At 54.6% G+C, this 57,671-nt stretch carries 43 protein-coding genes and 1 other annotated feature (2 of these 44 running past the window's edge); of the genes, 34 read left to right on the plus strand and 9 right to left on the minus strand.

Translation table 11 applies throughout. The features are described from left to right. Positions 1 to 883, plus strand: partial view of a metal-dependent hydrolase gene (locus tag MKY64_RS32000; protein ID WP_339257632.1) — the 3' portion only. 53 nt of this gene lie to the left of the window's left edge; the window shows 883 of its 936 coding nt (coding positions 54-936); the start codon falls outside the window, past its left edge; the stop codon is at positions 881 to 883. A 289-nt stretch (positions 884 to 1,172) separates the two neighbouring features. Further along, positions 1,173 to 2,999 carry an APC family permease gene (locus tag MKY64_RS32005; RefSeq protein WP_339251484.1) on the plus strand — a complete coding sequence of 609 codons (1,827 nt, stop codon included), beginning with the start codon at positions 1,173 to 1,175 and terminating at the stop codon, positions 2,997 to 2,999. 78 nt (positions 3,000 to 3,077) lie between these two features. Here MKY64_RS32005 and MKY64_RS32010 read toward each other — a convergent pair whose 3' ends face one another. Next, on the minus strand, positions 3,078 to 5,732 hold the full coding sequence (locus tag MKY64_RS32010) for a cation-translocating P-type ATPase (protein WP_340957877.1): 2,655 nt from the start codon (positions 5,730 to 5,732) through the stop codon (positions 3,078 to 3,080). A gap of 264 nt (positions 5,733 to 5,996) precedes the next feature. Here MKY64_RS32010 and MKY64_RS32015 point away from each other — a divergent pair, with 264 nt between their 5' ends. From MKY64_RS32015 to MKY64_RS32035, 5 genes are all read left to right on the plus strand, one after another. Then, positions 5,997 to 6,476 carry a site-2 protease family protein gene (locus MKY64_RS32015; protein ID WP_340957878.1) on the plus strand — a complete coding sequence of 160 codons (480 nt, stop codon included), beginning with the start codon at positions 5,997 to 5,999 and terminating at the stop codon, positions 6,474 to 6,476. Between the two features lie 187 nt (positions 6,477 to 6,663). Beyond that, positions 6,664 to 8,085, plus strand: coding sequence for an ABC transporter substrate-binding protein (locus MKY64_RS32020; RefSeq protein ID WP_340957879.1), 1,422 nt, complete (start codon positions 6,664 to 6,666; stop codon positions 8,083 to 8,085). Positions 8,086 to 8,147: 62 nt separating this feature from the next. Then, positions 8,148 to 9,119, plus strand: a complete 972-nt coding sequence (locus tag MKY64_RS32025; protein WP_036730473.1) for a carbohydrate ABC transporter permease — start codon at positions 8,148 to 8,150, stop codon at positions 9,117 to 9,119. Positions 9,120 to 9,122: 3 nt separating this feature from the next. Next, entirely contained in the window at positions 9,123 to 9,977 is an 855-nt protein-coding gene (locus MKY64_RS32030) for a carbohydrate ABC transporter permease (protein ID WP_036730471.1), read from the plus strand. Between the two features lie 149 nt (positions 9,978 to 10,126). Beyond that, positions 10,127 to 10,615, plus strand: coding sequence for a cysteine hydrolase family protein (locus MKY64_RS32035; RefSeq protein WP_340957881.1), 489 nt, complete (start codon positions 10,127 to 10,129; stop codon positions 10,613 to 10,615). Positions 10,616 to 10,734: 119 nt separating this feature from the next. On the opposite strand, the gene MKY64_RS32040 is transcribed toward MKY64_RS32035, so the two are convergent. Further along, complete coding sequence (locus MKY64_RS32040) at positions 10,735 to 11,805, minus strand: LLM class flavin-dependent oxidoreductase (protein WP_340957883.1); 1,071 nt, start codon at positions 11,803 to 11,805, stop codon at positions 10,735 to 10,737. A 170-nt stretch (positions 11,806 to 11,975) separates the two neighbouring features. Between MKY64_RS32040 and MKY64_RS32045 the strand changes: the two genes are divergently transcribed. Together MKY64_RS32045 and MKY64_RS32050 are read left to right on the plus strand one after the other, a co-directional pair. Further along, positions 11,976 to 13,679 carry a peptidase G2 autoproteolytic cleavage domain-containing protein gene (locus MKY64_RS32045; protein ID WP_340957884.1) on the plus strand — a complete coding sequence of 568 codons (1,704 nt, stop codon included), beginning with the start codon at positions 11,976 to 11,978 and terminating at the stop codon, positions 13,677 to 13,679. A 486-nt stretch (positions 13,680 to 14,165) separates the two neighbouring features. Next, the gene (locus MKY64_RS32050) at positions 14,166 to 15,455 is read left to right on the plus strand and encodes an arsenic transporter (protein ID WP_340957885.1); all 1,290 of its coding nucleotides are present in this window, start codon (positions 14,166 to 14,168) and stop codon (positions 15,453 to 15,455) included. Positions 15,456 to 15,625: 170 nt separating this feature from the next. Here MKY64_RS32050 and MKY64_RS32055 read toward each other — a convergent pair whose 3' ends face one another. Next, on the minus strand, positions 15,626 to 16,846 hold the full coding sequence (locus MKY64_RS32055; RefSeq protein ID WP_340957886.1) for an oxalate decarboxylase family bicupin: 1,221 nt from the start codon (positions 16,844 to 16,846) through the stop codon (positions 15,626 to 15,628). Between the two features lie 116 nt (positions 16,847 to 16,962). On the opposite strand from MKY64_RS32055, the gene MKY64_RS32060 reads away from it, so the two are divergent. The 9 genes from MKY64_RS32060 to MKY64_RS32100 all read left to right on the plus strand — a co-directional run bounded on the left by MKY64_RS32060 (position 16,963) and on the right by MKY64_RS32100 (position 32,029). Then, positions 16,963 to 18,531, plus strand: coding sequence for a tetratricopeptide repeat protein (locus tag MKY64_RS32060; protein ID WP_340957887.1), 1,569 nt, complete (start codon positions 16,963 to 16,965; stop codon positions 18,529 to 18,531). A 71-nt stretch (positions 18,532 to 18,602) separates the two neighbouring features. Further along, positions 18,603 to 18,865: a binding site (T-box leader), on the plus strand. Positions 18,866 to 18,946: 81 nt separating this feature from the next. Next, a complete protein-coding gene (locus MKY64_RS32065) occupies positions 18,947 to 20,653 on the plus strand; it encodes a glutamine--tRNA ligase/YqeY domain fusion protein (protein ID WP_340957889.1) in 1,707 nt (568 codons plus the stop codon). A gap of 598 nt (positions 20,654 to 21,251) precedes the next feature. Further along, positions 21,252 to 22,547: an Nramp family divalent metal transporter gene (locus MKY64_RS32070; protein WP_339257628.1), complete on the plus strand. Its 1,296-nt coding sequence runs from the start codon at positions 21,252 to 21,254 to the stop codon at positions 22,545 to 22,547. Between the two features lie 177 nt (positions 22,548 to 22,724). Next, positions 22,725 to 24,566, plus strand: coding sequence for a sensor histidine kinase (locus tag MKY64_RS32075; RefSeq protein ID WP_340957890.1), 1,842 nt, complete (start codon positions 22,725 to 22,727; stop codon positions 24,564 to 24,566). Continuing rightward, complete coding sequence (locus tag MKY64_RS32080) at positions 24,563 to 26,200, plus strand: response regulator (protein ID WP_340957892.1); 1,638 nt, start codon at positions 24,563 to 24,565, stop codon at positions 26,198 to 26,200. Before MKY64_RS32075 ends, MKY64_RS32080 begins: the two co-directional genes overlap by 4 nt. A 75-nt stretch (positions 26,201 to 26,275) precedes the next feature. Continuing rightward, positions 26,276 to 27,631 carry an ABC transporter substrate-binding protein gene (locus MKY64_RS32085; RefSeq protein ID WP_340957894.1) on the plus strand — a complete coding sequence of 452 codons (1,356 nt, stop codon included), beginning with the start codon at positions 26,276 to 26,278 and terminating at the stop codon, positions 27,629 to 27,631. A 188-nt stretch (positions 27,632 to 27,819) separates the two neighbouring features. Then, complete coding sequence (locus MKY64_RS32090; protein ID WP_339251462.1) at positions 27,820 to 28,707, plus strand: carbohydrate ABC transporter permease; 888 nt, start codon at positions 27,820 to 27,822, stop codon at positions 28,705 to 28,707. Positions 28,708 to 28,725: 18 nt separating this feature from the next. Continuing rightward, positions 28,726 to 29,565 (plus strand): carbohydrate ABC transporter permease, encoded by an 840-nt coding sequence (locus MKY64_RS32095; protein WP_339251460.1) that lies wholly within the window; start codon positions 28,726 to 28,728, stop codon positions 29,563 to 29,565. Positions 29,566 to 29,713: 148 nt separating this feature from the next. Continuing rightward, the gene (locus MKY64_RS32100) at positions 29,714 to 32,029 is read left to right on the plus strand and encodes an FAD-dependent oxidoreductase (protein WP_340957895.1); all 2,316 of its coding nucleotides are present in this window, start codon (positions 29,714 to 29,716) and stop codon (positions 32,027 to 32,029) included. A 351-nt stretch (positions 32,030 to 32,380) separates the two neighbouring features. Here the strand turns inward: MKY64_RS32100 and MKY64_RS32105 are convergent, their stop codons facing one another. From MKY64_RS32105 to MKY64_RS32115, 3 genes are all read right to left on the minus strand, one after another. Continuing rightward, complete coding sequence (locus MKY64_RS32105; protein WP_209876700.1) at positions 32,381 to 33,697, minus strand: ABC transporter substrate-binding protein; 1,317 nt, start codon at positions 33,695 to 33,697, stop codon at positions 32,381 to 32,383. Between the two features lie 124 nt (positions 33,698 to 33,821). Further along, positions 33,822 to 34,658 carry a carbohydrate ABC transporter permease gene (locus MKY64_RS32110; RefSeq protein WP_340957897.1) on the minus strand — a complete coding sequence of 279 codons (837 nt, stop codon included), beginning with the start codon at positions 34,656 to 34,658 and terminating at the stop codon, positions 33,822 to 33,824. Next, positions 34,658 to 35,548, minus strand: a complete 891-nt coding sequence (locus tag MKY64_RS32115) for a carbohydrate ABC transporter permease (RefSeq protein ID WP_209876702.1) — start codon at positions 35,546 to 35,548, stop codon at positions 34,658 to 34,660. The genes MKY64_RS32110 and MKY64_RS32115 overlap by 1 nt, the downstream gene beginning before the upstream one ends. Positions 35,549 to 35,693: 145 nt before the next feature. On the opposite strand from MKY64_RS32115, the gene MKY64_RS32120 reads away from it, so the two are divergent. The 3 genes from MKY64_RS32120 (at position 35,694) to MKY64_RS32130 (ending at position 40,262) form a co-directional block, all read left to right on the plus strand. After that, entirely contained in the window at positions 35,694 to 37,520 is a 1,827-nt protein-coding gene (locus MKY64_RS32120; RefSeq protein WP_339251451.1) for a sensor histidine kinase, read from the plus strand. Between the two features lie 49 nt (positions 37,521 to 37,569). Further along, positions 37,570 to 39,150, plus strand: coding sequence for a response regulator (locus MKY64_RS32125; protein ID WP_340957898.1), 1,581 nt, complete (start codon positions 37,570 to 37,572; stop codon positions 39,148 to 39,150). A 107-nt stretch (positions 39,151 to 39,257) separates the two neighbouring features. Beyond that, positions 39,258 to 40,262, plus strand: coding sequence for an HD-GYP domain-containing protein (locus MKY64_RS32130; RefSeq protein ID WP_036730433.1), 1,005 nt, complete (start codon positions 39,258 to 39,260; stop codon positions 40,260 to 40,262). A 7-nt stretch (positions 40,263 to 40,269) separates the two neighbouring features. Here the strand turns inward: MKY64_RS32130 and MKY64_RS32135 are convergent, their stop codons facing one another. Beyond that, positions 40,270 to 41,457: an N-acetylmuramoyl-L-alanine amidase gene (locus tag MKY64_RS32135; RefSeq protein ID WP_340957899.1), complete on the minus strand. Its 1,188-nt coding sequence runs from the start codon at positions 41,455 to 41,457 to the stop codon at positions 40,270 to 40,272. Between the two features lie 239 nt (positions 41,458 to 41,696). On the opposite strand from MKY64_RS32135, the gene MKY64_RS32140 reads away from it, so the two are divergent. Together MKY64_RS32140 and MKY64_RS32145 are read left to right on the plus strand one after the other, a co-directional pair. Further along, complete coding sequence (locus MKY64_RS32140; RefSeq protein ID WP_339251444.1) at positions 41,697 to 42,698, plus strand: TIR domain-containing protein; 1,002 nt, start codon at positions 41,697 to 41,699, stop codon at positions 42,696 to 42,698. Between the two features lie 4 nt (positions 42,699 to 42,702). Beyond that, on the plus strand, positions 42,703 to 42,930 hold the full coding sequence (locus MKY64_RS32145; RefSeq protein WP_036730425.1) for a hypothetical protein: 228 nt from the start codon (positions 42,703 to 42,705) through the stop codon (positions 42,928 to 42,930). Between the two features lie 326 nt (positions 42,931 to 43,256). Here MKY64_RS32145 and MKY64_RS32150 read toward each other — a convergent pair whose 3' ends face one another. Together MKY64_RS32150 and MKY64_RS32155 are read right to left on the minus strand one after the other, a co-directional pair. Continuing rightward, positions 43,257 to 44,816 (minus strand): IS1182 family transposase, encoded by a 1,560-nt coding sequence (locus tag MKY64_RS32150; RefSeq protein ID WP_339257603.1) that lies wholly within the window; start codon positions 44,814 to 44,816, stop codon positions 43,257 to 43,259. Positions 44,817 to 45,734: 918 nt separating this feature from the next. After that, complete coding sequence (locus tag MKY64_RS32155) at positions 45,735 to 46,883, minus strand: LLM class flavin-dependent oxidoreductase (protein WP_209876710.1); 1,149 nt, start codon at positions 46,881 to 46,883, stop codon at positions 45,735 to 45,737. Between the two features lie 393 nt (positions 46,884 to 47,276). Here MKY64_RS32155 and MKY64_RS32160 point away from each other — a divergent pair, with 393 nt between their 5' ends. The 11 genes from MKY64_RS32160 to MKY64_RS32210 form a co-directional block, all read left to right on the plus strand. Next, positions 47,277 to 48,053, plus strand: coding sequence for an ABC transporter ATP-binding protein (locus MKY64_RS32160; protein ID WP_076084669.1), 777 nt, complete (start codon positions 47,277 to 47,279; stop codon positions 48,051 to 48,053). Between the two features lie 102 nt (positions 48,054 to 48,155). After that, positions 48,156 to 48,977: an ABC transporter permease gene (locus tag MKY64_RS32165; protein WP_339251441.1), complete on the plus strand. Its 822-nt coding sequence runs from the start codon at positions 48,156 to 48,158 to the stop codon at positions 48,975 to 48,977. A 15-nt stretch (positions 48,978 to 48,992) separates the two neighbouring features. Beyond that, positions 48,993 to 49,880 (plus strand): ABC transporter permease, encoded by an 888-nt coding sequence (locus tag MKY64_RS32170; protein WP_339251439.1) that lies wholly within the window; start codon positions 48,993 to 48,995, stop codon positions 49,878 to 49,880. A gap of 49 nt (positions 49,881 to 49,929) precedes the next feature. After that, positions 49,930 to 51,537, plus strand: a complete 1,608-nt coding sequence (locus MKY64_RS32175; RefSeq protein ID WP_339251437.1) for an FAD-binding protein — start codon at positions 49,930 to 49,932, stop codon at positions 51,535 to 51,537. Then, positions 51,534 to 51,866: a ferredoxin family protein gene (locus MKY64_RS32180; protein ID WP_339251435.1), complete on the plus strand. Its 333-nt coding sequence runs from the start codon at positions 51,534 to 51,536 to the stop codon at positions 51,864 to 51,866. Before MKY64_RS32175 ends, MKY64_RS32180 begins: the two co-directional genes overlap by 4 nt. A 53-nt stretch (positions 51,867 to 51,919) precedes the next feature. Next, entirely contained in the window at positions 51,920 to 52,987 is a 1,068-nt protein-coding gene (locus MKY64_RS32185) for an ABC transporter substrate-binding protein (RefSeq protein WP_339251433.1), read from the plus strand. Positions 52,988 to 53,018: 31 nt separating this feature from the next. Continuing rightward, the gene (locus MKY64_RS32190) at positions 53,019 to 54,626 is read left to right on the plus strand and encodes an FAD-binding protein (protein ID WP_340957900.1); all 1,608 of its coding nucleotides are present in this window, start codon (positions 53,019 to 53,021) and stop codon (positions 54,624 to 54,626) included. Continuing rightward, complete coding sequence (locus MKY64_RS32195) at positions 54,623 to 54,985, plus strand: 4Fe-4S dicluster domain-containing protein (protein ID WP_209876726.1); 363 nt, start codon at positions 54,623 to 54,625, stop codon at positions 54,983 to 54,985. Before MKY64_RS32190 ends, MKY64_RS32195 begins: the two co-directional genes overlap by 4 nt. A 310-nt stretch (positions 54,986 to 55,295) precedes the next feature. Continuing rightward, positions 55,296 to 55,970: a Na-translocating system protein MpsC family protein gene (locus tag MKY64_RS32200; protein WP_340957901.1), complete on the plus strand. Its 675-nt coding sequence runs from the start codon at positions 55,296 to 55,298 to the stop codon at positions 55,968 to 55,970. 150 nt (positions 55,971 to 56,120) lie between these two features. Beyond that, on the plus strand, positions 56,121 to 56,522 hold the full coding sequence (locus MKY64_RS32205) for a response regulator (RefSeq protein WP_076084640.1): 402 nt from the start codon (positions 56,121 to 56,123) through the stop codon (positions 56,520 to 56,522). A 211-nt stretch (positions 56,523 to 56,733) separates the two neighbouring features. Then, positions 56,734 to 57,671, plus strand: partial view of a PAS domain S-box protein gene (locus MKY64_RS32210; RefSeq protein WP_340957902.1) — the beginning only. The gene runs 1,339 nt beyond the window's last position; only the first 938 of its 2,277 coding nucleotides appear in the window; its start codon is at positions 56,734 to 56,736; its stop codon lies off the right edge, out of view.

Raw genomic sequence — 57,671 nt, forward strand, 5'->3', positions numbered from 1 at the left:
ATCGATTGTGCTTATGCGCAAGGCGATTTCTTTTAAGGAAAAAGTGGTTTTGCTCGGACTGAGCTCGTTCCTGGGCATTGTGCCAGATCTGTTGGGGAACAGGTATGTATCTCCTTGGTCGCACTCCATTATAGTCATGGGGCTGGTTATGGTTCCGATTGTGTTCCTGTTCAGGCTGCTGCTGAAAAAATATTCGTATACCCAGTTATATCTGTGTCTAGCGGGGAGTGTGCTGGGGCATATTCTTGTGGATTATTTGGGACATGGGGTCCATTTGGTCTATCCGCTGTCCAGCGAAGCTTATAGGCTGCCCTTGATCTATCTCGGTGATCCTACGGTTTGGATGCCTATGTTAGTGGGGGTTATGAGTTTTGTGCTTCCGGTGTCGTTGGGCAGAAGACGGGTGCTTAGTTCGGGTTGTGCTGTGTTTCTTGTCCTGTATCTCAGTCTTAAGCTTGCCATGCTAATGCAACTGGAACAAGGGCTTCCGCGTAAATTCACACTCACTCCACAGGCAGCCGTTCAGGTGTATCCGCTCGGGGATTATCAGGTTCACAAGCTGAGTGATTTTTGGAAAATGGGGTTTGACGTCATCGACTCCCAGCGAAGGGTGCTTGGGGTGTTGCCTGTCTTGGGCGGAGAGGTCCGTTTAGACTTGAATATGATCTTTGCCGTTAAGAGTGACGTTGTCCGCAGCAAGACGGGAAAAGACGGGCTGGAGCAAGTATACCGGAAGCTCCCTGCCGGGGATGAGGCTTCATTTGAAGTGATGGAGGAGAGCGGGGAAGGGCCTGCCGGAGAGATTGTTGCACGCGACCGGGAGGGGAATCCCCGTTATTTCATCTATAAGGATGGAACTTGGGTGGAAGAACAGAGGGAATAGACTATTGCAAAGTAGGGGGAGCGCGTGGAGGACATTCAAGCACTTATTCAAAAGCTAGACTGGGACACACCTGAAGCTGAACAAGCGGAGGCTATGGGTCCATCAGCCAGCCTCAATATCTTAATGCAATCTTAATGTCTTTGCGTAATCCTTAACGCTATATTAATGCCGGACATGATATGTTGAAGGTCACAGAACATTCTTCTGTGGTCTTTTTGTTGTGTCCGAGAATGGGAGCAGATGGGGTACAACCAAGATCCTACAAATAATAAGCGAGTGGTGAAACCGAGTGATTTCATTTTTAAAACGATTTTTAATTGGCAGGCCCTTAAAGTCCAGTGAATTGGGAGAGCAAAAGTTAAATAAAAAGAAAGCGCTGGCTATACTGTCTTCAGATGCGCTGTCATCCGTTGCCTATGGGCCGGAGCAGATTCTGATTGTTCTGGTTACGATTGGGGCAGCCGCCTTCTGGTATTCGATCCCGATTGCGCTGGGTGTGTTGATCCTGCTGACCGCGCTCATTCTGTCCTACCGGCAGATTATTTTTGCTTATTCCCACGGCGGGGGCGCCTATGTGGTGTCCAAGGAGAACCTGGGCAAGTATCCGGGGTTAATAGCCGGCGGTTCGCTGCTGGTTGACTATATTTTAACGGTGGCTGTAAGTATTTCGGCGGGTACGGATGCCATCACCTCAGCGTTTCCAAGCCTGCATGAGCATAAAGTGGTGATTGCCATTGCTTTTGTGCTTCTGATCACGATTTTGAACTTAAGAGGGGTCACGGAATCTGCCTCCGTCCTCGCTTATCCGGTCTATTTATTCGTCCTGGCCTTATTCATCCTGATTGGTACAGGTCTGTACAACATCTTGTCAGGTAACGTTCCGGCAGAACTGCATACCTCACTGGGTACTCCGGTAGCGGGGATCAGCCTATTTCTATTATTGCGCGCATTTTCTTCCGGGAGCTCTGCGTTAACGGGGGTCGAAGCGATCTCCAATGCCATACCGAATTTCAAAAGCCCGGAAGCGTCCAACGCCTCCAAAACCTTAATCGCCATGGGAGTTTTACTGGCCGTAATGTTCTCAGGCATTGTGGTGTTAGCCTATTATTACGGGATTGCTCCCCGTGCTGACGTCACTGTGGTATCGCAAATTGCCGAGCAAACCTTTGGCCGGAATGCGATGTACTATTTTATCCAGGGAACGACTGCATTAATCCTGATCCTGGCTGCCAATACCGGCTATTCCGCCTTCCCATTGCTGGCTGTGAACCTTGCCAAGGATAAATTCATTCCGCGAATGTTCACCATGCGGGGGGACCGGCTGGGTTACTCCAACGGTATTATCATATTGGGTGTTCTGTCCATGGTTCTGATTTATGTCTTTGAGGGGAAAACGGAGCAGCTGATTCCTTTATATGCTGTAGGTGTGTTCATTCCCTTTACGTTGTCGCAGAGCGGGATGATGGTGAAATGGCTACGTGAAAAGCCTGCGGGCTGGGTGCAAAAGTTCATCATCAACACCGTTGGCGCTCTAATCAGCTTCGTTGTGACGATGATGTTCTTCATGACCAAGTTTACTCAGGTATGGCCGGTATTTGTCTTTCTGCCGATTCTGCTCCTGGTGTTCCACCGGATTCATAAGCATTATGAGGCCATTGCGGACCAGCTTAGAATTTCGACCTGTGAGGAAACGATCAAGATTGAAGGCAATGTGATTATCGTGCCGGTCGCCGGAATCACTCATGTCGTGATGAACTCCCTGGAATATGCCAAGTCGCTGTCTCCGCAGCAGATTATAGCCGTCTACGTGCCCTTCGAGCGGGAAGATGAAGCGGTGTTCGAGGAGAAGTGGAGAAAGTGGCAGCCGGACGTAAGGTTAGTAACCCTATATACTCCTTATAGAAGCATTGTACAGCCGTTGACCAAGTTTATTGATAAAGTGAATTGGAAGGCCGCAGAGTTGAACCATAGGGTAACGGTAATTATTCCACAGTTCATTCCGAAGAAAGGCTGGCATAATATCCTTCATAATCAATCGAGTCTGCTGATACGCGCCCGTCTGCTGTTCCGCAGCGATGTGATTGTCACTACAGTGCCTTATCATTTGAAGAAGTGATGGATTATAAAAAGCCTGCACCCCATGCCGGGAATGCAGGCTTCTTGCTGTTATTAAGGTTCGTTAACTTAGCCTAGCTTAAGCAGCCTGCTTCGCAGGCAGCAGACGGCGGATCAGCTTCGCCAGCTCCATCACAATGACTGCGCCTAGGGCGAGTCCGGTGGCGGTCAGCCAGTGGTTCATCCCGAAGGTGGCAGGGATCGAGAAGATCTCTCTGACACCTGGCAGGACCGCAATGCCGTAGAAGGCAAAGCAGATCAAGACCGCGCCGATTACATATTTGTTGCTGAAGAAGCCGGCCTCCACAGAGGTCTGGCTGTTGGAGCGGGCAGCGAAGGTCTGCAGGGTGCGCGCCAGAATCAGCGTGGTGAAGGCCATCGCAATCCCCATTTCATCCGAATGCTGCAGCCCTATATACTGGGAGATAATCACGGCAATCCCGATCAGCAGACCGCGGGTGATCACTGCCTGCATCATCCCGCCTGCAAAAATGCCCTCGCTGATGTCCCGCGGCTTGCGGCTCATTACATCCGGCTCGGCCTTTTCCATGCCCAGCGCAATCGCCGGGAGGGAGTCGTTCGCCAGGTTAATGAATAACAGCTGAATGGCCGTGAACGGATTGATCCAGTCGAAGATCAGAGCGAACAGGATGGCGATAATCGCACCCAGATTGCCCGCGAACAGATAGGCGATCGCCTTCTTGATGTTATCGAACACCGTCCGGCCCACGGCCACCGCATTGACGATGGATACGAAGTTATCATCCGTTAGGATCATAGCTGCCGAATCCTTGGCGACATCGGTTCCGCTGCCCATCGCAACCCCAATATCGGCCTGCTTCAGTGCCGGGGCATCATTGACGCCGTCCCCGGTCATGGCGGTGATTTTGCCCTTACGCTGCCACGCCCTGACGATCCGGATCTTGTTCTCCGGAGAGACCCGGGCATACACGCCGATCTGTTCCAGCCTGTTGTCCAGCTCCTCATCGGACATGGCATCCAGCTCCTGGCCGGTGACGGCGATCTCATCCTCTGCCATCAGCCCAATGTCGCGGCCGATCGCTTGGGCGGTAGTCTTATGGTCCCCGGTAATCATAATTGTGCGGATACCGGCTTTGTTGGACTCGGCAATGGAGCCATATACAGCCTCGCGCGGCGGGTCAATCATCGCCGACAGGCCGACCAGCACCAGATCCTGCTCATCGTCAAGGCCCACCTCAGTCACTGTGTCCGGCACGTTCTTATAGGCATAAGCAAGCACGCGCAGCGCTCTGCCGGAGAACTGTTCGTTCGCTTCATTGAAGTTTTCCAGGACCTCCGCTGTCAGCGGAACCTCCTGGCCCTCCAGCAGGACATGGGAGCATCTGCTGAACAGGACATCCGGGCCGCCTTTGGTCAGCAGGGCCTTCTGCCCCTCGAACGTATGCAGTGTAGTCATCAGCTTACGTTCAGAGTCGAACGGCAGCTCGGCCTCGCGCGGGAAGTTATCGCGGATCTCGCGGTAATCCTTGTCCTTGCTGTTGCTGAAGGCAATCAGCGCTACCTCGGTCGGGTCGCCCAGCTCTTTGCCTTCCTCATTAATATTGGAATCGTTACAGAGCACGGCAATATGCAGCAGCTTGCGGGCTTCCTCCGACCAGTCATCGGCCTTCAGCTTGAACTGCTCTTCTGGCCCTCCGGGGAGAAAATAATCGACAACCGTCATTTTATTCTGGGTCAGCGTCCCGGTCTTGTCCGTACAGATGACGCTCGTTGATCCGAGTGCCTCTACAGCAGGCAGCTTACGGATAATGGCATGCTGCCGGGCCATCTTGTTCGTGCCCACGGAGAGTACAATGGTTACGATAGAAGACAATGCCTCGGGAATAGCGGCAACGGCTACTGCTACAGCGAACATCAGGGCATTCAGGATGGCTTCGGTGGTGTCCACCGTGTCATTCGAGAGCCAGACGCGTGCGGCCTGAATGCCGAAGATCAGCACCGACAGCAACAGGACGGCGATCCCCAGTTTTTTGCCGAAGCTCTCCAGCTTGCGCTGCAAGGGCGTCTGCTTGGCTTCGGCACTCTCGATCAGCCCGGCAATCTTCCCTAGCTCGGTGCCGAGTGCCGTTCCTGTAATGACCAGCGTTCCCCGGCCATAGACGACCAGCGAGCCGCTGAAGGCCATGTTGCGCCGGTCGCCCAGCGGAGCCTCCTGCAGGATCGGGTCGGTATGCTTATCCACGGCTTCGGATTCGCCGGTCAGCATGCCCTCATCAATCCGCAGACTCCCGGATTCAATAATCCGTCCATCCGCAGGCACATAATCGCCAGCTTCCAGGAAGACGATGTCGCCCCGGACCAGTTCCCTTGCCGGAATCGACAGTAAGGCCCCGTCCCGCATGACCTTGGCTTCGGGTGCGGACATTTTGCGCAGGGCGTCCAGTGAGCTCTCTGCTTTCCGGGTCTGCACCACACTAATTACAGCATTCAGAATCAGCACCACGAAGATGATAACGGATTCCATAATATGTCCCATTACGATCTGGACTGTAGCCGCGATGAGCAGCACAATGACCATAGGATCTTTGAAATTCTCCAGAAACAGCTTCCATAGCGGGTCCTTTGCTTTGCCCTTCAACTCATTGTAGCCTTCCTTGGCCAGCCGGTTGTCTACTTCAGCAGACGTCAGCCCGCTTGCGGAACTGTTGACTTCTTCCAGGGTGTCTGAACTATTGCGGCGGTAATACTCCATCAGGTACAAGCTCCTCTCCCGTGTTTCTTTTCTGTATGGTTCAAATCTACGTTAGGAATGATGACAAGTTTCAGCATTCTCAGCTCGGGCGGCTAATTACTTATACCCCAATAGGCCATAGTTAGATAGAATGAATGCAGATAATTATTCATTAATGGTGAAAAATATTTCGTAAAGGCAGGGTTCTGCTTGAATCGGACATTTGCATATGTGATGCTGTTTATCGTCTTTATTCTCCTGTTATCCATTAAGGAGCCGTCAGTGGTGAATACGGTGTTCCTTACGGTTATGGTGACATTGTTAAAATATCTGGTCACATTGATTCATGAACTTGGGCATTATTTGGCTGGGAAACTCGTGGGCTATCCTGTACCATTAGTAACCATTGGAGAACGAAAGCCGTTTTGGCAGGTCTCTTTTGGCGGAACTTTATTTATTTTCTGCTATGGCTTCGGCGGGTTAACGCTTATGGGGAGCAGTGACAAGGTCAGCAGGCTGCGTTCTTCCATATTTGCTCTTGGCGGGGTACTGTTCCAGCTTGCTGCAATGTCTTTGGCTTATATTACAATGGGAATCGGCAACGCAGACAACTATTTCCTTCCGCTGATTTTCCTCGTTTTGAACGGCTGGACCATTGCAGTCAACCTATACCCATCTATCATTGCCAGGAATGAGGCATACTATTTTAGCGACGGCCTGCTTCTGGCAAGAATCATTAAGAGTAGAGAGATCCATCACGAATGATTCTTCTCCTATGTGTTAAGGCGCTTCGGCATATAGCCCAAGCGTCTTTTTTGTACTTTTTAGAGCAAAACCCATAAATAGTGGTATTTTTCCCAATGAGGGGTTCCTTATGCGGGGGAGAGACAAGCACTATAATATGAAGGCGGTTACAAAAAACCGAGGATGAATATAAAAGGGGAGGCAAAGTATGAAAAGTATGAAGCGTGTTTTAACGGGGCTCTCAACAGTACTCGTGATGTCATCTGCTCTGGCAGGATGCGGCGGCGGGAATTCGGAGTCCAGCTCATCCGGCGCAGCCGCGACAACGGCTCCGACCGCATCGAATGCTGCAGAGGCCACCAAAGCTCCAGCTGGTAGCGGTGAGAAGGTAACGATCAATCTGTGGAGCTTCACCGATGAAATTCCGAACATGACCAAAAAGTATATGGAAGCGCATCCTGATGCGAATGTAGAATTCAAAACTACGGTAATTGCAACTACAGACGGTGCTTATCAGCCTGCACTTGACCAGGCACTGGCAGGCGGCGGGAAGGATGCCCCGGATATTTACGCAGCGGAATCCGCATTTGTACTTAAATACACGCAAGGCGATGCATCCACCTATGCTGCGAATTATGCAGACCTCGGACTTGATGATCAAATGGTAAAAGATGCTGGCATCGCCCAGTATTCTGTAGATATCGGCAGCAGCCTTGATGGTCATCTGAAAGGCCTCGGTTACCAGGCTACAGGCGGTGCCTTCATCTATCGCCGCTCCATTGCCAAGGATGTCTTCGGAACCGATGATCCGGCTAAGATCAAAACAGAGGTTGGGCCCGGCTGGGATAAATTCTTCGATGCAGCGAAGAAGCTGAAGGCTAAAGGCTATGGTATCGTATCCGGCGACGGTGATATCTGGCACCCGATCGAGAATAGCTCGGACAAGGGCTGGATCGTGGACGGCAAGCTGCACATCGATCCGAAGCGTGAAGAATTCATGGATCTCTCCAAGAAGCTGAAAGACAACGGCTATCATAACGATACAACAGACTGGACAGAAGCATGGTATGCCGATATGTCCGGTGCAGGCGCTCAACCTATCTTCGGATTCTTCGGTCCGGCTTGGCTCATCAACTACGTGATGAACGGTCAGGTGAAGGATACCAACGGCGACTGGGCTGTAACTGAACCAACCACAGGCTTCTTCTGGGGCGGTACTTGGCTCTTGGCCAATGCCGAAGTAACCAAGGATGAAGCGAAGAAGCAAGCCGTTGCAGACTTCGTTAAATGGGTTACACTCGACAGTTCTGAGACGGGCCTCCAGTATTACTGGGCTAACGGTACGATGAAAGCAGGCGAACAAGGCACGAAGGATAGCGTAGCTTCCTCTGTGGTGATGTCCAAGTCCAATGGTGAAGTTCCATTGCTCGGCGGACAGAACATGTTCGACGTCTTCGTTCCGGCCAACGCGAATGCTTCAGGTAAGAACCTGACCCAATTCGATGAAACGATTAACAAAGCCTGGCGCGAACAGGTACGTGAGTACACTGCAGGCAATAAGACCAAGGAAAAAGCAATCGAAACCTTCAAGTCGCAAGTCAAAGACCAGCTGGGTATTGAAAGCGAATAAGAGGAATTCGAAGGGGGCGGGGGATTATCCCCGCCCCTATAATCAACTAATGAGGTGAGAGCATGCGCCGCAAGGATGTCAGCTATGCGAAATTCGGCTATATCTTTACTTTTCCATTTGTACTTGCCTTTCTGATTTTTTCGCTGTACCCGATTCTGTATACAGCAGTCATCGGGTTCACGGATATGAAGGGGCTCATTCCGAAGCCTATACATATCCTTGATAACCCGTTCCAGAACTTCAAGGATCTCCTGTTCGATAATGTTTCATTCCGCAAGTCCCTGATCAATACTTTCCTCCTGTGGATTACCAACTTTATTCCGCAGATGGCCCTTGCGCTTTTGCTGACCGCCTGGTTCACGAACAAGCGTCTGAACGTCAAAGGACAAGGCTTGTTCAAGGTTCTGCTCTATATGCCGAATATCATCACTGCAAGTACGATTGCCGTGCTGTTCAGTACATTGTTCGCATATCCTATGGGTCCGGTCAACAGCCTGTTTCAGATGCTGGGCTGGAGTGATTCTCCAATCTTCTTCCTGCAGGATAAGACGACAGCACGCGGCATTATCGCCTTCATCCAGTTCTGGATGTGGTACGGGAACACGATGATCGTCCTGATTGCAGGCGTAATGGGGATTAACCCGGCGCTGTTCGAGTCAGCGGCGATTGACGGCGCGAACGGGTTCCAGACCTTCTTCCGGATCACCCTGCCGAGTCTGCGTACCATCCTGCTGTTCACCCTGATTACCTCAATGGTCGGCGGTCTGACCATGTTCGATATTCCGCAATTATTCCTGGCGGGCGGACCGGATGACTCTACGCTTACTACGTCCATGTTCATCTACGGGCAGGCGTTCAAGGGCAGTTACATGTATAACCGTGCTGCAGCCGCGAGTATGATCATGTTCCTGATTTCTGCTGTACTGTCCGGCCTCCTGTTCTACGTGATGCGTGACCGGGACGCAGCCAAGTTGAAGAAGATCCAAAAACAAACACACAGAAATGCTGCCCAGGCAGCGGCTAGGGAGGTGTAATCCATGGAGAAGAATCGGGAAAGCAGTAAAGTCACCCAAACTGTAAACAAGACGATTATCTACGTGGTTTGCATCGCTTTGGCAGTACTCAGCATTTTGCCGTTCTGGATTATGTTCGTGAACGCTACACGCTCTACACCGGAGATTCAGAGCGGACTCTCCTTGCTCCCTTCGAGCCACATGATGGGCAATCTGAAGGTGCTGCTCGACAAGAGCTTTGATCCACTGCAGGGCTTCATGAACTCCTTCATTATTGCCAGCGGTGCAACGCTCTGTACGGTCTACTTCTCCTCACTGGCTGCTTACGGACTGGTAACCTACAGCTGGAAGCTGCGGGGCGCGTTCTTCACCTTCATTATGTGCGTGATGATGATTCCTTCCCAAGCCAGTGCGATCGGCTTCTATCAATTCATGTATAAGCTGCACTGGACCAACAACTTCCTTCCGCTGATCTTGCCGGCCATTGCAGCGCCGGCAGTGGTGTTCTTCATGCGTCAATATTTGCTTGCTACACTATCCATTGAGATCGTAGAGGCAGCACGTGTAGACGGATCTGGAGAGTTCCGTACCTTTAACCGGATTATTATGCCGCTGATGATGCCGGCCATTGCGACACAAGCCATTTTTGCTTTTGTAGCCAACTGGAACAACTTGTTCATGCCGTTAATCCTCCTTACTCAGAAGGAGAAATATACGATGCCTATCATGGTCAGCTTATTGCGCGGGGATATCTACAAGACGGAATTCGGCTCCATCTATATGGGGCTGGCGCTGACCGCATTGCCGCTGTTCGTAGTCTACTTCCTGCTGTCCCGTTATATTATCGCAGGTGTAGCACTGGGCGGAGTCAAAGAATAACCGGATCAGGATAGCTGTGAAGACAAACCATACTGCAGAGAAGGTCCATTCCGGTGGATCATTCTACTGCAGTTTTTTGTATGCGGTTGGTTGAATGAATAGCCGGCATCAGGTAAGGTGGAAGGATCAGCGGATAGGGGGAAGCAGGAGTGAAAATCGGATTGTTAATTATTGATCTTCAAGAGGTCCATGTCAGCGGGGTGGAGCAGAAGGAGATTGACCGTGCCTGCGAGTATATCAATTATGTCTCCGGGCTGCTGCGGGCCAAGGGCCATGCCGTGATTCATATTCAGGACATTGAAGGGATGCAGCCCTCTGAGGAAGCGAAGTTCGCGATCATCCCCGGAATTGAGATTCAGGAGACGGATTTCAACGTGAAGAAGGAATACTCGAATGCCTTTTGGAAGACGGATCTGGACAAGCTTGTGCGGGAGCAAGGCATCGATCTGCTGATTCTCTCCGGCTATGCCGCCGAGCATTGCGTTCTGTTCACCTATAACGGGGCTGCCGAAAGGGGAATCAAGGCGGTGCTGCTGCAAAATGGGATTCTAAGCTCTCATCAGGATGTAATCACGGCGGCGTACAGGGACCGGAATCTGGTTTCGTATCCTGTGATTGAGGTACTGGTGCAATCTTAGGTGGAGAAGGAACGCCGGACGATAAGATGGGAAGTTTGAGATGATGTCACCAAAAAACACCTCCGGCGCCGAATGGGCCTTGAGGTGTTTTGGGTATGCTTTGCTGTGCTTGCGTGCAGTTATTTCCCCTCAGTACGGGCTAACTCCGCATGCACGATAGGGGCAACCTTGGAGCCTAGCAGCTCGATGGCACGCAGGACCTCGCGGTGCGGCATGTAGCCGACATTCACATGCAGGAAGAACCGAGTCACGCCGAGATTCTTACGCAGCAGAATGATCTTCTCGGCGACATACTCTGCGTCACCTACATAGAGTGCTCCGCGTAAGCTGCGGGCATCGTCGAAGGCTGCGCGGTTGTAGGTTCCGCCCCAGCCCCGTTCGCGGCCGATGACATTCATCTGTGCCTGGGTGGACGGGTAGAATAAGGCCGCAGCCTGGTCGTTAGTTTCACCTACGAAGCCGTGGGAGTGTGTGGCGATCTGCAGTTTATCCGGATTATGTCCGGCGCGTGCTGCGGCCTCCTTGTACAAGTTCACTAGCGGAGCGAACCGCTCCGGCATTCCGCCGATAATCGCGAAGGCGATAGGCAGACCAAGGGTTCCAGCCCGTACAGCGGATTCAGGGTTGCCGCCGCTGGCGATCCAGACAGGAAGCGGGTCCTGAACGGCACGGGGATAGACCGGCAGATTGTGAATCGCCGGACGATGTCCGCCGCGCCAGGTGACCTTCTCGGAGGCGCGAATCGCCAGCAGCAGCTCCAGATTCTCCTCGAACAATTCATCGTAATCCTCCAGACTGTAACCGAACAGCGGGAAGGACTCAGTGAAGGAACCGCGTCCGGCCATAATCTCTGCCCGGCCGTTCGAGAGGCCGTCCAGCGTAGCGAACGCCTGATAGACCCGCACCGGGTCATCCGAAGACAAGACGCTGACCGCACTGGTCAGTCTGATCCGCTTGGTTGTCGCTGCCGCTGCGGCGAGGACTACAGCCGGGGCACTCCCTGCATAATCCTTACGGTGATGCTCGCCTATTCCATATACGTCCAGGCCCACTTGGTCAGCGAGCACAATCTCCTCGACAGCTTCCCGCAGCCGTTCTGCATGGCTGATTGTCTCCCCCGTCACCGGGTCAGGTGTAGTTTCCAAAAACGTGCTTATTCCTATTTCCATAATCTTCTTCTCATCGGCCATGTTCATCCGCCCCTTTCTTCATGTCATCATTCTACTATACTTTTTAATGTTTCTCAACTTTAGTAAGTGAAATGAAAGTGAAAAGTAATTTATCACCTGTCCCATTCGCCGTTGCTGCCGCCTGTCCGGCGACATAATTATATGTTAATACGAAGAAAGCGGTGATGAGGATGGGAAGCGGGTCAGGGAACACAGCTAGCGGCTTCGCTGCGCATGCGGAGGGACTTAGTACGACGGCAAGCGGTACAGCAGCTCATTCTGAAGGGTATACCACGCTGGCCAGCGGAGAAACCTCGCATGCGGAAGGCAATACTACGACTGCCAGCGGAAGCGCATCGCATGCGCAGGGGTATCTGACCCAGGCGACTAATGATACGGCACATGCCGAAGGATCTACTAGTATTGCCAGCGGAGTCGCGGCGCATGCCGAGGGTTATTTGACCAATGCTACAGGTGAAAGCTCTCATGCAGAAGGCTCCATGACGGTGGCCGCCGGGCTGGTGGCACATGCCGAAGGGAGCGGCACCCAAGCCTGGGGGGACAGCTCCCATACAGAAGGGTTGAATACTTCAACTCAGACGACGGCAATCAACGCGCATGCAGAAGGAGAAGGGAATTCTGCCAGCGGGAGGGCTTCCCATGTGGAAGGCGGCGGGTTAGATCCGCTTGGGAATCCGGCCCCGAACTTCGCTGGCGGCTCCGCTTCCCATGCCGAAGGGGTGGGAACCACCGCCATGGGCTTAGCGTCCCATGCGGAAGGCGGAACAACAGATATCACACAGGGCGCCGGACCTTCTGCCCTTGGCGATTTCTCGCATGCCGAAGGGCAGAACACGGTAGCCAGCGGTACTTCAGCGCATGCGGAAGGATTAGCAACAACAGCGAGCGGCAATGTGGGAGCGCATGCGGAAGGACAGAATACGACAGCCAGCGGAACCGCTTCCCATGCCGAGGGCTTCCAGACCTTGGCCAGCGGGGCTTCCGGCCATGCGGAAGGGGCTAATACACAGGCTAGCGGTTCCTTTTCCCATGCCGAGGGGGTGGGGACTCTGGCGAATGCGCCTTATGCGCATGCCGAAGGTGCGGATGCGATAGCTTCCGGCCAGGCTTCGCATGCTGAAGGGCTCCAGACCCAGGCCCTTGCTCCGAATTCGCATGCCGAGGGTGAGGCGACAGTTGTACTGGCGGAGCATACCGGTGCCCATATCATGGGACAGAACGGGTCCACCCGGTTCCCTTATTCGTGGCATCTGGCTAATGGGCTGGCCGTAGGGCCGACTTTTAACTCGGCAGTCATTGAAGGACTTACGGGGAACATGTATCTGGATGGTACTCTGATGTCTCCAGGTGCGGCTGATTATGCGGAAATGTTCGAGACTTCGGACGGCTTATCCATTGAACCGGGGTATTTCGTTACATTCGATAGCGCCAGTGACAGGGTTCGTAAGGCCAACTCGGCAGATGAGTACATTGTTGGGGTCATTAGCGCAAGACCGGCTATCGTTGCGGATTCGAGTGATTTGCGCTGGAAGGGCATGTTCGCTACGGATGATTGGGACCGGATTCTGTATCATGAGGTGAAGGTCCCGGAGGTAAGGAATGAATATGGTCATGTCGTACGCGAAGCAGGAACGAAGACAGAACCGGTACTTAATCCGGAGTGGGATGCCGCGCAGGAGTACATTCCCCGCCAAGAGCGGGAGGAATGGGTGGCGGTCGGAATCGTGGGCAAGCTGCTTGTCCGCGATGACGGCACTTGCGTGCCTGGAGGATACTGCCGCCCGGATCAAAACGGCGCAGCAACATCGTCGGCAGACGGATACCGGGTAATGAAGCGTACGGGCGAACGCCAGATTCGTATTTTCATGAAATAACCTGCTGAACAGGATAACAGCCAAAGAGACCGGGTTCCCCCGGCCTCTTCGGCGGCCTGCTGTCTTCAGGATTCAGGATTCAGGATTTATCCTTCTTGACGGCAAGCTGTACAATCATAATAACAAGAACGAGCAGTGCGATGAGCTGGTCTGTACTCATGGTAGTCCGAACCTCCAATCCCGTAACAAGGATGGCTCTTTACGGACCTGCATCTCCTCTCCAAGAAGCTGCTTCGTTCCCCTTAATCCAGCCTATGTATTCATACATACACTTAGTACTTAAGCATATAAATATTATTGCAGCAGACGGCTGCCGGTCGGGCGGCAATGTCTCTGAACAGGCTTGCGTAGCGCAGGTGAACCTTCCAGCAATTTTTATCTTGTACTTCGGATGAGGCTGCTTTAGTATATATAAATTGGCTTATATTTATATCTACTGTAAGGAGTGCATCAGGGAATGCTGCAGATCAAATGGGGGGCTGAATTATGGTTGTGATAGCCTGCCTGATTTTTGTTGTGACTTTGGTTTTTGTGATCTGGCAGCCGCGGAATTTATCAATTGGCTGGTCCGCCTGCGGCGGGGCGATTCTCGCGCTTGCGGCAGGAGTGGTCAGCTTCGGGGATGTCCGTGATGTGACGCTGATTGTATGGAATGCAACGCTTGCCTTTGTAGCGATTATTCTAATTTCCTTAATTCTCGATCGTGTCGGCTTCTTCGAGTGGGCGGCGCTGCATATGGCGGCGGCGGCACGCGGCAACGGCACGCTGATGTTCATCTATGTGATTGTACTGGGTGCAGTCGTGGCGATGCTGTTCGCCAATGACGGGGCAGCGCTGATTCTGACGCCGATTGTGCTGGCGATGGTCCGGGCGCTGAATCTGGACGAGCGCAAAGTCTTTCCTTTTATTATTGCCAGCGGCTTCATTGCCGATACCACCTCGCTGCCGCTGACCGTCAGCAATCTGGTGAATATTGTCTCTGCCGATTTCTTCGGCATCACCTTCATGCAGTATGCAGGACACATGTGGCTGCCTACCTTGTTCTCGCTTGGAGCAAGCATTCTGGTCTTATATCTCTACTTCCGCCGCAGCATTCCGAAGGAGTATGACACCGCCGGAATGAAGCTTCCGGGGGATGCCATTAAGGACCAGCGGATGTTCCGGCTATCCTGGTTCGTACTCGCGCTTCTGGTAGCCGGATATTTTGTCAGTGAATTCCTGGACATTCCGGTATCCGTGGTAGCGGGAGTGATCGCAATCTGTTTCCTGCTGATGGCCCGCAGAAGTCCTTACGTGAAGACGATGGAAGTGGTTAAGGGGGCGCCTTGGGCGATTGTTTTCTTCTCTATTGGCATGTACGTAGTGGTGTATGGCCTGCGTAATGCGGGACTGACGGATGTGCTCGCAGAGATGATCAGCGAAATTGCGAAGCACGGGCTGTTCGCAGCCACTATGGGGATGGGCTTCCTGGCCGCGCTGCTCTCCTCCGTGATGAATAATCTGCCGACCGTGCTGATCGGGGCGCTGGCCATTGATACCGCACATGCCGCGGGTCTGGTGAAGGAGGCTCTGATCTACGCCAATGTTATCGGTTCGGATCTGGGCCCGAAGATTACACCGATTGGTTCACTGGCCACGCTGCTGTGGCTGCATGTGCTGTCCGGCAAGGGTGTGAAGATCTCCTGGGGCTCCTATTTCAAAATAGGGATTATCCTGACGGTTCCCACACTGTTCATCACGTTGCTCGGTCTATATTTGGAGCTGAAGTGGCTCTAATCTAAGCGGATCAAGCGTTTTGAAGTGACCGGTGAATAGCTAAGTACTGTGAGAATTGTGTGATATACTGGAAATTTGATATAAGAAAAAGCGGTGCAGACGGTGAGTCTGGCCGCTTTTTGTTGTTGGCGTGTCCCGGGGTGATTGGAGCTGCGAAAAATGTAACAACGCTACCCTTTCTGCTTCCCATGCTCCTTTCCCTGCGGCTGCTCCTGCTGCTCCGGGTACTTCACCACAGGCCATTTCACCTTGCGCAGGGCGTTCATCAGCTCCGGCCCGGCATGCAGATTGCTGCTGACCAGCTCATGGGGCGTGAGCGCCATCCACTGGTTGAGGGAGACGTCGGCGAACCGGTCGCTCTTGAACATTTCCAGGAACCAGAGCGTCTCTGTGCCGGTATTCTGAACATAATGCCCCTGGGCAAAAGGCACATAGCCGACATCCCCGGCCCTTACATTGAAAGTGCGCGCATCGCCGTTGCCTCCGAAGACGGTCATTCGTCCTTGCCCACTGAGGTAATACTGCCACTCGTCATTGTTCGGGTGCCAGTGCAGCTCCCGCATCGCCCCAGGCTCAATCTCTACCAGGGCTGCGGCGATATTCCGTGAGACGGGGAAATTGCTGGAGTCGACAATCCGCACACTGCCTCCCGGGGTCTTGAGCGGCGGCTGGGCCATCAGCCGATGCTTGAAGCTCAGCGGAATCTCCCCGTAAGGCGATTCGATCCGCTGGCTCGCAATTGGACCTGGCACCTGGTCCTGATAGATGTACACCTGCTCCTTGGGAAGATAGGCGAAGGCGGTTTCAGGTATGCCGAAATTCGCGGACAGGACTTCACGCGGCGTATGGGCGAACCAGTCGGAGATGGACAGGGTGTTCAGATCCGAGAAGCCTCCGTCGTCGAACACAAGCAGGAATTCACATCCCTCAGCCAGACCCTGAATGGAATGCGGGATGCCTGGAGGGAAATACCACAGATCGCCGGGACCGACATCGGCGATGAAGTTGCGGCCATTCTGGTCCACAGCTGTAATCCTTGCGCTGCCCAGCAGCATGTAGGACCATTCTGCCTGCTGATGCCAGTGCAGCTCACGTACGCCGCCCGGCGTCAGGCTCATATTTACGCCCGCAAGCGTAGTGGCTACCGGCAGCTCCCTGACTGTCACCTCACGGGACCAGCCGCCATGATTCAGCTGCATGTGGGCGTCGGAGAACGAGAACTTCAGATTCGGGATCAGCCCGTTGTCCGTGACCGGAGGAACGAACATGTCGGGATTCTCCCGGTCGCGCATGATGTCACGTGGACCCAGGTCGATATTGCCTGCACCGTCACTGCGTATGGGCTGGGGAATGACGGGCTGGCCTGGAGAACGGGGATGCTCAGGATTCATCACATAGGCTCCTTTCTGGAACGCACAGCATTTCAAGAAAATATATGCGCAAATGTGATAATATTTGACTACCGGACAAAGATCCGTACGATAATCAGAGAGCAGGGTTAGAACCAATGACATTAAGTGGACAAGAACGCTACCGCTTCAGCGAAGCGCCTATATGGGAGTTGCAGCGCACCTACTATGAACAGCTGGGGCTCCAGGCTTGGGCCAACGACCAGGTTCCGCAGTATATTACAAGCAATCCGATGATTGGAACAGCGTATGCGGAGATCATCTTCGGCTTTCTTCAGGACCGTGCGCAGAAGGGATTCACTACAGAGCCGGTAGTGGTACTGGAGCTGGGTGCAGGTGTGGGGCGTCTGGCGTTCCATGTGCTCCAGCAGCTGTGTGAGCTGATCCAGTATGCGGGCGTGCCGCTGCCGCCGTTCCGCTATGTGATGAGCGATTTGCCCTGGAAAAACATTGAGGGCTGGCAGCAGCATGAGGGGCTGAAGCCTTTTGTAGAACAGGGAATGCTGGACTTTGCCCGCTTCGATGCGGTCCGGGATACGGAGCTGAGCTTAACGCAGAGCGGATTGGTAATTAAGCCAGGGGAGCTGGGGCAGCCGCTGATGGTGATCGCCAACTACTTCTTCGACAGTATCCCTCAGGAGCTGCTCTATGTGGATGAAGGCAAGATCTATGAATGTGAGGTCTCGCTGAAATATCCTGAGCAGTCTGCTACCATGGGGCCGTCCGAGGTGCTCCGTGATCTGGTGCCGGAATACCATTACAAGCGTGCAGCGGGCTATGAGGACAGCTCGTATCCTTATCATGAAGTGATCTCGTTCTATTTGGACAAGCTGGAGGATTCACATGTGCTGTTCCCGGAGGCAGCCCTGTCCTGTATGGAGCGTCTGGGTGCACTCTCCCGGGGAAGCTTCCTGCTGCTCACTGCCGATAAGGGAGACCACCGTCTGGAGAACTGGGAGTTTGCCGAGCCGCCGAAGCTGATTCATCACGGAAGCATCTCGCTTACAGCGAATTATCATGCGCTGGTGCATTATTTTGAGCGGAAGGGCGCACAATCCCAGTTCACGCAGCATCATTATAAAAATCTCAATGTGGGCTGCATCCTGATGCTGGAGGAGCCGATGCTGCATCCGCATACCCGGCTGGCCTACCGGCGGTTTGTCGAGCGGTTCGGGCCGGATGATTTCTTCAGCCTGAAGGTGTGGATCGATAAGAATTACGACACCATCGGCATGCAGCAGATCCTGGCCTTCTGGCGGCTGGGGGGCTATGACGCGGAGCTGTTCATTCAGAGTGCCGAGCGGATCTCTGCGCTGCTGCCGGATGCCAGCGACGAGGAGCTGCTGGACCTTCAGCGGGGGATCGACCGGATGTGGCGGGGCTTCTACCCGATGCCGCAAAAGTATGATCTGGCGCTGGACTGCGGCCTGCTGCTGTTCGAGATGGAGCAGTACGGGGAATCCCGCCGCTTCCTGGAGCATTCGCTCCAGTCCAGTGAGGAGGAGCCGGTAATTACCGTGCTGTACTGCCTGGCGATCTGCAGCTACGAGCAGGAGGATGATGAGGCGGCGCTGGATTATACGCGCAGATCGCTGCTGATTGAGCCGGAGCATGAGGAAGCGCTGGAGCTGCTCGCGGCGCTAAGCCAGGACCCGGCAGAGGCTTAGGCTGCTGCTCCCGGCAGTCCGGTGCAGCCCTTTACACCCGTTGTGAGTTTTGTTATTCTGTATCCAATAACGCAAACGCGATGACGAGAAGAGTACATTCAGGTTCTTCCCTCACAGAGAGCTCCGGCTGGTGTGAAGGAGCAGGGAAGACTGGATGGAAACAAGCCTCTGAGCGGCTTACCGGAACCAGGCAGCAGCCGGGGATGGTACGACAGGAGCTCCTGTTACAGAGCTAGAGTATAAGCCTGCCGGACGGCAGCGCCGTACTTGATGAGATTAATATGGTGACATATTAATGAACCTGGGGTGGTACCGCGAGAATTTCGTCCCCAAGACTTACGGTCTTGGAGGTGAGGTTCTTTTTTGTTGTATCCAGATAAGGCGGCGTACCACCCATGAACAGGAGGAGATTGGAATGACAGAGAATAATGGACCGGCTCTGCCGGAGAATTATATGGATAGGCTGATTAGTGAAGATGTGGAGGCGGGAGTCTTCAGCCGGGAGATCTGCACCCGGTTTCCGCCGGAGCCCAATGGCTATCTGCATATCGGGAGTGCTTTTGCCATCCACACGAATATGGGGATCGCCCGTAAATATGGCGGACGCTTCCATCTGCGCTTCGATGATACCAACCCGCTCAAAGAGGATAAGGAGTATGTGGAAGCGATCATCCGTGACCTTGAATGGCTGGGCTGCAGTCCCGGGGAACACATCTACTACGGCTCCGATTATTCGGAGGAGTTCTACCGCAGGGCAGAGACGCTCATTCTGAAGGGGAAAGCCTATGTTTGTGATATGACGGCAGCAGAGGTAACGGCTTACCGGGGGACCTTAACCGAGCCGGGGAAGGACAGTCCTTACCGCAGCCGAACGCCGGAGGAGAATCTGCGGCTGTTCCGGGAGATGCGTGCGGGGAGCTATCCGAATGGCGCTAAAGTGCTGCGGGCCAAGATCGACATGGCCTCGCCGAACATGAATCTGCGAGATCCGGTGTTGTACCGGATTATTCATGCCGCGCATTACCGCACGGGCGTTGCCTGGTGCATCTACCCGATGTATGATTTCGCCCATCCGATTCAGGATGCGCTGGAAGGGGTGACGCATTCGCTCTGCTCGATCGAGTTCAAGGATCACCGGCCGCTGTACGAATGGGTGCTGAACGAGCTGGGCACCCCGGAACCGCCGAGACAGAGGGAATTCGGCCGGGTGAACCTGACCGGAGTGGTTACAAGCAAGCGGCATCTCCGGGCACTGGTAGCCGGAGGCTTCGTGGACGGCTGGGATGATCCGCGCCTGCCTACGCTCAGCGGGCTGCGCAGACGGGGATTCACGCCGGAGAGCATCGAGGCCTTCGTGCGGGAGATCGGCATGGTCCGCAATACGGCGATGGTGGATTTCTCGCTGCTGGAGCATTGCCTGAGACAGGACCTGAAGGCGAAGGTGCCGGCGGTCATGGCGGTACTGGACCCGCTGAAGGTCGTGCTTACCAATTACGCCGCCGGGGCCTCTGAGCTGCTTCCGATCCCTAACAACCCTGAGAATGCCGGGCTGGGTTCAAGAGAAGTACCGTTCTCCGGCACGCTCTACATCGAGCGGGCCGATTTCATGGAGGTGCCTCTGAAGGGCTTCCGCAGACTGGTCCCAGGCGGTGAGGTGCGGCTTAAGGGCGGATACATTATCCGCTGCAATGAAGTCATGAAGGACGCAGAGACGGGAGAAATCCTCGAACTGCGGTGTACCTACGACCCGGAGACCCGCAGCGGCGGCCCTCTAAGCGGCCGGAAGGTGAAGGGGACTGTGCAATGGGTCTCGGCTGCTCATGCGCTGAAGAGTGACGTATACCTGTATGAGCAGCTGCTGACGGATAACAACGGGCCGAAGCAGGAAGGAGAGAGCTGGGAGGAATACATCAATCCGGGTTCCGTGACCCTGCTTACAGATTGCCTGCTGGAGCCGCTTGCGGGCAACCCTCAGCCCGGGGACACCTACCAGTTCTTGCGTCACGGCTATTTCTGCATCGACAGCAAGCATAGCACAGCTCAGAAGCTGGTGTTCAACCGAATCGTTCCGCTTAAGGACACCTGGAAGGGCAACGCAGGACACGTAAGCAGCAGCGAATAAGTAGTGGATGAATCTAGAATTTGGCGGGTTGTGCGGGCTATGCCAGGCTAACTTCTTAAAAAGTTTAGAATGTTACACAAGCAGCGGTGCTCCTGTTACTGGAGGATCGCTGATTTGCGTATGCGTCTGCCAGGCTAATGGTCGACAAGTGGGAGAAATATCGGGTTGGGAGTAAAGCGTTGGCTGCACTTTGTACATTAAATTTCATTATAATCGACCAAAAAGCAGCTTTTATTGTAGCTTATACAGCAGATTACTGGGAAAATGGCCTTTGAAAACAAAAAAACGAAAATCAAATGTATGAAATACAACAGAGTGAGTTTTATCGCAAATTATTGTGTAATCTACTGCACAAAGTACAATCACCCCCGGCAGAGGAGTCAACTCGATAATGGGAGCGGGTAATAACATACGGCAAGAGCCTCACTTAACAGAGTGGCCTTACATAATATGGGTCGAGACATTACATGAAAACCCAATGAAAATACATTTACAATTCTCAACTTGCGGATTATAATAAAACCAGATCAAATGTTGCACCAGGGAAACTTTCGTGTGTATAGACAACTTTTTCCGGGCAAGAGGAGGACAGAACATGATGGAGCAAAATACCGCAGTAGAATCATCCCCTATACTAAAAGGTCATATCAATACACATTCGGCACAATCCGTGCTTAATGGAGATGTCAAAGGACTGAAGAGACTTCTTCCTTTTCTGGGCCCGGCTTTTATAGCTTCCGTAGCTTATCTGGACCCCGGCAATTTTGCCACTAATATTACGGCAGGCTCGAAATACGGTTACCTGTTATTATGGGTCATCTTTGCCTCGAATCTGATGGCTGTACTGATACAATCCTTATCCGCCAAGCTGGGCATTGCCACCGGCAAGAATCTTCCGGAGGTCGCACGGGAGAAATTCCCGAAGGGCGTATCCATCTTCCTGTGGATACAGAGTGAATTGGTCATTATCGCAACCGATCTGGCCGAGTTTATCGGGGCCGCGCTCGGACTGTATCTGCTGTTCGGCATCCCGATGCTGCCAGCGGCCCTGATTACCGCAGTGGGTTCCTTCGCGATTCTGGAATTACAACGGCGCGGGTACCGTACCCTGGAGGCCGGAATCGCCGGGATGGTGATGATCGTGGTGCTGGCCTTTGCGTTCCAGGTCATTATGGCGAAGCCGGATGCGGGAAGTGTGGTTGCCGGCATGTTCACTCCAAGGTTCGAGGGCGTGGACAGCGTCCTGCTGGCAGCGGGAATTCTCGGAGCTACCGTAATGCCCCATGCAATCTATCTGCATTCTTCGCTAACCCAGAGCCGGATCGTCGGGATTGATGAACGGGAAAAGAAGCAGATCTTCCGGCTGGAATTCATCGATATCCTTATCGCGATGCTGATTGCCGGTGCGGTCAATATGGCGATGGTCATTGTGGCGGCCGCGCTGTTCTTCAAGAACGGTCTGGTGGTGCAGGATCTGGATGTCGCCTTCGAGCAGTTCCGCAATCTGGCCGGTCCCGTGACGGCAGTCTCCTTCGGCCTGGGCCTTCTGATCGCAGGGCTATCCAGCTCGTCGGTTGGTACGATGGCCGGTGATGTGGTCATGCAGGGCTTCATTAATAAAAAAATTAATCTCTACCTCCGGCGGGCGATTACAATCATCCCCCCGCTGGCTATCATCGCCATGGGCATTAATGCTACCAGCGCACTGGTCATGAGCCAGGTCGTCCTCTCCTTCGGGATTGCCTTTGCCCTGATTCCGCTCGTGATCTTCACCAGCGACCGCAAGATCATGAAGGGACTGGTGAATCACCGGATCACCACCATCCTCGGCTGGATGATCTCCGCCCTGGTGGTCGCGCTGAACCTGTTCCTGGTTGTGGAGATGTTTGTGTAAAGCATTGAACTTGAAGCATGTGTATTGTAACAGAGCAGCGGTCCTCCTAAGAGGGTCGCTGCTCTGTTTGCTGCTGGCGCTGCTGATCACAGGTGATGTGCCTGACCCGAAACAGAATTCCCCTGTTTTTAAACAGTATATCCCATTCATTGCACGGCCTATCCTTTGCTATAATTAATGTGTTTAAGATATTTCGGGATTACAGGTCGCAGAGCCAGGGAGGAAGCCGCCATAACCGGAAGCTGGAGAGGGCTGCGTTCGATCCGCAGCAAGCTGATCGCTACCGTACTCATCGTGATTGCCCTGCCGACGCTGATCGTGCTGTACAGCTACTTCACAACATCGGTCAGCGTGGTGGAGCAGGAAGTGTATGCTGCCAATCAGAGCCTGATCGAGCAGGCAGCCTTGACGATTAATGATAAAGCTAAACGGATGATTCAGGCGACTTATCTGCTGGAGGCGGATATGGCCCAGTCTTTCGGCTCCAATACCTTCAACTGGGACTACGGGAATGCGGAGGCGATGGGGGCTATTTTTCAAATTCAGAAGAAGATGGGCTATTTAAGGGATATCCTGCTGGATAACAGCGCCTTCATCGGACTTGTCGATGCGGAGGGCAGTGTGGTGACGACCTTATACAATTTCAACCGCCAGGCAACGGGTACGATTATCCGCGAACCCTGGTTCAAGACGGGGATGGAGCAGAAGGGCTATCCCTATTGGGAGCGGGTCTACCGCTTGCCCGCAGCCCTGGGGTATACCGAGAATGCGCCGGATAAGGAGTTCATGCTGCTGTCGCGTTCCTTTGCGTTCGAATCCTCCATCCGTAACTGGGGATTAAGTGTAGTAGCCATTCCAGTGAGTCAATTCTATGGCATCCCCGCCAAAGGGCTGCCCGATAATACGCAGCTGCTGGTGATGGACACGGCCGGAGCCCTGTATGATATATACGGCAAGCAGCAGTATTCCCTGACGCCGGAGCAGCTGGAAGACTTAAGGAAGAGTCCGTCTGTAACGAGGAAGCTGTCCTTGGGCAAGGAAACCTATCTAATGAATGCGGCTTCAGTCCCGCAGGTGGGCATATCCATTGTCTCCCTGCAGCGGATCGGGGATTTCTCCGCCCAGTTGGATAACTCCCGGACGAAGTCCATTGCCTTGTTCCTGCTGTTCTTCGGCGTGGGGATCATGATCGTGATCTACATCCTGCTGCGCCTGACGAAGCCGCTCTATGCACTGGTGCGCTCCATGAGCAGGGTGGGCAGCGGCAACTTCAGCACCAAGGTTGAGGTGCGCGGCAAGGATGAGATCGCCGTACTCGGAAGCCATTTCAATAAAATGGTCGCGCAGCTGGAGGAACTGGTCCATCATGTGGCGGAGGAGCAGCGGCATAAGGAGGAGGCGCATTTTCAGGCGCTCCAGGCACAAATTAATCCCCACTTCCTGTTCAATACGCTCAATTCCATCAAGCTGATGGCCATGCTCTCGGGGACCAACCGCAATGTCAGCGATATGATTACCGCGCTGGGTAAGCTGATGGAGTTCTCCATGAAGCAGAATACGCTATTCGTAACGCTGGGGCAGGAGCTGGAATATCTGGAGCTGTATATGTCACTGCAGAAGATCCGGTACCACGACGACATCACCGTCTCTATTCAGGTTGCGGAAGAGCTGCTGGATTGCACGGTGCTGAAATTCACGCTCCAGCCGCTGGTGGAGAACAGTATTATCCATGGCTCGCAGCTGCCGCTGCATATCCGCATCGAGGCGGAATGCACCGGTCCCTACCTGCTCATTCATATTAGGGATAACGGCAAGGGGATCTCTGAGGAGACCATGCAGGTAATCTCTAATCAATTGCAGCAGGATCATGTGAAGACGAGCGGCATCGGGTTGCTGAATGTGGACAGGAGAATCAAAATCCACTTCGGGCAGACCTGCGGCATCCTCCTGTCCCGGCCGGACGGGGGCGGACTTCAGGTGACGGTGCGGATTCCTTATCGGAAGGAGCTTGAAGGATGACAACACGCGTGTTGATTGTGGATGATGAAATTCTGGTGCGGGTGGCGCTCAAGACGCTGATTAAGTGGGAGGAGCACGGCTTTGAGATTATCGGTGAAGCCGCGAACGGCGTGGAGGCTCTGGAGCTGCTGGAACGCGAAGTCTGCCATATCATTCTGTCCGATATCCGGATGCCGGAGATGAATGGCCTTGATCTCATGAATCATGTCCGGGTGAAGTGGCCGGAGATAAAGTTTATTATTTTGTCCAACCATAATGACTTTGAATATGTGCAGAAGGCGCTGCGGCTGGGGGCTGCCGATTATACGCTGAAGCTGGCTTATACGCCGGAAGAGCTGCTTGATAAATGCAAGCGGCTTCAGCAGTCCTTCCACAGTGAACAACAGGAGCGCTCGGAGAAGCATAAGCTGGATTACCGGATCAAGGTGCTGGAGTCGAAATCCGCCGAGCTGACGCTGCTTGACTTGCTTGTGAAGCAAAGGTCGAGGCTGGAGGTGGACCATCTGCAGCGGGACGGGAACCTTCCGGCGTTCGTCCTGGAGGGCTGCCGGGTGATTGTGGCGGGTGTCGACCATTACCGGCAGGTCCTGGAGGAGAACCGGTTCCAGAGTGAGCAGCTGCTCATCTATACGGTCAGCAATATTTTTGCGGAAATATTGAAAAAATATGAAAAGTGCCAGCTGGTGGATATGCATAACCGCAAGCTGGTGATCCTGGCCGGCTCCTATGCGGAAGGGATGCTGGATGAGCTTAAGGCTGCAGGCAGCACCTTTGCCAAGGTCAATGTAAGCTTCGGCGTGTCCGGGGACAGCTGCAGCCCGTATCAGTTAAATGAAGGCTTCCGGCAGGCGGAGCTGACGCTCGGGCGGCGGTTTTTTCATGAAGACCGTCATATCTTGTACCCGCTGGCCGGGGCGGGAGAAGTTCAGCCCAAGGTGAGTATTCTGAGAAGCGGGCACTGGGATACCTTGCTGGAAACGGCGGAAGAGGCTGTGATTCTGGAGGAATTACGGCACTGGACTGCCCGGCTGCAGGCGGAAGAGGCGATGGGGGCCGCCTGGGTCAGGGAGCAGTGGCTGCAGTGGCTGCATCTGGTCTTCCGGCATATGGGGCAGTCGGGGGATATTCTGTATGTCATGCCCGAGCATCAGGGAAGATACCCCTTCGATGTGATCCGCAACGCGGAGACGCTCGGGGAGATCGGCAGCTGGTTTCTGGGCTGGCTTCCGGAAGCCTTAACCCTGACGGGACGGAACAGCCAGCCGGTATACCGTGATGAGGTGAAGCAGATGATCGCCATCATGGAGGAGGAGTACGCCAGTTCACTGAAGGTGGCCGACTTGGCCAGAAGGACGGGGTTTGCCGAGAATTATCTCAGTGTCATGTTCAAGAAGGAGACAGGTGTGAAGATTGTGGATTATCTGACGCAGATCCGCATGCAGAAGGCCCGGGAGCTGCTGCGCAATCCCACCTATAAAATCTATGAAATTTCGGAAATGGTCGGCTATGCCGATTCCAATCATTTCAGTAAGTATTTTAAGAAGATAGAGGGATTATTTCCGCTGGAATACCGCAAAACTGTGATCGGCCGCAAGCCATCCAGCTTGGAAAATCCCTCGAAGACCAAAGAATAAGCCGTTCGTTATTGGGCAGCGCTTTGTTATAACTAAGGTGTGCTTACTGTTCAACTAACGAAAGGGGAAATCATAATGAAGCGTGGATTCACATTAAGCCTGTCCTCTGTCCTGCTGGCAAGTGTGCTGTTAAGCGGCTGCGGAGGCAATAACGGGAGTCAGGCTGGCGAACCGGGCAATACGCCGCAGCAGAGCGCACAGACCTCCGGGAATTCGAAAACGGTTACACTAAAATGGTGGGGCGGCGTGCCTGAAGAGAACGGGCCCAAGGCGGTTGTAGACCGCTGGAACGCGGAGAACACTGACATTCAGGTGGAATATGTCCGGTTCGTGAATGATGATCCGGGCAATGTGAAGCTGGAGACGGCGCTCCTGTCGAATACGGATGCTCCTGACTTATTTGTCAGCTACGCGGACGCCCATCTGGAACGGCGCATTAAGGCCGGTATGGTAGAGCCGCTGGAGGGGCTGATCGAGTCCAGCGGGTTCGACCTGGAGGGAATCATCGGCTCGGAGAACATTACGAAGGTCGACGGAACCATCTATAACCTTCCGGGGTCCAGGGATGTGAAGTTCATCGCCTTCAACAAGGCTTCGCTGGATGCTATCGGAGAGAGCGTCCCGGAGCCGGGCTGGACCTGGGATGACTACGCAGCACTGGCCGGAAAGCTGACCCGGGACGGACAGTACGGGGCGTTCTTCACGCCTACCTGGGAGCCGATTGCCTTCGATGTGCTGAATTCTGCCCAGCCGAAGGATGCTTATTATGCCGCCGACGGCACATCCAACTTCGGGCATGAAGCATTCCGCAAGGGGCTTGAGCTGCAGAAAAAGCTCATTGACGGCAAGAATGTGATGCCTTATGCGGAAGGGGTAGCGAACAAAGCCCAGCCTCAGGATGAGCTGCTGAACGGAAGAGCGGCTTCAACCTATACATCCGCTTACTTTGTCCGCTATATCAAGGATGACACCGCGTACCCGAACCGCGATTATCAGATTGCCTTTGCGCCAATGCCGCAGTGGACGGCGGGGGGCAATATCAACAACAGCAAGCTGAATGACATGACCTCGATCAATGCCAAGAGCCCGAACAAGGAGGCGTCGATGAAGTTTCTGAGCTGGTTCCTCACCGAGGGGAATACCGAAATGCTGCCCGGCGGACGTATTCCTTCCAGCAAGAAGGCCGATGTCGCGCAGGTGGCGGAAGCCATTATGGGCGACAAGGCCCAGTATTTTGACAAGGAATCCTTCGTGAAGCTGCTGAACACCCAGTATACGAATACAGAGATCACCCAGACGGCGGGGCTGACCGAGATGCGCAAGGCCTTCATGGAAGAAGCCGAGAAGTACTTCATGGATGCGCAGGATCTGGATACTACCGTACAGACGATTAAGCAACGGGCTGACGAGGCGATTGCCGCGGCGAAATAGGACCGGGTGCAACCCCTGAGACAGATGAATACGATACATGGCCGTTCCCTGAATGTAGGGGAGCGGCTTTTTTTGAACCGCCGGTTCAGCAGCAGGCAACTCCAAAGAATATCACGGTTTAAGCACAGTTTATGACATTCAGGGAGCGGGGCCCCGCCTCTATAATACTGGTAAAAGGAGTTGAGTGTATGAGAGAAAAAACGAGGGAGAATATTGCCGGTTATCTGTTTATTCTTCCGAACCTGCTGGGCTTTGCCGCCTTCATCCTCTTTCCTATGGTGTTCAGCTTCGTCCTTATTTTCACGGACTGGGACTACCTCAAAGGAATGGACGGCTTCAGCTTCGCCGGTCTTGACAATATCCTCAAGCTTGGGGGCGATCCCATTGTCTGGAGATCCTTGCTGCATAACGTAGTGTTCTCCCTGACAAGTGTGCCTGTGGCGCTGGTGCTGGGCCTGCTGCTGGCCGTGGTGTTGAACAGGTTCGTCTATATGAAGACAGCGATCCGTACCATGATTTTTCTGCCGTATATGAGCAGCATTGTGGCCATTTCCGTGGTCTGGAGGGTACTCTACAATCCTTCCCAGGGCCCGGTCAACTCGGTGCTGAAAGCGCTGGGAATAGACCATCCGCCGGGTTGGTTGTCCAGTCCGGACTGGTCGCTCACGGGAATCATAATCATGACCATCTGGACGTATATCGGCTATGCAATGATTCTGTATATGGCCGGTATCCAGGGGATTTCCAAGGATTTGTACGAAGCGTCAGAGATTGATGGAGCCAGCGGCCTGAAAAGCTTTCTGTACATCACCGTGCCGATGCTGAAGCCGACAACCTTTTTGACAGCGGTTACGTTGATTATTTCATCCTTTCAGGTATTCGCCTCGGTGCAGGTGATGACGGGTGGCGGGCCGATGCGCTCCTCCAGCGTACTTGCGCTGTATATCTATGAGCAGGCCTTTGAGCTGCGGAACATGAGCTACGGAGCCACGGTGTCCTGGCTGCTGTTCCTCTTCATCTTCGTTGTGACGCTGGTGCAGTGGCGCTCGCAGAAAAACTGGCAGGATCAATTCTAGGGAGGAAGGGTGAGGTAGTTGAACAAGCGCAGTACTTATCTGGTGGCCGCAAAAATATCGATTACAGCTGGATTCCTTCTGATCGGAATTGTGATGCTGCTGCCGTTTATCTGGATGCTCTCGGCATCCTTCAAGAACACCTCGGAGCTGTTCCGCTATCCGATCGAATGGATTCCGGATACGCTGAACACCGCCAATTATGAGAAGGTCTGGAACGGGGCCGTTTCCTTCGGTGTGTATTACAAGAATTCAGTCAAAATCACCTTCTTCCAGGTACTGGGCTCGCTGATTACCAGCTCGATGGCCGGGTATGCCTTCGCGAAGCTGCGGTTCCGCGGCAAGGAGACGATCTTCCTGCTGTATCTGGCAACCATGATTATTCCCGCCCAGGTGTTCTTTGTCCCGCGGTTCATATTGTTCGACAGCCTGGGTATGGTCAATACGCATCTGGCGATTATTCTGCCGGGGATGTTCACGGTGCTGGGTACCTTCATCATGCGGCAATTCTTCAGCACGCTGCCCGGCGAGCTGCTGGAAGCAGCCCGGGTAGACGGGGTCGGGTACTGGCGGATGTTCTGGCAGATCTGTCTTCCGCTGACGAAGCCGGCGCTGGTCACCCTGCTGATCCTGACGTTCACCTGGCACTGGAATGAATATGAGAATCCGCTGATTCTGCTGCGGGACCGCAATCTGTTCACCATCCCGCTTGGACTGACCACCTTCACGGATGAGAACGGCACGGATTATCCGCTGATTATGGCCGCTTCTGTATCGGCACTGGCACCGCTTGTGCTCGTGGTTACCGTCTTCCAGCGCTGGTTCGTTGAGGGGATTGCCAGTACGGGGCTTAAAGGCTGAGGAGTTGAGGAGTTGGAGGGCTGGAGAGTTAGAGAGTTGGAAAGCTGGAGGGCTAGGGAGCTGGAGCTAAGAGGTGCGTTGGAGAGTTAAGAGATGAGGAGCTAAGGTGCTGCAAATTTGCAGTTACAAACAGGAGAGGGATGACGTTATGATGCACAAAAAGGAACAGTATGAGTTCGCAGTAATCGGCGGGGGAATGGCCGGATTCTGCGCAGCCGTTGCTGCTGCCCGGCACGGGGCGAAGACCTGCCTGATTCAGGACCGGCCGGTATTCGGTGGCAACAGCTCGTCGGAGATCCGGGTGACGCTCCACGGGGCAGCGGCCTTTCATACGTACGCGAGGGAGACAGGGATCATCTCCGAGCTGTTCATCGAGGAGCGGGCGCGCAACCATGAGGAGATTACCGAGAACGGCTGGACGAACAGCGTCTGGGATATGACGATGTATGATATGGCCTTAAGCACGCCGAATCTGTCCTTTCATTTGAATACCTCCGTTCATGAGGTCGTGATGAAGGATGACAAGACCATTAAGTCTATCCTGGCCCGGGTTGCTAATGCGGAGACGAATCTGGAGATCACGGCGGATCTGTTCATTGACTGCACCGGGGATGGCGTGATTGCCGATCTCGCCGGCTGTGAGTGGAGAATGGGCACCGAAGGGCGGGACGAGTTCAACGAGCCTCATGCGCCCGAGCAGGCGAGCGGGGACACGATGGGGAACTCGATACATTTCAAGGCCAAGGATATGGGGCGGCCGGTGCCCTACACAGCCCCGGAGTGGGCCACCAAATATGAGGATGCGGCGTATTTCTACGACCAGGGTCGCATACCCTACGATATCCGCAGCGGATACTGGTGGATCGAGATCGGCGTGCCCTGGCATACGATTACGGAAGCCGAGGATATCCGGCATGAGCTGACTAAGCATACGCTGGGCATCTGGGACTGGATCAAAAACCGTGATCCCCGGACGAAGGAGCTTGCGGCGAACTACGCGCTGGACTGGATCGGGCAGGTGCCGGGCAAGCGGGAGAGCCGGCGGATTATGGGCGAATATTTCATGACCGAGCATGATCCGGTGAACCGCAAGGTGTTCGAGGACGAGATCGCCTACGGCGGCTGGTTCCTGGATTTGCATACCCCGGGCGGCCTGCTGGCCGCGACCAGTGAGCATGCCAGCTCCGAAGGCTACAACGAGACTTCCGACTATGCGGTCAAAAGCTACTGCGGCCCCTATGGCATCCCCTTCCGCATCATGCTGGCCCGGGATGTGGATAATCTGATGATGGCCGGCCGCAATGTCAGCGTGACGCACGCCGCGCTGGGAACTGTGCGCGTCATGGCAACCGGCGCCCTGATGGGCCAGGCTGCCGGAACCGCAGCGGCCATTGCCTTGAAGAAGGACATCGGCATCAAGGCAATGACCACGGAGGGCATGCAGGAGCTGCAGCAGACGCTGCTGCGCGACGGCTGCTTCCTGCCGAACGCAGAGAACCGCGATGCGGGTGATCTGGCCCGGCAGGCTGCGGTCTCGGCCAGCAGCGAGGTAGCGGTCTACGGCGCAGGGCCGGAGACCGGGACTTACCTGCCGAAGCTGAGCGAATGGAATGACCGCAAGGACTGGAGCGGGCAGGATGAGCTGCTGCTTCGAAGACGCGGCCAATGGATCGCCGTGTCCTCCCCGCAGCTCGACAGCCTGGCGGTCTGCCTGAGCAACATTACGGACCAGCCGCAGGAGGTGGAAGCTGTATTGCTCCAGGTGGACCATATATGGGACTACCGTTTGGAGCCAGAGGAGGGGCAGCTGGCCTCCTGCACCCTGACCGTTCCGCCGGGAGGCAGGCACTGGATCGAATGGGCCAGCCCGGCCGGAGCTGCACAGGGGCTGAAGCCGGGCAGGTATATCCGGCTGGATCTGGCCGCGAATCCCCAGGTCATCTGGCATGCGGCAGGCTCGATAATCCCCGGCCATATCAGCGCCTTCGAGATGGGCGGCGGCAGAATGCGGCGCTTCGAGAAGGGCATGACGATGAGCTACCGCATCGCTCCACCGCAGCAGCCGTTCGGCGCAGAGAATATTGTGAGCGGGGTTACCCGTCCTTACCGCTACACCAACCTCTGGCGCTCCGATCCTGTGCAGCCGTTGCCGCAGTGGGTGCAGCTATCCTGGGAAAAAGAACAACAGATAGGTACGGTGGAGATCACCTTCGCCGGACATATATTCCGTGAGTACCATGCCTACGGGCCCTTCTACCGTGATCCGCAGTGTGTGAAGGAGTACCGTATCCAGTCATGGACGGGCGGAGAGTGGAACGATGTCATTCATGCCACGGATAATTATCAGCGTCATGTGCGTCATACGCTGCCGGACTCCATCCGGACGGAGAGGCTGCGGATCGTGATCGAAGCTACGAACGGCGACCCCTCTGCGGCGGTGTATGAAGTGCGCTGTTATGAATAGAGCGGATTCTGAACAAACCTAATCCCAGTAAAGGGTGAAGGATTCGTAGAGTGACTCTATGCGGAAATCCGAATACAATCGGTGCTGCTGCGATGAAGTATGGGCTCCATGCTCCAATGCTATCCATACAATCGGTCGGTGAGAGAAAACGCTCAGAATTGGCAAGAGATAGCGGCGAACGTAAATGAAGAGCAGAAGTGCACTTGAATCTGTGTTTGTAACTTTCCCTCTTAAACAGCGGAGCGTGCTCACCGAGCATCGTACGTAAATCATGCGCATAACAAAAGAGGTGTCTCAATTGCCGTTTGCCGGCTTCTGAAGACACCTCTTTTCTGTTAAAGGATTAGCCCCCTATTGCTTCACAATATCCTGCACCGCTTTATCCAGCTTCTCCAGCAGCTGATCATGGTTCAGCTGGCCGCCGAGGTATTCCTGCATGGCAGCGCCGAAGCCCTGGGTCACGCCGTCAGGGAACATATCCCAGTTCCAGCCCAGCGCGTTCCCGGATTTCTCCTGCACGGCAACGGCAACCTGGCCGATATCAGCAGCGTCTGCGGTGATATTTGCTTCCGCCGGGATGAACTTGAACTCCTTGGTCAGATACTTCTGGCCGGTTTCCGAGCTGACCATCCAGTTCAGGAAGGCCTTGGCTTCCTCCGGATGTGCGGATTTGCTGTTCACGATATAGTTGTTAGGCACGCCTACCAGGATGGTGCCTTCTTCGTTATTGATCGGGAGCGGGAGGAGGCCCAGGTTCAGCGCCGGATCGATTTTGTCGATATCGCCTTGCGTCCAGTTCCCCTGCAGCATCATGGCGGCCTTGCCGGAGGCGAATTCAGCCACCTGGGTCGCGTAATCGGTAGTCATCTTGTTATCTTGGGCATTATCGAAGATCACATCTACGAGATCCAGCCACTGCTTGAAGACAGCATTGCCCTTAATAGTCTGTTTGCCCGCCTTCACATCGTCAATGAACTGCTTCGGATCAGGCTGGTGCGCCATGCCCACGTTAACGAGGTGAATCCCCATCGACCACCACTCATTGGTCGCTTCAAACGGCGTGATGCCGGCGGTCTTCAGCTTGGCTACGGCATCCTTGAGCTGCGGGAGTGTCTTGGGCTCTTCCGTTATGCCGGCTTTGGCGAACAGATCCTTGTTGTAGATCAGCCCGTAGCCTTCTACATTCATAGGCATACCATAGAGCTTGCCGTCTACGGTTGCCGGTGTCTTGGCGGTCGGAATCAACTGGGCGGCCCAAGGTTCATTGCTCAGGTCAGTGGCACGGTCCATATAAGGAACAAGAGCAGTATACCCGCCGTTATTGAAAATCTCAGGCTCAGAGCCGGAGGCAATCTCCGCCTTCAGCAGCGCGCCGTAATCCTCACCGCCGCCATGCGTTTCGACTTCCACCTTCACCCCTGTCTCCTTCTCATATTCTTCAGCGAGTGCATTCAGCTGCTCGGCAATCTCCACCTTGAACTGGAACATCTTGATCGTGACATCCTTGGCAGGCGCTTTGCCGGCTTCCGGTGCTGCGGATTCGGTTGACGCGTTAGGAGCATTCGTAGCGCTTCCATTGCCTGCGGAATTCGTATTGCCGCTGTTCCCGCAACCTGCGATAATGAGGGTGCAAACGGTTGCCATGATGAACGCGAACTTTCTTTTCATAGAATAACCTCCCTGGTCTGTGGTTCTTGCTCTTAGAGCGTAAAGGAATGGATAGATGACTTACACTTCATATGTTGCTCGAAAAAGTGGATATTATTGCTGCAAAGGAAAGCTGGCCGAGTGATCATCCCTTAATGGAGCCTGCAGTCACGCCTTCCACAATATAACGCTGTAGCGACAGGAAGAACAAGAGAATAGGCGTGATCGCCATGACGAGACCCGCAAGGGCCAAATCCCACTTCTTGGTGTACTGTCCGAAGAACTTGGTCACAGCTACGGGCAGGGTCGTCAGATCCTTATTCCCGCCGATCACCAGGACAGGCAGCAGATAGTCATTCCAGATCCACAGTGTATTCAGGATAATGACAGTTACAATAATCGGCAGCAGCAGCGGGAAGACGATCCGGAAGAACACGCCGTACGGATTCGAGCCGTCCACCCGCGCGGCTTCCTCCAGCTCCAGCGGCACCGTCTTAATGAACCCGTGGAACAGGAAGACCGACAGCGGCATCCCGAAGCCGAGATAACAGGCCACAATGCCGTACAGCTCGCCGCGCAGCTCCAGCAGGCTGGTCACCCGGACCAATTGCAGCATGAGTGACTGGAACGGAATGATCATCGCCGAGACCAGCAGCAGGAACACGAAGGAATTGAAGCGCGTCGGCTTGCGTACAATCTGGTAAGCGGCCATCGAGCTGAACAGGACGATGAAGATTACACTTAGAATCGTAATGGTCAGAGAGTTGAAGAAGGCCTGCGGGAAGTTAATGGCATCCCATACCTTGGAATAGTTACTCCAGTGGAGCACCTGCGGCCAGGAAGCGGCATCGATCAGGATGTCCTTCAGCCCTTTAACCGAATTGCTCAGGACCAGATAGAACGGTGACAGGAAGACAATAGCCAGCAGAATGGCGGCAATTTCGAGGATGAAGTTGCCCGGGCGGTAGCGGCTGCTGTTCATTAGGCGGACACCTCTTTTCGTTTGGTAAGCCAGACCTGGGTGACGGTAATCAGGGAGACGGCGGCGAAGAAGAGCAGCGCTTTGGCTGTACCGAGGCCATACCGGTTGTTGATCAGTGCCTCCGCATAAATGTTATAGGCCAGCGACTGAGTCGAGGTGCCGGGTCCGCCTTTGGTCAGCGACAGGTTGAGGTCGAACATTTTGAAGGCATTGGAGGTCGTCAGGAACAGGCAGATGGTGATCGCCGGCATAATCAGCGGGATGTAGACGCTCTTGAACAGCTGCGGAGCGCGGGCACCGTCTATGCGGGCAGCTTCAATGAGATCCTTCGGAATCCCGGCCAGCCCGGCAATATAGATGACCATCATATAACCGGCTGTCTGCCAGACGAACACGATTACCAGACCCCAGAACCCGGTGCTTGGCGTGCCCAGCCAGGGCAGCTGGAAGAACGAAATCCCGGTCAGCTCGCCGATTGTAGCGAAGCCCTTGGTGAAGATGAACTGCCAGATGTAGCCCAGCAGAATACCGCCGATCACATTGGGCATGAAAAAGACGGTACGGAGCAGCTTCTTCGTCTTCAGCGTCGTCATTAGAATGAAGGCCAGCAGCAGTGCAAGCACGTTGGCAGCCACAACCGAGATCACGGTGAAGCGCAGGGTGAAGACCAGGGACTCCCAGAACTTATCGTCATTCATGAAAATCCGTTTCCAGTTGGCCGCGCCGGTCCAGACTGCTTTGTCCAGATCCAGCCCGTTCCAGTCCGTGGAGGAGTAGTAGAAGCCGAGGAAGAACGGGGTGACCACAATGGTCAGGAAAAAGAGCAGACAGGGGCCGAGAAATACGATTTGCTGTCCCCAGCCGCGCTGCATACGCAGAGTTTTTCTCATATGGATTCTCCTTAGGGTAAGATAACTACGGGTTCACAGCTTGATTATAGAAAGCCCGGGCCACCGCTAACACTTCATTTCATGCCGGGAAAAGTGGATTATATTGCAGCCCATACGGCTCACACAACTTGTAGGAGGTTCCCCCATGTTCAAGAACAGCATCCGGACACGGCTGATGGCCTTAGTGCTACTGGCGTCAGTGATCCCGTCAGGCATCTCTGTGACCTTCTCTTATCTCTATACGAGGCAGTCGGTTACGGACCAGTCCGTGAAGCAGAATACGAAGCTGCTGACGTTGGGGGAGGCGAATCTCCGGAGCTATTTCAGCGGCATGAACCAGCAGGCGATGTCGCTCTACAGCGGAATCAATGTTCCCAGCTCCTTCTATACCACCCTGCTTACCGCCAAAAGCGCTGCCCAGGCCCCGCCCGGCACGATTCTGCCGGATACCCGGGCCATCATCTCCACCCAGCTGTACAATCTGTTTCTCTCCGACCGCAATACGTATCAGATTCATCTGTATGTGAGGGCCGCCAGGCAGTCCAATCTGCTGCTTAAGGGATTTTTCCGCCGTGAGGATAATGCCAGCTATGCTGCGGAGGGGCAGGCTGGAGGGACTTACCGCCCGTATCTCGAAGTGACGCATATGGATCATCAGTACGGAGTGAAGTCCGGCTTCCCCAATCTGAAGCCGGGGAGCGTGCCGGTCTTCACGGCCCATTTTCCCATCTACCGGACCCCTAGTGACAGCGTACTGGCAGATTTGTCGATCGATTATACGCTGGGGGAGCTGGAGGGGATCGTGGAGTCGATGTACAATTCGGACACAGAGCGCCTGTATGTGCTGAATGAGCAAGGCGAGGCGCTGTTCGCTTCCGATCCGGACTGGATCGGGAAGCCGGTCGCAGCGGGCTGGAGCCGTCTCCCCGCAGAGCAGGACAGCGGGCATTTCGCCTGGAAGAAGGACGGCTTCCAGGGGATCGTAATGTACAAGCAGATCAAGGCCCCTTTGTTCAGCGGAAGCATTATCAAGCTGGTGCCCTATGAGGATCTGTACACAGACGCAAGGGTGATTACCCGGTTCAATATGGGCATCGGACTGCTGTTCCTGCTGATCGGAGGCATCAGTGCCGTGCTGATCTCGATCGGCTTCACCCGTCCGATCAAGAAGCTGATTCACTTCACGCAGAAGGTGCAGACCGGCCAGCTGGATGCGCATATGGATGCCGAGCGGGAGGACGAGTTCGGGCTCCTCACCCGCAAGATCACCGGCATGACCCGCACGATCAATGAGCTGATCGTTAAGGAATACCGGCTGGAGCTGGCGAACAAGACGAATCAGCTGAAGGCGCTCCAGGCCCAGGTGAACCCGCATTTTCTCTACAATGCGCTGCAATCCATCGCCAGCCTGTCCTTGCGCTATAATGCGCCGAAGGTGTATGATCTCATCTATTCCCTGGGCAGTATGATGCGTTATTCGATGAATACCGAGCGGACCCAGGTGCCGCTGCGGGATGAGATTGAGCATGTGCAGAACTATATGATTCTGCAGACGGAGCGGTTCGGCGAAGAGAATCTGCAGCTTGCGGTCGAGGCGGGGCCGGAGACTCTGGAGCTGATCCTGCCGAAGATGATCCTGCAGCCGATTGTAGAGAATATCTTCAAGCATGCCTTCGCTGACGGGATAAGCGGGGGGCTGATCCAGATAGAGTGCAGGCTGGACGGGGCGGCCAGGCTGGTGCTTGCCGTGAAGGATAACGGCCGGGGCATGAGCCCGGAGCGGCTGGAGGAGATTACGGCCTGCCTCAGAGGCAGCAGCCAGCCGGACCAGGAGGAGATCGGCCTGTACAATGTGCTGGCCCGCCTGCGGCTGCAGTTCGGCAGCGCAGCGGAGATGCAGCTTAAGAATAATGAAGACGGCCAGGGGCTTACTGTTACGCTGATTATTCCGCTGGAGGAGATCGACGGTTAATTCCGGCGGCTTTTGCGAATAGAGACTATTTCTTGAAGGAGCGGCTGAGATGAAGGTGCTGATTGTAGATGATGAGAAGCATGTGCGGGAGGCCATCCGGTATTTTGTTCCGTGGGACAGCTATAACATCTCTGGGATCTATGAGGCAACCAACGGGCAGGAGGCGACACGGATTATGCAGGAGCATCAGCCGGCTGTCGTCTTCACGGATATGCGGATGCCGCTGATGGACGGGGCGGAGCTGCTGGAATGGCTGCACCGTCATTATCCGCATACGAAGACGATTGTCATCAGCGGGTATCAGGATTTCAATTATGTGAAGCCGGCTATCGTATACGGCGGTACGGATTATCTGCTGAAGCCGCTGAACAGCAAGCAGCTGATTGCCTCTGCGGAGCATGCCTTCAAGCTGTGGATGGAGGAGGAGGCGGAACGGAAGCGGCGCCAGCGCCAGAACATGCAGCTCAACGCGCTGCGTCCGCTCTACTGGGACAAGATGCTGTCCGATCTGGTGAGCGGACAGGCCTCGTTCCATGAGCTGAAGCTGGCCCTCTGTGAAGAGCTGGGAATGCCGATTGGGGCGCAGGAGTGCAGGATCGCCGTCATCCCGCTGCAAGGCGCAGATTGTCATCTGCTCCAGAGATTTCGCGGTGATGTGGCCTTGACGGCCTTCGTGCTGGCCAATGTCTGCAATGAAGTGATGGCAGAGGGCCAGAGCGGCTACGCCTTCCGCAACTGGCAGGGCGGGGGCGAGCTTGTAGTGCTGCTGTGGAGCGCTGTAGTGCAGGCGGAGGAGATACTTACCCGCATGAATGAAGCTATCGCCCAGGCGTTCGGTGTTCAGCTGGATATCGGGCTTAGTCCGCTGAACCCGTTGCCGGAGGGGCTGCGGCCAGCTTTGGAACAGGCAGGCCAGGCGCTTGCGGAACGGAATCTATTGCAGCGGGACGGGCGTATTCATCTCTTCAGGAAGCGTGGGGAAGGGAGTAGACCTGTGAACGACTACGGCCTGGAGGAACGGCTGGACAAGCTTAGAGTCGCCGTCTTGTCCGGCGATCTGGAACGGATGGAGCGGGTGGCGGAGGAGTGGGCCGGACATCTGGCCGGGCTGCCGCTGCTCACGGAGAGCAGTCTGCTGCATCAGCAGACGGAGATGCTGGACGTTCTGAAGCGCTGGCGGCCGGAGGCAGAGATTAGCTTGGAGCGCTGTTATGACGCTGAAGGGCTGTTCTCGGTGGAGAACTGGCAGTGCCGGCTGAAATCGCTGCTTCACCACTTGTCCAAGGGCAGCCCGCAGACGCCGGATAGCCGGCTCGTCCAGGAGATCAGGGAGTACCTGGACCGGAACTATGCGCAGGAGATGACGCTGCAGCATATTGCGGAACGCTTTTTCATCAGCAGGGAGAATGTATCTCGCAAGTTCAAGCAGATCACCGGGGAGAATCTGTCGGATTATCTGACCGGCCTCCGGGTGGAGAAGGCGAAGACACTGCTCCAGAATACGAATCTGCGGCTGTCACAGATCGCGGAGCTGGTAGGCTATGAGGATGAGAAGTATTTCAGCCGTGTCTTCAAAAAAAACGCCGGAATCACGCCAAGAGAATACCGCAAGCAGGAGGAAGAAGCCTGAGTATGTAAGGTTCACGGACTGCCTGTCAGTATTTCCCGGCCTGCAACCGATAATAGCTATATGGGCAATAAATACATAGCTGCGGTTATTGGGGAGGGCTGGATAGTATGGACAATGATCTGGGAAGAACGATTAAGAATGACCTGATTAATGCCTACGGAGTGACTGTAATTCCGGCAGGAAGCAGACTGAATGCCGAGCATCTGGAGCTTATCCGCAAACAAAAAATCGACAGGTTCGACATTCTTTTTGCAGATGAGGCTGACCAGGCGCCCCCCTACCAGAAGATGGTCAACAGTACAGTGGACCTGTCCAAGGAATTATTCGAATCTTACCGAATCTCCCGCAAAATCCCGCTGGCGGATATCCGCAAGGAGGTGCTTCCGGTCATCCAGGAGATCTCGCGCAACCCGGATATCTTCGCCTTGTTCCATTCGGTGCAGGGCAAGGATGATTATACATATGAGCATAACATCGGCGTTGCAGTGCTCTCTACCCTGATCGGCAGATGGCTGGAGATGAGTGAAGCGGAGCTGTCCGTGCTCTCCATGGCTGCAACCCTGCATGACATCGGCAAGCTGAAGATACCCTCAGAGCTGCTGAATAAGCCCGGCAAGCTGACGGACGAGGAATACACCCAGGTGAAGAAGCACACGGTCTACGGCTACGAGATCCTCAAAGAAACCACCGGAGCCAATTCACGCATTGCCCTGGTGGCGCTTCAGCATCATGAGCGAAATGACGGGAAGGGGTATCCGCTGGGGCTGAAGGACGAACAGATCGATCCGTACAGCAAAATTGTGGCCGTGGCGGATATTTTTCATGCGATGTCCAGCAAGCGCCCGTATCATGAACCGACGCCGTTCCATATGATTGTGGATCAGATGAGAAGAGGCAGCTTCGGCGCGCTGGACCCGCATATTGTAACCGTTTTTCTGGAAAATATCGTGAAGCGGTCTGTTGGGCGTGAAGTGGTCCTAACCGATGGCCGGGTCGGCGAGATTGTCTACTTGAACCCGCATGACATCGAGACTCCGCTGATCCGCATCGGGGATGAATATATTGACCTCAGCAAAAGAACGGAGCTTAACATCCGGGAGATCAGCCTCTGATTCTTGGCTACTTGTTGAAATAATCGGCCACTCCCTCAGCGACCGCCTGAGCTGCCTTCCGCTGATAAGACGCCTTGCGCACAATCGATTCGTCATACGGGTTCGACAGGAAGCCCAGCTCTACAAGGGTGGCCGGCAGCGGGTTCTCCCGCAGAATATGATAGTCGCCGAAGGAGAGGCCGTTGCTGCGCAGGCCGATGCCCTCACCCAGCCGGGTCTCCACTGCCCGGGCCAGCCGCAGGTCATTCTGCTGCGAATAGAAGAAGGTCAGCGTGCCGGAGACATTCTTCGGTGATGAATTATAATGAATGCTGACAAAAGCGTCCGCACCGAGCGACCGCCCAAGCTGCACCCGCTGGGAGAGCGCAGGCTTCTGGTCCCCGCGGGTCCGGGTCATCTCCACTCTGGCTCCCTTGGCGGTCAGATAATCCCGCAGATACAGGGAGGTCTGGAGCGTCAGATCCTTCTCCATCGTGTTATAGGTTGTCCCGAGCATGCCCGGATCGGTGCCGCCGTGGCCGGGGTCCACTATGATCAGCTTGCCCCGGATACTGCCGGATTTCCGTACCACACTCGGAGTCTGGCTATTTGAGCTGATAGTGCTTGCGCTGCGGACAGTTCCGCCTGACAGATACCCGGAGGATACCCAGCCGACGGTTCCTCCGGCGGTGCGGACCCGCGACCATTCTCCCTGCCGGAGCAGGAGTGTCACCTTGTTGCCGGATTGCAGGGAACCGACCACCTCATAGCCGGTTCCCGGCCCGCTGCGGATGCGCAGGGAAGATGCGGTCACGACAGCCGTTCCGCTGGAGGCCGATGTGGTCTTAACCGCCGCCGTGGCCGATGCCTTGGAGGCGGTGGCACTGGAAGAGGTGCTGGCGGAAGAAGTGCTGGTGGACGAGCTTCCGCTGGTACGCTTCAGATAATAACCGGCTACCCAGCCGGAGACAGAGCCGGCCCGGACCTTGAGCCAGCCATGCTGCTCTTCAGTGACGGTAACGGTGGCTCCGGCAGCCAGAGAGCCTGTGACGGCAGCGCTTGCAGCAGGCTCACTGCGTACATTCAGGGAGCTAGCGTACACTTTGGCCGTGTAAGCAGTTGCAGCATAAACGGTAGAAGACGGCAGGACAGGTGCCAGTATGGATGAAGTCAGCAAACAGGCTGACAGGACTGCAGTATGTAATTTTTGTCGCATACAAATAAATCCTCATTTCCCGGAGAGATAACAATCTATTACCCGTTTCATCGGCAGAAGAATACCGAAAATTTAAAATTGAAGATAAATACCTACTCCAACTACCGCTAACAACGATGATTATTACAGTACTCTCATCTTCCTATGCGGCTGTTGAATATCGCCTGAAGCCCTATTCGTTGGCAGGAAATGTCTGTATAATTATTACATATTGGGGAAACAGACAAAGGAGTGCCGCCGTGATCAGACCTAGATTATTCATTGGTTCTTCCAGAGAATCTATCCGCTATGCCAGGGCTATCCACGAACAGCTGAAGCGGACCGCTGAGGTCCATCCGTGGTATGCCGCTGCTTTCCGGCCGAATGAGTACACCATGGAAGCGCTGGAGCGGAATCTGGATATCAGCGATTTTGCCGTCTTTGTGTTCTCGCCGGATGATGTAGCCCGGATTAGGGGTAAATATTATTATGTGACCCGGGACAACACCCAGTTCGAAATGGGCCTGTTCTGGGCACGGCTGCGGCGCGGCCGGGTCTTCTGCCTGCTGCCGGATCAGGTACCCGCGCGCAGTGATCTGATTCCGGGTGAGAATGTGGAAGAGTATCATCTGCTGTCGGATCTGTTGGGACTAACCCCGCTGGAATATGAGTGGCAGCACGAGAATGTTACAGCAGCGGTGGATGTGAGCTGTGGCAAGATCATCGACAGTATTCAGGCGCAGGGGATGTACCACGACCCGGCTGTAGAGCTGTTGCAGCTTCGGGCAGAGCTTAGGCGAAAAGAAAGTATCCTTCACTTCTTTTGGCAATATAATAATAATGTAACGCCACCCCAGGCAGCCGAGAAATATCAGGCACTGAGCGAAGCCGTCCGCAATTCATTCCTGCCCCCGGAGGATTGCCGGGTCATCGGAGCCGCCATGTGGCGGGCCGAAGCGGAAGCGGGCCTGAAGCAGGTCGGCGGCAATGTGGGGCGCGGGCAGATGTATCCGTTCGCCGCCTTCGAGGACGGAAGCGTGAAGCCGGGGGTGCTGGATGCTTTTCTGGCAAAAGAATGGACTTTTTTACAGCGTACGGAAGTTGCGGAGGTATATATCCTATGCTATCCTTTAGGGGAGAACCATGTGCTGTCCGTGCACTTCTCGGGAAATCAGAGATTATCGGGAGAGGATATTACAGCAGTCGTGGCCTATAACCGGGATTTGTTCCGCACCGTCAATCATTTAGTGGGAGGGGACTAACAGGATGAAGAATATGAAGAATGCCGTTAGTGTATCCAGTACTGTCCGCCGGTCTGCAAGCGGTGACGGCAACAGCGCGGGAGGCAAAGGCCGCTCCAGACGCAAATCCGGCCCCAAGCTTACGCCCTCAGCGTCAAGCGTGTATTTGGCACCATCCGTGGAGGGTGGAGACGACGAGTACAAGAAGCTGGTCAGCGGTAAAGTGGATAATAACAAGCCATCGTTTGCCTGAATATTGGCTAATTCATACTATTGAACAGGTCCCCAGCAATCGCTGGGGGCTTTTTTTGCTGTTTGAGGAACGGCGGCCAACGACTTAGGGAATGCGAAGTTATGCGCTCTCCTGATGGGCTTGCTCACTCACATCCGTGGCATCCTCCGTCAGCCGGGTCTTGAACTCAAACTAATATTAGGAATTAGGGTGATATGTGGACTCCGCTGGGAGCGGGCTGGATGGGGAAATGAAAGGGGCTGTCCCAAAAGTAGATACTCTACTGGTGGGGAAAAATTCCATGCCTTCTTAAAGGATTAATTTGTAAGAAAGGGAGCGATTCTCCATTATTGGAGGATCGCTCCCTTGCGTTTCTGGTCATTCGCTGCTTGCTTCAGCAGGTTGTGAGCAAGCGAAAGCCAACCGACCTCTAGCGTCACTTTTTCCATGCCGCGAAGCAGAAAGCGCCGGAAGCCCCGGTTATTTTTTAATTGTCCAAATACACTTTCCGGCTCCGTCATTCGACGTACGGCCAATAGATAGCCTTCCTCGCTTCGGAGGATTTCTTTCGCCTGTTTCTGGTATCTAAGCCGCTCCAAACTGACTGCGATTTCCCGGTTTCCGCTTCCCTTCGTGCAGTTTTCTTTTAGCGGACACCCTCCGCAGCTTTGACTTTGGTAATGACGCTTCGTAATTTCGTATCCACTCTCTGTGGTTTCCTTGCTCTCTCGTTGGAAATACAGCGGGTATCCAGCTAAACACGTCCAGCGATCCTCGGATGCGTCGTAGGTCCAGTTCTCGATTTTTCCGACGTCGGCTTTCCAGGCTTTGCTCTTTTCTTTGTGGTAGGTGCTGTATTTCACGACGGCCTGTATCTCGCTCTTTTCCAGATAGGCGTAGTTTTCTTCACTTCCATAGCCGGCATCTGCAATGACCGTCTTTGGAAGTTTTCCGAGGAATTGCTTTGTTTTTGCCAGATGTGGTTCTAAACAGCGGGTGTCACCCGGTCTTTGATGTAGACTGTAGGTTAAAATAAATTGGTTTTCGGTCCCGATCTGTAGATTGTAACCTGGCTTCAGTTGGCCATTTTGCATGTGATCTTCTTTCATCCGCATAAACGTTGCCTCGGGATCGGTCTTGCTGAAACTATTCCGGTCCCCAAGCAGCTTTTGATATTGTTCGTACTTCTGCAGTCGAGGGAGCAAATCCTTACGCAACTTCCGAACCGTCTTTTTTAGGGGCTTGTCTTTCGGTTTTTCGGCAAGCTGAGCTTCAAGCTTTTGCACGGCTTGTTCGAGTTTCTCACTGTCCATTTGCGAACCCGTGCTGAGTTCAGCCAGATCTTTGCCCTGATTCTCTTGTTCTTCCTGCTCTTCCGCTGCTTCAATGTCAGCGAATAGGGCCTGTACCTTATCTTGCAGTTTCGCTTTGTGTTTGCTGACCGCTTTGCTCCAGACAAAGGTGTAGCGATTGGCATTCGCTTCGATCTTAGTTCCGTCCACAAAATAATGCTCCAGAGACACGTATTTTTCGTCAGCCAGAAACTGAAGCACGGCGGTAAATACCGTTTCGAGGACCTTTCTCATCCGCTGGGAACGGAAGCGATTCAGCGTGCGGAAGTCGGGTCGCTGCCGTCCGGCCAGCCACATGAAGGGAATGTTCTCCCGGACCGCTTTGGCGATTTGGCGAGACGAATAGATTCGCTGAGTGTAAGCGTAGATGATGACTTTGGTGAGCATTTTAGGATGGTAGCTGTCACGGCCGCCGCCGGGATAGGCCGCGTCAAAAATGGCGTTGTCCAGCCGATTGACGGCGGCATTCACGACGCGAACGAGGTGATTTTCCGGGATATCTTCTTCCAGATCCATTGGCAAGCAAAGCTGGTCCATGGTATATTGAATGTACAAAAGAAACCTCTCCTTTGAAATGGTTGTGTGGTAACTCCATTTTAACAAAAGAGAGGTTTCTTTTTGTGATTTTAGAAAGATTTGAAGAAACTTTTCCCGCTTAAACAGCGGAGAGGACGGAACGATTGTGAAAAAGCGGCAGCGGTCGCCTTGGTCTCCGGATTTTCACCGCTAAGGGAATGAAAAAAATCTGGAGACCACAGCGACCCAAACAACGGTCCGTTCGCGAAGCGTCCACCCAAGTGCTCACGTTGATCCTACTCCAAAATAAAAAGCTGTCCCAAGCAGCCATTTCATGGCTTTTGGGACAGCCCCATTGGTGGCGCTGAAAGTGGGCTGGATGGGGAAATGAAAGGGATAAATCCCATTGGTGGCGCTGAAAGTGGGCTGGACGGGGGAATTAAAGGGATAAATCCCTTTGGTGACGCTGAAAAGTGGGCTGGACGGGGGAATTAACGGGATAAATCCCATTGATGGTGCTGGAAGTGGGCTGGACGGGGAAATTAAAGGGATAAATCCCATTGGTGACGCTGAAAAGTGGGCTGGATGGGTAAATGAAATGGCTAAATCCCATTGGTGGCGCTGGAAGTGGGCTGTACGGGGAAATGAAAGGGATAAATCCCATTGGTGGTGCTGAAGGTAGGCTGGATGAGGAGTGCAAGTTAGCTAAATGAACAATTCAGGAGCACAAGTGCCCCTGAATCGAGCAAAAGTTAGCTAAATGAGCGAATCAGGAGCACAAGTGCCCCTGAATCGAGCAAAAGTTAGCTAAATGAGCGAATCAGGAGCACAAGTGCCCCTGAATCGAGCAAAAGTTGGCTAAATGAGCGAATCAGGAGCACAAGTGCCCCTGAATCCAGCAGATATTAGTTAAATGAGCCAATCAGTTAGGCGGCACCCCATCCAGCGCAATAGCCCCTATTGCGCGGAGGAAATTCCGCGCTGCTTCTTCGCAACCTCGCGGCGCACCACCGGGGCGACCTCGGTGGCGAGCAGCTCGATGGCGGCGGCTACCTTGGCGTAAGGCAGGCCGCCGATGTCGAGCTGGGTCATGAAGCGGTTATGGCCGAACAGCTCATGCTGATAGAGAATCTTCTCGATAATCTGCTGCGGGCTGCCCACGGCCAGGGTGTTGTCCGGCGAGGTGAACCGGCCGAACTCGCTGCGGGAGATCCGGTACTCCTGACCGGGGCGCGGGCTGATCGCATTACGGTAGCTGTAGTAATAAGGGTAATACTCATCCAGTGCCTGCTGAGAGGTCTTGGCGATGTAGCCATGGCTGGTGATGGCGATCTTCAGGTCCTCCGGCTGGTGGCCGGCGGCTGCACCGGCGCGGCGGTAGGTGCCGGCCAGATTCTGGAAGGGCTCCGGGCTGCCGCTCAGGATAGCGATAGCCATGCCTATGCCAAGGGCCCCAGCCTTCTCGGCACTTTCGGCTGAACCGCCGATGCCGACCGAGAGCGGGAGTCTCTGCTGCAGCGGACGTGGAGCGATCTCGGCGTTATGCAGCGGGGAGCGGAATTTGCCCTTCCAGTTCATGACTTCATGCTGGTTCAGTGTGAGCAGCAGGTCGAGATTCTCGCTGAACAGCTGCTTGTAATCTTCCAGCTCGTAGCCGAACAGCGGGAAGGATTCCAGGAAAGCGCCGCGTCCGGCAATGATCTCGGCCCGACCGCCAGACAAGAGGTCCAGGGTGGCGAAGTCCTCGAAGACACGGACCGGATCAATGGTACTTAGCACGGTCGTAGCGCTGGTAAGCTTGATCCGCTGTGTAACCTGGGCGATAGCTGCCAGGACAACGGGCACCGATGAGATTACGAAATCCAGCCGGTGATGCTCGCCTACGCCGAATACATCCAGTCCGGCTTCATCGGCCAGCTTCGCGGCTGCAATGACTTCCTGCAGGCGTTGAGCGGGGCTGATCCGCTGCCCTGTATGGCAGTCGGTAACAATATCGCCCAATGTATAAATGCCGAATTCAAACTCCGGCAGGCTTGCTTCTTTTTCTTGAGCATCCGCTTGTGTATTTGCTTGCGCATTAGCTTGTGTATTCCCTTGATTGTTCATGGTACAGACCCCTTATCATCCAGAATGGTGAGCAGCAGTTACTTGTAAGCTTGTCCGTTAGTGCAAGGATATAGCCCAGTATATCACAATTACTTACTAATTGTAAGTATATGAGTGGAAGTTTGCGAATAGCTATTAACATTGTCTGGTTCATCGTTACTGTTTCATAGTTTCAGAAGAATGTCAGCAGTAAATCAAATTAATCCGCCCGGATATTGTGTATTTTTATTGACAGATTACCTGATGGATGATATTTTAAATTTACAAATTCCAATCAACTTACTTTGGATTATATTTTACCGACTGTTCATACAGAGGTGCCTGCGTGATTGTTGCGCGAGGTCCCTCTGTTTTTTTGTTGCTAAGGGAATTCAGCCAGAAGGAGGAGCAGATATGGGAGAGGCATTGTTGTCTATCACAGAACTGAATAAGCACTTTGATACCGCTGGAGGCAAGGTGCAGGCGCTGGAGGATGTCGAGCTGGAGGTGCAGGAGGGGGAGTTCATCACGGTGATTGGACCCAGCGGCTGCGGCAAAAGCACCCTGCTGCGCATCATTGCCGGTCTGGATACCGGCTATACCGGCAGTGTTACCCTGGAGGGGGCAGCGATCAGCGGGCCGGGAATCGATAAGGGGTTTATTTTTCAGGAGCACCGCTTGTTTCCCTGGCTTACGGTAGAGAAGAATATTGCCTCGGATCTGCCGCTGGGCAGGCCGGATATCCGGCAGCGGGTAGATGAGCTGATTGAGCTGGTGAAGCTCGGCGGCTTCGAGAAGTCCTATCCCCGTGAGCTGTCGGGCGGGATGGCCCAGCGGGTAGCGATTGCCCGGGCGCTGCTGCGCAGTCCCAAGGTTCTGCTGCTGGATGAGCCCTTTGGCGCGTTGGATGCTTTTACGCGGGCGCATATGCAGTCGGTGCTGCTCGACATTTGGCAGCGGAACCGGACGACGATGATTTTTGTGACCCATGATATAGATGAAGCCGTGTTCCTGGGGAACCGGGTGGTGATTCTGGAGCCTCGTCCCGGCCGAATCCGTAAGATCGTTCCCATAGACCTGCCGTATCCGCGCTCCAAAACAACAACCTCCTTTCAAGAGCTGCGGCTCAAGGTATTGAATTACTTCGAGAAGGTGGAGGAGCTTGAGCTGAAGGACGGGGCCGGAATATAAAGTAACTCCAGATGCTTATTATGGAAAAGTGAGGTTAAGTGCTAATTCATATCCGACTTAATCCATACGAATATATTAATTAATTCAGAAGGAGAGACAGCCATGGCAGAGCGGACTGTAACTGTAGGGAATGCCGGAAAAACCGGACAGCCTGATGGACCTGGAAAAGTGGTCATTGCCGGTCTGGGGCTGCTGCTTCCGGCAGGGATACTGATCCTGTGGCAGATTCTGGGCTATTACGGAGTGATCTCGGAGATGCTGTTCCCGACACCTTATACGATTGCCCAGTCATTCATTACGCTGGCGTCTACCGGGGATTTATGGAGCAACCTGAGAATTAGTGTCGTGCGGGCATTGTCAGGATTTCTGCTTGGCGGAGGGCTTGGTCTGTTCTTCGGCATCCTGGTCGGATTATTCCGCCGGTCGGAGAAGCTGCTGGACCCCTCGCTGCAAATGATCCGGATGATTCCGAGCCTTGCCGTAGTACCGCTGTTCATTCTCTGGTTCGGCATCGGCGAAGAATCCAAGGTGCTGCTGATTGCCAAAGGGGCGTTTTTCCCGGTCTATATCAATACCTTTATCGGTATACGCGGGACGGATAACAAGCTGTTTGAGGTAGCCAGAGTGCTTGGCTTCAGCAGAGGGAAGCAGATTGTGCGGCTGGTGCTGCCTGCGGCGGTGCCGAATATAATGCTCGGGGTGCGCTTGTCGCTGGGACTCTCCTGGCTGGGACTGGTGGTGGCGGAGCTTATTGCTTCTACCTCGGGGATCGGCTACATGATGTCAGATGCCCGCCAGTTTGCCGATACGCCGGTTGTATTTGTCGGAATTATTGTATTTGCCGCTGTCGGACTGCTGAGTGACACGATTGTCCGCCTGATTGAACAGCATCTGCTCCGGTGGCGGGACAGTTATCAGGGATAGGAGGGGAAGAACAGCATGAGTGAAGGGATCGAAGCCATAATCAAGACAGCCAAGGGGGTAAGGGAAGCCCGTGATTATAGCGGAACTGCTTCAATTACTACGGCTAACAACAAGAGAAAGACAGATTCAGTATTCTGGAAAAAGCTTCTGTATGACTGGGTAGCCGGGGCAGCCATTCCCGTAGCGGTGCTGGCCGTGTGGCAGCTTGCCGGGAGCGCAGGCTGGATCTCGCCGGAGTTTCTTCCGGCACCGCTGACGATCCTCTCTGCATTTGCGGATCTGACCGTTAAGGGAGAACTCGTCCATCATGTGGGTGTCAGCATTGGACGGGCGGGCATCGGGTTCCTGATTGGAGGTATTCTCGGCTTGCTGCTGGGGACATTGACCGGCCTGTTCCGCAGCGCAGCCTATCTGCTGGACCCAAGTGTTCAGATTCTGCGGCTGGTTCCGCATCTGGCGATTGCCCCGCTAATTATTCTGTGGTTTGGCTTCGGCGAGATCTCGAAGGTGGTTATTATCATGAGCGGCTCCTTCTTCCCGCTCTATGTTAATACCTTCATGGGCATCCGGGGAGTGGATAACAAGTTGTTCGAAGTGGCCCGGGTGCTCGGCTTCAGTCCGCTGCAGAAGCTGCGGCGGCTGATCCTGCCGGCTGCGCTGCCCGGCATTCTCCTGGGACTGCGCCTGTCGATGGCTGTGGCCTGGATCGGTCTGGTGGTTGCTGAACTGATCGGATCACAGTCCGGGGTTGGATTTCTCATTAATGAAGCGAAGCAGAATTCCAATACGGCAGTGATTTTTGTCGGAATACTTATTTTCGCCGTGGTCGGCAAGCTAATCGATTCTCTATTCCGCGTCATCGAACGCAAATTCCTGTACTGGCGTGACAGCTATCAAGGTTGAAGACGGGCTAATGAAACGCTAACGCTAATGAAACCAAGGGGGCAACAACATGAGCCAACCGGCACTGAAGGAAGCATTGAAACTGACGGCAGATGTACTGGTAATCGGCGGAGGTCCGGCAGGAACATGGGCGGCACTTACAGCCGCAGCCAAGGGAGTGAAGGTGATTCTGGCCGATAAAGGATACTGCGGCTCCAGCGGCGCGACTGCCCCGTCGGGCACAGGAGTATGGTACGTGAAGCCGGAGGAGGAGCTGCGCGAGGCCGCGAAGGCCAGCCGTTATGCTATGGGCGGTAAGCTGGCAGAGCACCGCTGGATGGACCGGGTGCTGGACCGTACTTATGAGAATATGAACAGACTGGGTGTCAGCGGCTATCCGTTCCCGGTGGATGAGGAAGGCAATCCATACCGGCGGGGCCTGCAGGGACCTGAATATATGCGTCTGATGCGCAAGCTGGTGAAGAAGGCAGGTGTGAAGATTCTGGACCACAGTCCCGTGCTGGAGCTGCTCGCCGATGAGCACGGGGTAGCCGGAGCGGCCGGCGTGCAGACCCAGAACGGAGAAGCTTGGAGTGTGCATGCCGGGGCGGTGGTTATCGCTACCGGGGGCTGCGCTTTCCTCAGTAAGGCGCTGGGCTGCAACGTCCTGACGGGTGATGGTTACTTATTCGCTGCGGAAGCAGGAGCGAGCCTGTCCGGCATGGAGTTCTCCAATGCCTATGCGATCTGCCCGACCTTCTCCTCTGTAACGAAGACCGCATATTATAGCTATGCCAGCTTCTATTATGAGGACGGCAGCGTGGTGGAAGGAGCGGGCTCCAAGAAGGGCCGCTCGGTCATTGCCCGGAATCTGCTGGCGGGCCGCCAGGTGTTCGCGAAGCTTGACGGAGCCGATGAGGCTTTGCAGCCGCTGCTGCGGGTGGCGCAGACGAATTTCTTCCTGCCGTTCGACCGGCGGGGAATTAATCCCTTCAAGGATCTTTTCCCGGTAACCTTGCGGCTGGAGGGGACCGTCCGGGGGACCGGCGGCATCCGGATTACGGATGAGCAGTGCGGCACAGGCGTGCCCGGCTTGTACGCGGCGGGAGATGCCGCCACCCGCGAGCTGATCTGCGGCGGGTTCACCGGAGGCGGCAGCCATAATGCCGCCTGGGCCATGTCTTCCGGCTCCTTCGCCGGAGAAGGGGCTGCGGCTTATGCCGCAGGACTTGGCCGGCATGCCAGCCATCGGACACCTTCCGGCTTGTCCTCTTCCCCGCTGGTTCATGGGGAAGTCCGGGCAGGCGCAGCTGCCAGAACCGCAGAATATGTGGAGGCTGTGCAGGCAGAAGTCAAACCGTACGATATTAATCTGTTCCGTACAGAGCAGGGGCTGGCCTCTTCGCTGGAACGTCTGGACGGACTATGGAAGGAGCAGCGCAGCCGGGAAATCCAGCGCACGCCGGAAGGTGTAAAGGCGCGTGAAGCCGAAGCGATGACGGCGACGGCACGCTGGATGTACAGCTCCGCACTGACCCGCACCGAGACCCGGGGAATGCACAAACGGGAGGACTTCAAGGGAAGTGATGACAGCCAGCATCACCGTTTGATCAGCGGCGGACTGGATCAGGTATGGGTGAAGACAGAAGAGGTAGCGAAGGAGAGTGTATTGTTGTGATTGAAGTCATCAGCGCTGACCGGTGTATAGAATGCAACCAATGCGTATCCGTCTGCCCGACCAATGTATTCGACCGGGTAGAGAACGGAATTCCCGTGATCGCCCGGCAGAGCGACTGCCAGACCTGCTTCATGTGTGAGCTGTATTGTCCGGTGGATGCGCTGTATGTTGCTCCGGATTCCGAGGGAATTACCGGGATTACAGAGGCAGAGCTGGAGGAGCAAGGCCTGCTTGGAGGCTACCGCGAGAAGGTAGGCTGGGGCAAGGGCAGACAGCCGGTGGCTAGTCATGACTTCATGGTTAAGCTGGCGGCGCGGGCAGGATTCTGATTTCTGATATGCGATAACAACATCCAGTAGACGACTGAGGGGAGAATACAGCAATGAGCAGATTGTACAGAGAGATTACAGGTATATGGAGCAAAAGGGGACGCCTCACGCTGATTACAGGTGTGGTGATGATCATGCTGGTACTACAGGCTTGCGGCAATAATACAGGCTCGGGGAGCAACTCGGCAGCAGGCAGTGGAGGTACCAATACCGCTGAAGCGGCTGGCGGTAAGGCTGCAAGCAATGTTCCGGCCGTGTTGAATTTCGGCTACATCGGCTCCAATAAGCTGAATCTGCCGGGAGGCGCGGAAGGCTGGGGCCTTTACAAGGGCATTATTCAGGAAGAGCTGAAACCATACGGAATTACCGAAATCAAGCTGACAGGCTTCCCGAACGGGCCGGATCAGACGGAATCCTTAATCAGCGGAAGACTCGATTTCGGCAGCCTCGGGGATACCCCGGCGATTATCGCCTACGCCTCAGGAGCCAAGACCCGGCTGATCGCCCAGACTTCAGCGCATACAGTCGGTTATCTGATCGGCAAGAAGGACGGGCCGAAGACGGTGCAGGACCTGAAGGGCAAGACGATTGCCATCCAAAAAGGTTCGTTTATGCACCGTTATGTAGTCGGCTTGCTGAAGCAGGAGGGCGTAACTGATTATAAGCTGGTTCACATGCTGATTCCCGATGCAAGCGCAGCACTGGCCCGCGGCGATGTAGACGCGACCACCAATAACGGTGTGGCGGCGCTTAAGCAGATTGAGCAGGGGTACACCCATTTGGATGATGCCTCGCAGCATCCGGATCTGCTCGGTAGCAGCGCTACCGTAGTGTCAGAGGAGTACCTTGCGAAATTCCCGGATTTCCCCAAGGTCTGGAATGCGGCCCGGGAGAAGGCACTGGCCGACCTGAAGCAGCATGAAGATGAATATTATGCATTCCTGGCTGAGATCGGAGATACCACCCCGGAGCTCGCGAAGCAGGTCAATCCAATCAGTGATATCAAGGATACAGCCTTCACAGATGACGGCATTAAGCTGCTGGAGGGCACCAAGAACTTCCTCGTCGATGAGAAGCTGGCCAAGAAGGATTTCAATATTAGCGATTGGCAGCTCAAGTAATGTTCAGAGGACCGAAAGAGGAGGAAGCGGAATGCCGCAGCAACAGCAGGCTACAACAGATGTTCTAGTGCTGGGTGGAGGCCCGGCCGGAGCATGGGCGGCATGGAGTGCAGCTTCTCAGGGAGCGAAAGTGATCCTGGCCGATAAGGGATATCTCGGAACAAGCGGGGCTACCGCGCCGGGGGGAACGACGCTGCTGGTGATTCCGCCGGTAGCCGAGCTGCGGGAGCAGGCCGTGCAGGACAGACTTAAGGCCGGCGGCTATCTCTCGGAGAATGCCTGGATACACCGTGTGCTGGATCAGGTCGAGCAGAACCTGCAGCTGGTAGAGGAATGGGGGTATCTTTTCCCGAAGGATGAGGAGGGCAGGCCGCTGCGGACGCATCTGCATGGCCCCGAATACATGAAGATTATGCGCAGAGTGGTGCGCAAGGCGGGAGTGCGCATCTGGGATCAATCGCCGGCACTGGAGCTGCTCCATGATCAGCACGGCGTGGGTGGCGCCCGCGGAATCAACCGCCTGACCGGAGAGAGCTGGGAAGTGAAGGCGAATGCGGTGATTATGGCTACGGGCGGCTGCGCCTTCCTCAGCAAGGGGCTGGGCTGTAATGTGCTTACCGGTGAAGGGCTGCTGATGTCAGCCGAAGCCGGTGCCGAGCTGTCGGGCATGGAATTCACCCGGCAATATGCTCCAAGCTTCGCGGATGGAACGGTCACCCGCGGGCGCATGCTGGCTTGGGCCACGCTGTATGATGCTGCGGGAAGGCCGCTGCACCGGGGCGACCGCACCTTCGGCAGCATTCCCGAGCTGATGCTGAAGGGCCCGGTCTATGCTTCTCTGGATTTGGCTGATACGAAGGAGAAGCAGGAATTCCTCCGCAATGCCCACCCGATCTTCTTCATGCCGCTGGAGCGGGCGGGGATTAATCCGTTCAAGGATAAATTTCCGCTTACGCTCCGCTATGAAGGCACGATGCGCGGCACGGGCGGCCTGCGCCTGACCGGCCCCGGGTGTGAAACCTCGGTGCCGGGGCTGTATGCGGCAGGCGACGCCGCCTCCCGCGAGAAAGTGACCGGCGCCATCTCCGGCGGCGGCGCCTACAATGCATCCTGGGCCATCTGCAGCGGCAGCTGGGCAGGACAAAGCGCGGCGCGGCTCGCTCTGCAGCAGCCGCATCCGGCGGAGCGCCGGATGCTCCGCGCGGCGGGCCGCTACGGCATGCCGGCTGGCGCCGGCACCTCACGGACGCTGGACGCGAAGCCGCTGATCGCGGCGGTCCAGCAGGAGATCCTGCCGCTGCGGATCAATTACTTCCGCAGCGAGCCCGTGGTCGCTGCCGCCCTGCAGCGCCTGAACCGCCTGATGCCCGAGCTGGGCGGGCAGGTGCCTGCCACGGTTCAGGGCATCGTGCAGTCACGTGAAGCGGCCGCTATGCTGAATGTCGGCCGCTGGATCTACACCGCTGCGCTGGCCCGCAAGGAGAGCCGCGGCCTGCAGCGCCTGGCCGAGTATCCGGCGCTGGACCCGCGCCAGACCCACCGCCTGATTCTCTCCGGCGTTAATACGATCGGTATCCGCACGGAAAGTGTGCCTCATGCCCATGAGCTGCGGATTCCGGGAGAGGAGCGGGCCATATGATTGAGCTGGTTAGCCAGGACCGCTGCATCGGCTGCAGGCTGTGCGTGAAGGTCTGTCCGACGAATGTCTTCGCGATGGAGGGCAAGCTTGCCGTCATTGCCCGCCAGGAGGATTGCCAGACCTGCTTCATGTGCGAAGCTTATTGTCCTGTCGATGCATTGTATGTGGCACCGCAGGCAGATAAGTCTGCGAACCCGGATGAGCAGGAGCTGATTGAATCCGGCCGGCTGGGCAGCTGGCGGAAGGAGATCGGCTGGAATCCGGGGGCGGAGGACACGATGGCAGAACGGGACACGACACCGTTCTTCGAGGTCTTCACCGAAGCTTACCGCGGCAAGCAGCAAGAGATAGGCAAGTAAATTCACAGGTGTTCCGCAGCCATGCCGGCAGCGGAACACCTTTTTGTATATAATCGCTTCTGACTGACGGGTGCATGTTCTTGTACGTTTCGGCCGTGTCTAAGTAATATGACATAATTTGGGCAATATTAGGAGCACGCCGATACATATAGAAGCAGGCTAAGCTGCTGCAGAAAAATATAAATTATTTTAATATATACTAACTGGGCGGTTGAGATTATACTAAGTTGAACGAACCGTTTCTTCAGCAGGCGGAGCGTCTCCCCAAATCTACACACAGACACTAGAATATTATGCTGGAGGAAATTGAATGAGCACTACAGAACTTACTAGCCAACTTTCCAGTTTCACAGGAAGGCTACTGCGGGAACGCTTCGGGAAGGGACCTGAATCGATACATGCCTCTATCGGGGAGCAATGTATAGCACTGCATATCCGTAATTTCATCGGACCTGTGGAGAGGTTTTTATTGAATAAGGAAGAAGAACAGGCGTTTCGTTATACACGGGAGCTTCTGATGAAGTCCCTGCTTCCCGAACTTGCAGCGTACCTGAAGGAGAGCCTGGCTATTGAGGTCGGCGAGCTTTTTTATGATTGGGGCATTCATAACGCATCGGGGATGATCGTGGCGCTCATCAAGAATGACGACGTACCGATTGATGATTATGCCGGGCGCGAGGAAGTCCATATCCAGATTAACGAAGTCACTAGGAAGGTCCAGAAGGAACCGGTCCATACGGACTCATGGTGGCTGGGACCCCGCATTCTGATTATCAAGCGCGAAGGCATCATGATTCCTTTGGAGAAGGAATTGATTGGCCTCGGCTATGAGAATACGCTTAAGACTACCAAGCGCAAGATGGAGAAGAGGTATTTGGATGATACCACCACTATAGCCCAGATGCTCGGCAAAGAGCTGGCGGATATTTATGTGGATTGGGATTTCGACAAAGATACCAGCGTGATAGCCTATACTTTTCAATGAAGTCTAACCATATATGAGGTGGAAATGAGTCGGACATGCAAATGAGCCGAACATGAGCCGAAGAAGGGGGAATCGTCCCTTTCTTCGGTTTTTTTATTTTCTGCCCATCTGCCGTTAGGGGTGCTGAGACTTTTTAGGAGGATAAGCTGGATGGAGGAGTGCAAGTGGACGGTATTATATGTAGAAGATAATCAGCTCAATATGGCCCTAGTACATCATATCTTCAAAAGAAATCTGCCCTCCGTATTACTGCTGAAGGCTGAAACGGCAGAGCTTGGACTCCAAATAGCGCGGGAAGCTCTGCCGGATCTGATCATCCTGGACATCGGGCTTCCCGGACTTAACGGGTATGAAGCTCTGGAAATACTGCAGCAGGATCAGGCAACTTGTCATATTCCGGTGCTGGCGACGAGTGCGTTTGCGCAAAGCTCGGATATTGAGAAGGCCCGGAAGAAGGGCTTTGCCGAATATATCACCAAGCCCTTTCAGGTTAAAGCGTTCACCGAAACCGTGAAAAGGCTGCTCTACGGAGAAGACCTGCAGAAGATTTAGCTTGAAATAGCAACAGGGGATTCATTAAGGTGGGGAGCTGGGGAGATCTCTGTCTGGCGGCGGGTTCACGGGCTGCTGTAATCCGCTGAATAAGGAATTGTCAGTATTCGACATAATGATTTGACTTTCGCCCGATTATGCAAGATATTTATATTGCAGATTTAATATAAAGGAATTGCATCTAATACTTCACAAACGGGCGGTGGATCTTATGCTAGGGCAGCATACGGAGACGTCTTCTCCATTTGAACAGGCATTTAAGACAGGAACTGCCGGAGTAGCCTTTCTCTCCATGGCTGAAGAATGGATGAAAGTGAATCCGGCGGTAACCCTCTTGCTCGGATATTCCGAAGAGCAGTTGCTGGGACGCAGCTTCCAAGCGTTCTGGGATGAAGATAGCCTGCACATACATAGCTACAGGATGGGGAGCCTCAGGACAGGAGCAGCCCCTTTTTTTGAAGCCGAAATTAAGCTGCGCCATGCGGATGGCTCTGCGGTTCCGGTGCTGCTGCATGTGGCGAGGGTGAGCGAGCCTTCGACGGGAGAGGGGCTGTATTATATCGTTCACTTGGCCGGAGGGCAGCTTGCGGCACCGGCTAAGGCACTTCCCGGACAGTCTGAGCGGCTGTATCAGCTGATTGCCGGCAACATCAGGGACATTGTGTACTATGCTGCTCCAGGTTCAGTCTGCCGCTATTGCTCCCCTTCAGTGGAAGAGGTGCTCGGGTACAGACCGGAGGAGCTGATCGGCCGGGATAACAGCAGACTGGTTCACCCTGAGGATCTGGATTTAATCAGTGCGCAGCAGTTGGCTGACTCGCCTGATATCCAGCTGCGGATATTACATGTGAACGGCCAGTATATCTGGATTGAGTTCTCTCTGAGAACGGTGGAAGACGGCGGGGAGCGCGGGGTGCTGGCTGTCGGCCGCGATGTGACCCGGCGCAAGATTGTGGAGCAGAAGCTTCAGGAATCGGTCGAGCGTTATACCTCGCTGAAGAAATATAATCATGACGCGATCATATCGCTGGACCTGGAAGGCCATATTATTAACGGGAATGAACAGGCGGTAAGGCTGACGGGGTATACGATCCCCGAGATGGTGGGCATGAGTGTCAGCCGGATCATCGGCAAGCGGCAGCTGCAGAA

It is taken from the genome of Paenibacillus sp. FSL R7-0210 (genome assembly GCF_038009085.1).
Lineage (GTDB): Bacteria > Bacillota > Bacilli > Paenibacillales > Paenibacillaceae > Paenibacillus_AQ > Paenibacillus_AQ silagei.

Excerpts from the sequence above, each read along its gene's own strand:
- MKY64_RS32010 (WP_340957877.1), bottom strand. The coding sequence starts at position 5,732 with ATGGAGTATTACCGCCGCAATAGTTCAGACACCCTGGAAGAAGTCAAC.
- MKY64_RS32020 (WP_340957879.1), top strand. The coding sequence starts at position 6,664 with ATGAAAAGTATGAAGCGTGTTTTAACGGGGCTCTCAACAGTACTCGTG.
- MKY64_RS32025 (WP_036730473.1), top strand. The coding sequence starts at position 8,148 with ATGCGCCGCAAGGATGTCAGCTATGCGAAATTCGGCTATATCTTTACT.
- MKY64_RS32030 (WP_036730471.1), top strand. The coding sequence starts at position 9,123 with ATGGAGAAGAATCGGGAAAGCAGTAAAGTCACCCAAACTGTAAACAAG.
- MKY64_RS32040 (WP_340957883.1), bottom strand. The coding sequence starts at position 11,805 with ATGGCCGATGAGAAGAAGATTATGGAAATAGGAATAAGCACGTTTTTG.
- MKY64_RS32045 (WP_340957884.1), top strand. The coding sequence starts at position 11,976 with ATGGGAAGCGGGTCAGGGAACACAGCTAGCGGCTTCGCTGCGCATGCG.
- MKY64_RS32050 (WP_340957885.1), top strand. The coding sequence starts at position 14,166 with ATGGTTGTGATAGCCTGCCTGATTTTTGTTGTGACTTTGGTTTTTGTG.
- MKY64_RS32055 (WP_340957886.1), bottom strand. The coding sequence starts at position 16,846 with ATGAATCCTGAGCATCCCCGTTCTCCAGGCCAGCCCGTCATTCCCCAG.
- MKY64_RS32060 (WP_340957887.1), top strand. The coding sequence starts at position 16,963 with ATGACATTAAGTGGACAAGAACGCTACCGCTTCAGCGAAGCGCCTATA.
- MKY64_RS32065 (WP_340957889.1), top strand. The coding sequence starts at position 18,947 with ATGACAGAGAATAATGGACCGGCTCTGCCGGAGAATTATATGGATAGG.
- MKY64_RS32070 (WP_339257628.1), top strand. The coding sequence starts at position 21,252 with ATGGAGCAAAATACCGCAGTAGAATCATCCCCTATACTAAAAGGTCAT.
- MKY64_RS32075 (WP_340957890.1), top strand. The coding sequence starts at position 22,725 with ATGTGTTTAAGATATTTCGGGATTACAGGTCGCAGAGCCAGGGAGGAA.
- MKY64_RS32080 (WP_340957892.1), top strand. The coding sequence starts at position 24,563 with ATGACAACACGCGTGTTGATTGTGGATGATGAAATTCTGGTGCGGGTG.
- MKY64_RS32085 (WP_340957894.1), top strand. The coding sequence starts at position 26,276 with ATGAAGCGTGGATTCACATTAAGCCTGTCCTCTGTCCTGCTGGCAAGT.
- MKY64_RS32090 (WP_339251462.1), top strand. The coding sequence starts at position 27,820 with ATGAGAGAAAAAACGAGGGAGAATATTGCCGGTTATCTGTTTATTCTT.
- MKY64_RS32100 (WP_340957895.1), top strand. The coding sequence starts at position 29,714 with ATGATGCACAAAAAGGAACAGTATGAGTTCGCAGTAATCGGCGGGGGA.
- MKY64_RS32105 (WP_209876700.1), bottom strand. The coding sequence starts at position 33,697 with ATGAAAAGAAAGTTCGCGTTCATCATGGCAACCGTTTGCACCCTCATT.
- MKY64_RS32110 (WP_340957897.1), bottom strand. The coding sequence starts at position 34,658 with ATGAACAGCAGCCGCTACCGCCCGGGCAACTTCATCCTCGAAATTGCC.
- MKY64_RS32115 (WP_209876702.1), bottom strand. The coding sequence starts at position 35,548 with ATGAGAAAAACTCTGCGTATGCAGCGCGGCTGGGGACAGCAAATCGTA.
- MKY64_RS32120 (WP_339251451.1), top strand. The coding sequence starts at position 35,694 with ATGTTCAAGAACAGCATCCGGACACGGCTGATGGCCTTAGTGCTACTG.
- MKY64_RS32125 (WP_340957898.1), top strand. The coding sequence starts at position 37,570 with ATGAAGGTGCTGATTGTAGATGATGAGAAGCATGTGCGGGAGGCCATC.
- MKY64_RS32130 (WP_036730433.1), top strand. The coding sequence starts at position 39,258 with ATGGACAATGATCTGGGAAGAACGATTAAGAATGACCTGATTAATGCC.
- MKY64_RS32135 (WP_340957899.1), bottom strand. The coding sequence starts at position 41,457 with ATGCGACAAAAATTACATACTGCAGTCCTGTCAGCCTGTTTGCTGACT.
- MKY64_RS32145 (WP_036730425.1), top strand. The coding sequence starts at position 42,703 with ATGAAGAATATGAAGAATGCCGTTAGTGTATCCAGTACTGTCCGCCGG.
- MKY64_RS32155 (WP_209876710.1), bottom strand. The coding sequence starts at position 46,883 with ATGAACAATCAAGGGAATACACAAGCTAATGCGCAAGCAAATACACAA.
- MKY64_RS32160 (WP_076084669.1), top strand. The coding sequence starts at position 47,277 with ATGGGAGAGGCATTGTTGTCTATCACAGAACTGAATAAGCACTTTGAT.
- MKY64_RS32165 (WP_339251441.1), top strand. The coding sequence starts at position 48,156 with ATGGCAGAGCGGACTGTAACTGTAGGGAATGCCGGAAAAACCGGACAG.
- MKY64_RS32170 (WP_339251439.1), top strand. The coding sequence starts at position 48,993 with ATGAGTGAAGGGATCGAAGCCATAATCAAGACAGCCAAGGGGGTAAGG.
- MKY64_RS32175 (WP_339251437.1), top strand. The coding sequence starts at position 49,930 with ATGAGCCAACCGGCACTGAAGGAAGCATTGAAACTGACGGCAGATGTA.
- MKY64_RS32185 (WP_339251433.1), top strand. The coding sequence starts at position 51,920 with ATGAGCAGATTGTACAGAGAGATTACAGGTATATGGAGCAAAAGGGGA.
- MKY64_RS32190 (WP_340957900.1), top strand. The coding sequence starts at position 53,019 with ATGCCGCAGCAACAGCAGGCTACAACAGATGTTCTAGTGCTGGGTGGA.
- MKY64_RS32195 (WP_209876726.1), top strand. The coding sequence starts at position 54,623 with ATGATTGAGCTGGTTAGCCAGGACCGCTGCATCGGCTGCAGGCTGTGC.
- MKY64_RS32200 (WP_340957901.1), top strand. The coding sequence starts at position 55,296 with ATGAGCACTACAGAACTTACTAGCCAACTTTCCAGTTTCACAGGAAGG.
- MKY64_RS32205 (WP_076084640.1), top strand. The coding sequence starts at position 56,121 with ATGGAGGAGTGCAAGTGGACGGTATTATATGTAGAAGATAATCAGCTC.